At 63.8% G+C, this 56089-nt stretch carries 56 protein-coding genes and 1 tRNA gene (2 of these 57 cut by a window edge); 37 read left to right on the top strand and 20 right to left on the bottom strand.

Features of this window, described 5'->3' with window-relative positions; genetic code table 11:
• The 5 genes from rfaE1 to PI87_RS04185 all read left to right on the top strand — a co-directional run.
• Positions 1–552, top strand: the 3' portion of a protein-coding gene (gene rfaE1 / locus PI87_RS04205) for a D-glycero-beta-D-manno-heptose-7-phosphate kinase (RefSeq protein WP_052321385.1). The gene continues 387 nt to the left of window position 1, outside the view; only the last 552 of its 939 coding nucleotides appear in the window; its start codon lies off the left edge, out of view; it ends in the stop codon at positions 550–552.
• Positions 553–554: 2 nt separating this feature from the next.
• Positions 555–1550, top strand: a complete 996-nt coding sequence (gene rfaD, locus PI87_RS04200) for an ADP-glyceromanno-heptose 6-epimerase (RefSeq protein WP_039596364.1) — start codon at positions 555–557, stop codon at positions 1548–1550.
• Between the two features lie 135 nt (positions 1551–1685).
• Positions 1686–2003: a ComEA family DNA-binding protein gene (locus PI87_RS04195; RefSeq protein WP_039596363.1), complete on the top strand. Its 318-nt coding sequence runs from the start codon at positions 1686–1688 to the stop codon at positions 2001–2003.
• Positions 2004–2116: 113 nt separating this feature from the next.
• The gene (cysM, locus tag PI87_RS04190) at positions 2117–3019 is read left to right on the top strand and encodes a cysteine synthase CysM (RefSeq protein WP_039596362.1); all 903 of its coding nucleotides are present in this window, start codon (positions 2117–2119) and stop codon (positions 3017–3019) included.
• Between the two features lie 28 nt (positions 3020–3047).
• Positions 3048–3779, top strand: coding sequence for a hypothetical protein (locus tag PI87_RS04185; RefSeq protein WP_157003069.1), 732 nt, complete (start codon positions 3048–3050; stop codon positions 3777–3779).
• Between the two features lie 72 nt (positions 3780–3851).
• Here PI87_RS04185 and mltB read toward each other — a convergent pair whose 3' ends face one another.
• A complete protein-coding gene (mltB, locus tag PI87_RS04180) occupies positions 3852–4976 on the bottom strand; it encodes a lytic murein transglycosylase B (RefSeq protein ID WP_039596360.1) in 1125 nt (374 codons plus the stop codon).
• Positions 4977–5106: 130 nt separating this feature from the next.
• Here mltB and PI87_RS04175 point away from each other — a divergent pair, with 130 nt between their 5' ends.
• The 7 genes from PI87_RS04175 to PI87_RS04145 all read left to right on the top strand — a co-directional run bounded on the left by PI87_RS04175 (position 5107) and on the right by PI87_RS04145 (position 12713).
• A complete protein-coding gene (locus PI87_RS04175) occupies positions 5107–6030 on the top strand; it encodes a histone deacetylase family protein (RefSeq protein ID WP_039596483.1) in 924 nt (307 codons plus the stop codon).
• A gap of 167 nt (positions 6031–6197) precedes the next feature.
• Positions 6198–7247 carry a methionine ABC transporter ATP-binding protein gene (locus tag PI87_RS04170; protein ID WP_039596359.1) on the top strand — a complete coding sequence of 350 codons (1050 nt, stop codon included), beginning with the start codon at positions 6198–6200 and terminating at the stop codon, positions 7245–7247.
• Positions 7237–7890: a methionine ABC transporter permease gene (locus PI87_RS04165; RefSeq protein WP_039596358.1), complete on the top strand. Its 654-nt coding sequence runs from the start codon at positions 7237–7239 to the stop codon at positions 7888–7890. Before PI87_RS04170 ends, PI87_RS04165 begins: the two co-directional genes overlap by 11 nt.
• A 150-nt stretch (positions 7891–8040) precedes the next feature.
• Positions 8041–8841 (top strand): MetQ/NlpA family ABC transporter substrate-binding protein, encoded by an 801-nt coding sequence (locus tag PI87_RS04160; protein WP_039596357.1) that lies wholly within the window; start codon positions 8041–8043, stop codon positions 8839–8841.
• A 180-nt stretch (positions 8842–9021) separates the two neighbouring features.
• Positions 9022–9771 carry an electron transfer flavoprotein subunit beta/FixA family protein gene (locus tag PI87_RS04155; protein ID WP_039596356.1) on the top strand — a complete coding sequence of 250 codons (750 nt, stop codon included), beginning with the start codon at positions 9022–9024 and terminating at the stop codon, positions 9769–9771.
• Between the two features lie 53 nt (positions 9772–9824).
• The gene (locus PI87_RS04150; RefSeq protein WP_039596355.1) at positions 9825–10760 is read left to right on the top strand and encodes an electron transfer flavoprotein subunit alpha/FixB family protein; all 936 of its coding nucleotides are present in this window, start codon (positions 9825–9827) and stop codon (positions 10758–10760) included.
• A gap of 168 nt (positions 10761–10928) precedes the next feature.
• Positions 10929–12713: an acyl-CoA dehydrogenase gene (locus PI87_RS04145; RefSeq protein WP_039596354.1), complete on the top strand. Its 1785-nt coding sequence runs from the start codon at positions 10929–10931 to the stop codon at positions 12711–12713.
• Positions 12714–12778: 65 nt separating this feature from the next.
• Here PI87_RS04145 and PI87_RS04140 read toward each other — a convergent pair whose 3' ends face one another.
• On the bottom strand, positions 12779–14197 hold the full coding sequence (locus PI87_RS04140) for a cytochrome P450 (RefSeq protein WP_039596353.1): 1419 nt from the start codon (positions 14195–14197) through the stop codon (positions 12779–12781).
• A gap of 114 nt (positions 14198–14311) precedes the next feature.
• Between PI87_RS04140 and PI87_RS04135 the strand changes: the two genes are divergently transcribed.
• The gene (locus PI87_RS04135) at positions 14312–15235 is read left to right on the top strand and encodes a helix-turn-helix transcriptional regulator (protein WP_039596352.1); all 924 of its coding nucleotides are present in this window, start codon (positions 14312–14314) and stop codon (positions 15233–15235) included.
• Positions 15236–15296: 61 nt separating this feature from the next.
• Here the strand turns inward: PI87_RS04135 and PI87_RS04130 are convergent, their stop codons facing one another.
• Entirely contained in the window at positions 15297–16586 is a 1290-nt protein-coding gene (locus tag PI87_RS04130) for a D-amino acid dehydrogenase (protein WP_039596351.1), read from the bottom strand.
• Positions 16587–16708: 122 nt separating this feature from the next.
• On the opposite strand from PI87_RS04130, the gene PI87_RS04125 reads away from it, so the two are divergent.
• The 3 genes from PI87_RS04125 to PI87_RS04115 all read left to right on the top strand — a co-directional run bounded on the left by PI87_RS04125 (position 16709) and on the right by PI87_RS04115 (position 20119).
• A complete protein-coding gene (locus tag PI87_RS04125) occupies positions 16709–17206 on the top strand; it encodes an Lrp/AsnC ligand binding domain-containing protein (protein ID WP_039596350.1) in 498 nt (165 codons plus the stop codon).
• Between the two features lie 77 nt (positions 17207–17283).
• Complete coding sequence (locus PI87_RS04120; protein ID WP_039596349.1) at positions 17284–18903, top strand: alkaline phosphatase D family protein; 1620 nt, start codon at positions 17284–17286, stop codon at positions 18901–18903.
• Between the two features lie 82 nt (positions 18904–18985).
• A complete protein-coding gene (locus PI87_RS04115) occupies positions 18986–20119 on the top strand; it encodes a PA0069 family radical SAM protein (RefSeq protein ID WP_039596348.1) in 1134 nt (377 codons plus the stop codon).
• Positions 20120–20131: 12 nt separating this feature from the next.
• Here PI87_RS04115 and PI87_RS04110 read toward each other — a convergent pair whose 3' ends face one another.
• The 4 genes from PI87_RS04110 to PI87_RS04095 form a co-directional block, all read right to left on the bottom strand.
• Complete coding sequence (locus tag PI87_RS04110; RefSeq protein ID WP_039596347.1) at positions 20132–20587, bottom strand: TM2 domain-containing protein; 456 nt, start codon at positions 20585–20587, stop codon at positions 20132–20134.
• Positions 20588–20788: 201 nt separating this feature from the next.
• Positions 20789–20971, bottom strand: coding sequence for a hypothetical protein (locus PI87_RS04105; RefSeq protein ID WP_039596346.1), 183 nt, complete (start codon positions 20969–20971; stop codon positions 20789–20791).
• 128 nt (positions 20972–21099) lie between these two features.
• Positions 21100–21519 (bottom strand): hypothetical protein, encoded by a 420-nt coding sequence (locus PI87_RS04100; RefSeq protein ID WP_039596345.1) that lies wholly within the window; start codon positions 21517–21519, stop codon positions 21100–21102.
• A 192-nt stretch (positions 21520–21711) separates the two neighbouring features.
• Positions 21712–22788 (bottom strand): PQQ-dependent sugar dehydrogenase, encoded by a 1077-nt coding sequence (locus PI87_RS04095; protein WP_039596344.1) that lies wholly within the window; start codon positions 22786–22788, stop codon positions 21712–21714.
• Between the two features lie 145 nt (positions 22789–22933).
• Between PI87_RS04095 and rpsP the strand changes: the two genes are divergently transcribed.
• From rpsP to PI87_RS04065, 6 genes are all read left to right on the top strand, one after another.
• The gene (gene rpsP / locus PI87_RS04090; RefSeq protein ID WP_021195488.1) at positions 22934–23188 is read left to right on the top strand and encodes a 30S ribosomal protein S16; all 255 of its coding nucleotides are present in this window, start codon (positions 22934–22936) and stop codon (positions 23186–23188) included.
• A gap of 46 nt (positions 23189–23234) precedes the next feature.
• Positions 23235–23876, top strand: coding sequence for a ribosome maturation factor RimM (rimM, locus tag PI87_RS04085; protein WP_442965453.1), 642 nt, complete (start codon positions 23235–23237; stop codon positions 23874–23876).
• A gap of 23 nt (positions 23877–23899) precedes the next feature.
• Positions 23900–24688 carry a tRNA (guanosine(37)-N1)-methyltransferase TrmD gene (gene trmD, locus PI87_RS04080; protein ID WP_039596482.1) on the top strand — a complete coding sequence of 263 codons (789 nt, stop codon included), beginning with the start codon at positions 23900–23902 and terminating at the stop codon, positions 24686–24688.
• Positions 24689–24761: 73 nt separating this feature from the next.
• On the top strand, positions 24762–25148 hold the full coding sequence (gene rplS / locus PI87_RS04075; protein ID WP_039596481.1) for a 50S ribosomal protein L19: 387 nt from the start codon (positions 24762–24764) through the stop codon (positions 25146–25148).
• Positions 25149–25254: 106 nt separating this feature from the next.
• A complete protein-coding gene (locus PI87_RS04070) occupies positions 25255–25938 on the top strand; it encodes a CoA pyrophosphatase (RefSeq protein WP_039596342.1) in 684 nt (227 codons plus the stop codon).
• Positions 25939–26034: 96 nt separating this feature from the next.
• Entirely contained in the window at positions 26035–26976 is a 942-nt protein-coding gene (locus PI87_RS04065; RefSeq protein WP_039596341.1) for a CobD/CbiB family protein, read from the top strand.
• Between the two features lie 26 nt (positions 26977–27002).
• Here PI87_RS04065 and PI87_RS04060 read toward each other — a convergent pair whose 3' ends face one another.
• The 3 genes from PI87_RS04060 to PI87_RS04050 are packed head-to-tail and all read right to left on the bottom strand — an operon-like array spanning position 27003 to position 29560.
• Positions 27003–27317: a hypothetical protein gene (locus PI87_RS04060; RefSeq protein ID WP_039596340.1), complete on the bottom strand. Its 315-nt coding sequence runs from the start codon at positions 27315–27317 to the stop codon at positions 27003–27005.
• A gap of 30 nt (positions 27318–27347) precedes the next feature.
• The gene (gene rsgA, locus PI87_RS04055) at positions 27348–28304 is read right to left on the bottom strand and encodes a ribosome small subunit-dependent GTPase A (protein WP_039596339.1); all 957 of its coding nucleotides are present in this window, start codon (positions 28302–28304) and stop codon (positions 27348–27350) included.
• Entirely contained in the window at positions 28304–29560 is a 1257-nt protein-coding gene (locus PI87_RS04050; RefSeq protein WP_039596338.1) for a M48 family metallopeptidase, read from the bottom strand. Before PI87_RS04050 ends, rsgA begins: the two co-directional genes overlap by 1 nt.
• 64 nt (positions 29561–29624) lie before the next feature.
• On the opposite strand from PI87_RS04050, the gene orn reads away from it, so the two are divergent.
• On the top strand, positions 29625–30272 hold the full coding sequence (gene orn, locus PI87_RS04045) for an oligoribonuclease (RefSeq protein ID WP_039596337.1): 648 nt from the start codon (positions 29625–29627) through the stop codon (positions 30270–30272).
• 8 nt (positions 30273–30280) lie between these two features.
• Here the strand turns inward: orn and mog are convergent, their stop codons facing one another.
• Positions 30281–30928 (bottom strand): molybdopterin adenylyltransferase, encoded by a 648-nt coding sequence (gene mog / locus PI87_RS04040; protein WP_052321384.1) that lies wholly within the window; start codon positions 30926–30928, stop codon positions 30281–30283.
• Entirely contained in the window at positions 30925–31542 is a 618-nt protein-coding gene (gene yjgA / locus PI87_RS04035; protein ID WP_332308681.1) for a ribosome biogenesis factor YjgA, read from the bottom strand. Before yjgA ends, mog begins: the two co-directional genes overlap by 4 nt.
• An 84-nt stretch (positions 31543–31626) precedes the next feature.
• On the opposite strand from yjgA, the gene pmbA reads away from it, so the two are divergent.
• Complete coding sequence (pmbA, locus tag PI87_RS04030) at positions 31627–33000, top strand: metalloprotease PmbA (RefSeq protein WP_039596335.1); 1374 nt, start codon at positions 31627–31629, stop codon at positions 32998–33000.
• Between the two features lie 62 nt (positions 33001–33062).
• Here pmbA and PI87_RS04025 read toward each other — a convergent pair whose 3' ends face one another.
• Together PI87_RS04025 and PI87_RS04020 are read right to left on the bottom strand one after the other, a co-directional pair.
• On the bottom strand, positions 33063–33566 hold the full coding sequence (locus PI87_RS04025; RefSeq protein WP_039596334.1) for a dihydrofolate reductase: 504 nt from the start codon (positions 33564–33566) through the stop codon (positions 33063–33065).
• Positions 33563–34357 carry a thymidylate synthase gene (locus PI87_RS04020; RefSeq protein ID WP_039596333.1) on the bottom strand — a complete coding sequence of 265 codons (795 nt, stop codon included), beginning with the start codon at positions 34355–34357 and terminating at the stop codon, positions 33563–33565. Before PI87_RS04020 ends, PI87_RS04025 begins: the two co-directional genes overlap by 4 nt.
• A gap of 223 nt (positions 34358–34580) precedes the next feature.
• On the opposite strand from PI87_RS04020, the gene PI87_RS04015 reads away from it, so the two are divergent.
• Positions 34581–35582 carry a threonine dehydratase gene (locus PI87_RS04015; protein ID WP_039596332.1) on the top strand — a complete coding sequence of 334 codons (1002 nt, stop codon included), beginning with the start codon at positions 34581–34583 and terminating at the stop codon, positions 35580–35582.
• On the opposite strand, the gene PI87_RS04010 is transcribed toward PI87_RS04015, so the two are convergent.
• A complete protein-coding gene (locus PI87_RS04010; RefSeq protein ID WP_039596331.1) occupies positions 35579–36271 on the bottom strand; it encodes a TerC family protein in 693 nt (230 codons plus the stop codon). The two genes, PI87_RS04015 and PI87_RS04010, sit on opposite strands and share 4 nt — an antisense overlap.
• A gap of 495 nt (positions 36272–36766) precedes the next feature.
• On the opposite strand from PI87_RS04010, the gene egtD reads away from it, so the two are divergent.
• Complete coding sequence (gene egtD / locus PI87_RS04005) at positions 36767–37813, top strand: L-histidine N(alpha)-methyltransferase (protein WP_039596330.1); 1047 nt, start codon at positions 36767–36769, stop codon at positions 37811–37813.
• A gap of 74 nt (positions 37814–37887) precedes the next feature.
• On the top strand, positions 37888–39186 hold the full coding sequence (locus PI87_RS04000; protein WP_039596329.1) for an ergothioneine biosynthesis protein EgtB: 1299 nt from the start codon (positions 37888–37890) through the stop codon (positions 39184–39186).
• 67 nt (positions 39187–39253) lie between these two features.
• Here PI87_RS04000 and PI87_RS03995 read toward each other — a convergent pair whose 3' ends face one another.
• Positions 39254–41137 carry a DEAD/DEAH box helicase gene (locus tag PI87_RS03995; RefSeq protein ID WP_039596479.1) on the bottom strand — a complete coding sequence of 628 codons (1884 nt, stop codon included), beginning with the start codon at positions 41135–41137 and terminating at the stop codon, positions 39254–39256.
• A 481-nt stretch (positions 41138–41618) separates the two neighbouring features.
• On the opposite strand from PI87_RS03995, the gene PI87_RS03990 reads away from it, so the two are divergent.
• Positions 41619–41807: a hypothetical protein gene (locus PI87_RS03990; RefSeq protein WP_039596328.1), complete on the top strand. Its 189-nt coding sequence runs from the start codon at positions 41619–41621 to the stop codon at positions 41805–41807.
• Between the two features lie 115 nt (positions 41808–41922).
• Here PI87_RS03990 and PI87_RS03985 read toward each other — a convergent pair.
• Positions 41923–41997: transfer RNA gene (locus PI87_RS03985), tRNA-Arg, on the bottom strand.
• A 79-nt stretch (positions 41998–42076) separates the two neighbouring features.
• Positions 42077–43489, bottom strand: a complete 1413-nt coding sequence (locus tag PI87_RS03980; protein ID WP_039596327.1) for a chloride channel protein — start codon at positions 43487–43489, stop codon at positions 42077–42079.
• Between the two features lie 204 nt (positions 43490–43693).
• Here PI87_RS03980 and PI87_RS03975 point away from each other — a divergent pair, with 204 nt between their 5' ends.
• Together PI87_RS03975 and PI87_RS03970 are read left to right on the top strand one after the other, a co-directional pair.
• Positions 43694–43921, top strand: a complete 228-nt coding sequence (locus PI87_RS03975; RefSeq protein WP_198139504.1) for a hypothetical protein — start codon at positions 43694–43696, stop codon at positions 43919–43921.
• A gap of 144 nt (positions 43922–44065) precedes the next feature.
• Positions 44066–45028, top strand: coding sequence for a Kdo hydroxylase family protein (locus tag PI87_RS03970; RefSeq protein WP_039596325.1), 963 nt, complete (start codon positions 44066–44068; stop codon positions 45026–45028).
• Positions 45029–45084: 56 nt separating this feature from the next.
• Here the strand turns inward: PI87_RS03970 and PI87_RS03965 are convergent, their stop codons facing one another.
• The gene (locus PI87_RS03965) at positions 45085–45996 is read right to left on the bottom strand and encodes an amino acid ABC transporter substrate-binding protein (protein WP_039596324.1); all 912 of its coding nucleotides are present in this window, start codon (positions 45994–45996) and stop codon (positions 45085–45087) included.
• A gap of 538 nt (positions 45997–46534) precedes the next feature.
• Positions 46535–46741, bottom strand: coding sequence for a hypothetical protein (locus tag PI87_RS03960; protein ID WP_039596323.1), 207 nt, complete (start codon positions 46739–46741; stop codon positions 46535–46537).
• 175 nt (positions 46742–46916) lie between these two features.
• On the opposite strand from PI87_RS03960, the gene PI87_RS03955 reads away from it, so the two are divergent.
• The 7 genes from PI87_RS03955 to PI87_RS03925 form a co-directional block, all read left to right on the top strand.
• Positions 46917–48836, top strand: a complete 1920-nt coding sequence (locus PI87_RS03955) for an ATP-binding cassette domain-containing protein (RefSeq protein ID WP_039596322.1) — start codon at positions 46917–46919, stop codon at positions 48834–48836.
• Between the two features lie 165 nt (positions 48837–49001).
• Positions 49002–50987, top strand: coding sequence for a DNA topoisomerase IV subunit B (locus PI87_RS03950; RefSeq protein ID WP_039596321.1), 1986 nt, complete (start codon positions 49002–49004; stop codon positions 50985–50987).
• Between the two features lie 16 nt (positions 50988–51003).
• On the top strand, positions 51004–51897 hold the full coding sequence (locus PI87_RS03945) for a lytic transglycosylase domain-containing protein (protein ID WP_039596320.1): 894 nt from the start codon (positions 51004–51006) through the stop codon (positions 51895–51897).
• A 46-nt stretch (positions 51898–51943) separates the two neighbouring features.
• A complete protein-coding gene (gene parC, locus PI87_RS03940) occupies positions 51944–54286 on the top strand; it encodes a DNA topoisomerase IV subunit A (RefSeq protein WP_039596319.1) in 2343 nt (780 codons plus the stop codon).
• A gap of 16 nt (positions 54287–54302) precedes the next feature.
• Entirely contained in the window at positions 54303–54884 is a 582-nt protein-coding gene (locus tag PI87_RS03935) for a chromate transporter (protein WP_039596318.1), read from the top strand.
• Complete coding sequence (locus PI87_RS03930; RefSeq protein ID WP_039596317.1) at positions 54881–55411, top strand: chromate transporter; 531 nt, start codon at positions 54881–54883, stop codon at positions 55409–55411. The genes PI87_RS03935 and PI87_RS03930 overlap by 4 nt, the downstream gene beginning before the upstream one ends.
• Positions 55412–55724: 313 nt before the next feature.
• Positions 55725–56089, top strand: the 5' end (the start) of a protein-coding gene (locus PI87_RS03925) for an amino acid permease (protein WP_039596316.1). The gene runs 1018 nt beyond the window's last position; only the first 365 of its 1383 coding nucleotides appear in the window; the start codon lies at positions 55725–55727; its stop codon lies off the right edge, out of view.

Genomic DNA, 56089 nt, shown 5'->3' with positions numbered 1-56089 from the left:
CACGAAGTGCTGATGTCGGTGCTCGATCGCTTCAGCAGCCTCGTGCCGCAGCACGACGTGGTGGTCTTGTCCGACTACGGCAAGGGTGGCTTGACGCACGTGGGCAAGATGATCGAGGCATCGCGTCAGGCTGGTCGCCGCGTGCTCGTCGACCCGAAGGGTGATGACTACTCGCGCTACAAGGGCGCGACCATGATCACGCCCAACCGCGCCGAGATGCGCCAGGTAGTCGGCACGTGGAAGTCCGAGCAGGATCTCACCATCCGAGCACAGAACCTGCGTCGCGAACTGCAACTCGAAGCGTTGCTGCTCACGCGCTCGGAAGAGGGCATGACGCTCTACACCGAGCACGAAGTGCTGCACGTGTCCGCCCAGGCACGTGAGGTGTACGACGTATCGGGCGCGGGCGACACCGTGATCGCCACACTGGCCACGATGCTGGGCGCCGGCGCCAGCCTCAAGGAAGCCGTGCAATACGCCAACCGCGCCGGCAGCATCGTCGTCGGCAAGCTGGGCACGGCCGTTGTGACTTACGCAGAACTCTTCAACTGATCATGACCATCATCGTCACCGGCGCGGCCGGCTTCATCGGCGCCAACATCGTCAAGGGCCTGAACGCACGCGGCGAGACCGACATCATCGCCGTCGACAACCTCACGCGCGCCGACAAGTTCAAGAACATCGTCGACTGCCAGATCAGCGACTACCTCGACAAGACCGAATTCGTGGAGCGCTTTGCGCGCGGCGATTTCGGCAAGGTTCGCGCGATCTTCCACGAGGGTGCCTGCTCCGACACCATGGAGACCGACGGCCGCTACATGATGGACAACAACTACCGCTACACGCTGGCGGTGATGCGCGCGTGCCTGGACCAGGGCGTGCAGTTCCTCTATGCCTCGTCAGCGGCCACGTACGGCGCGTCGGAAACCTTCCGCGAAGAGCCTGAGTTCGAGCGTCCGCTCAACGTGTATGGCTACTCCAAGCTGCTGTTCGATCAGGTGGTGCGCCGTGTCATGCCGACGGCGCTGTCGCAGATCGTCGGCTTCCGCTACTTCAACGTCTACGGCCCGCGCGAGCAGCACAAAGGCCGCATGGCCTCGGTGGCGTTCCACAATTTCAACCAGTTCCGGGCGGAAGGCACCGTCAAGCTGTTCGGCGAATACAACGGCTACCCGCAGGGCGGGCAGATGCGCGATTTCGTGTCGGTGGAAGACGTGGTGAAGGTCAACCTGTTCTTCTTCGACCACCCGGACAAGTCGGGCATCTTCAACCTCGGCACCGGCCGCGCCCAACCGTTCAACGACATCGCCACGACGGTGGTGAACACGCTGCGCGGGGCAGAAGGCAAACCGGTGCTGACCACTGAAGAGTTGGCGCAGGAAGGCCTGATCGAATACGTGAAGTTTCCGGATGCGCTGCGCGGCAAGTACCAGTGCTTCACGCAGGCAGATCAGTCGCGCCTGCGTGCCGCGGGGTACACGGCGCCGTTCCTGACGGTGCAGGAAGGCGTGGAGCGCTACTGCCAGTGGCTGCTGAAGCAGCCGGCCTGACCACCAGCAATCAGACAGCACGTGACTTTTTGTCAGTGCGCCGCAGCATCCCAGTGATGCTCCTTAAGATGCGTTGAAACCGCCACCCGATGTGGCGGTTTTTTCATCTCTGAACCCAAGAATCAGGAGGAGCATATGTTGAAGAAATTGTTGGCTGCTGCGTTGATGTCGCTGTCCATGCTGTCGGCTGCCTGGGCGTCGGTAGACGTGAATACGGCCGATCACGCTGGGCTGGAAACGCTGTCCGGTATCGGCCCGAAGCGCTCCAAGGCCATCATTGAAGAGCGCACCAAGAACGGCCCGTACAAGGACGCTGCCGACTTCAAGTCTCGCGTATCCGGCATCGGCGATAAGACGCTCGTCAAGCTTGAGAACGAAGGGCTGACGTTCGGCGCACCGGCCCCCGCACCGGCCGCTGCCAAGAAGGATGGCAAGGACACCAAGAAGAAGTAAGCGCCCCGATTGCGCTACCGACAACGCCCCGCCCCGAGTGGGGCGTTTTGCCATGCGCGGGGCAGGGTTGTGGGTCTGCATTACAATCATCCGATTCCCGTTTCCCACGCATCATGGCTTATCTCACCATTGAAGACACCATCGGCAACACGCCCTTGGTTCAGCTCCAGCGTATTCCTGGCGAAGGCAATGCGCGACGCGGCAACGTCATCCTCGGCAAGCTCGAAGGCAACAATCCGGCGGGCTCGGTCAAGGATCGCCCCGCGCTGTCGATGATCAAGCACGCCGAGGCGCGCGGCCGTATCAAGCCTGGCGACACGCTCATCGAGTCCACCTCCGGCAACACCGGCATTGCGCTGGCGATGGCGGCGGCCATTCGGGGCTACAAGATGGTGCTGATCATGCCGGAAGACCTGTCGGTGGAGCGCCGCCAGAGCATGGCCGCCTACGGCGCAGAGATCATCCTCACCCCCGTCAAGGGCGGTATGGAATATGCGCGTGATCTGGCCGACGCGATGGAAAAGGAAGGCAAGGGCGTCATCCTTGACCAGTTCGCCAACCCGGACAACCCGCGCGCGCACTACGAGACCACCGGCCCTGAGCTGTGGCGTGACACGGAAGGCCGCATCACCCATTTTGTTTCGGCGATGGGCACGACGGGCACCATCACCGGTGTTTCGCGCTTCCTGAAAGAGCAGAATCCGGCCATCCAGATCATTGGTGCGCAACCGGAAGAAGGCTCGCGCATTCCGGGCATCCGCAAATGGCCGGAAGCCTACATGCCAAAGATCTACGACCCGAAGTACATCGACCGCACCGAGCCCGTGAGCCAATCCGACGCCGAGCACATGGCGCGTCGCATGGCGCGCGAAGAGGGCATCTTCTGCGGCATCTCGGCAGCCGGCGCGCTGTGCGTGGCGTTGCGGATTTCCGAAGAAGTCGAGAACGCGACGATTGTGTTCGTGGTGTGCGATCGGGGAGATCGCTACCTGTCGACCGGCGTGTTCCCGGCTTGATCGGGAGCGTGCCGCGATGACGATGCGAATGACACGTATGCAGGCTTGGGCTGCGCCCGTCGTGCTGGCGTTGGCCGGATGGCTCAGCTCCGCACTAGCTGCTGACGCTGAGCCGGACGCCGCGGTGCGGGCTGTGGCGGACCAGTACTACCTTGATGCGGGGCGCGACGTCGGCTCGATGCTGAAGCTTCACGACGACGGCGGGTTCGAATGGCGCTGGGTCTCCAATGCAGACAAGCACGCCGAGGGCAGTTGGAAGTTCGACGGCGAGACCATCGTGCTGCAGGCCTACACGCCCGGTAAGCCGACGTTCTCCCTGTTCCGCGACGAAGAGCTTGCCCGCACGAAGCCTGCAGAAGCGGGCACCTGGCTGGCGATCGTGGGGCTGCCCGGCAAAGGACCAATGGCGGACGTGGAGGTCCAGTTCGAGGCGCGTTCGGGTAAGACCGTCACCCAGGTCACCCTGCCCAACGGCGACGCTCAGGTCGATATGCCAGCCACGGAGGTGTGGGCACGCGCGGGCTTGCGCCGCAAGGGCACCAGCGACGCCTGGCAATGGTTCGATATTCCGCCGCAGCGCGCCGAGGCTCGGCTGGCAGGGTTTTCGGTCGACAATGTCGAGCAACTGGGGCGCGCGCCGTTTGGGGAGATGCGACTGGTGCGCCAGGGGCGGAACCTGGCTGTGATACGTATCGACGACAAGGTTCTCGACCCAGCGTCGAGCGACACGCGCATGGTGTACCTCCCTCGCTGGAAATAATCGGTACGGGTGGCTCAGCCAATAAAAAAGCGCAGCTAAGGCTGCGCTTTTTCTTTGTGCGAACGCTGGCAATCAGCCACGCATTGCCTGCCGCACGGCCTGACCAAGCTCGTACACAGCCGCCGCATAGAAGAAGCTGCGGTTGTAGCGTGTGAGCACGTAGAAGTTGCGCAGGCCAACGCGGTACTCGGTCGACTGGCCGGGTGTGGGCAGGTCGACCACCAGTACCTCGGTCTCCTGCTCGCGCGCGCTATCCACGCCGGGCGCCAGCGCCAGGCCGGCGCGCGTGAGCTTGGACAGCGTCATGCGCGGATACGGCTGACCGTCTGCGGCGGCGGCGGCAATGCCCTGGCTGTCGGTGTCGCCGGCGATGTTCCACATCACCGGGCGGTTGGCTTCCCAGCCGTGCATCTGCAGGAAGTGCGCGACGCTGCCGATGGCGTCCACCGCGCTGTTGCGCAGGTCGATGTGGCCATCATGGTCATAGTCGACGGCGTATTCACGGATGCTGGTCGGCATGAACTGCGGAATGCCCACCGCACCGGCATACGAACCCAGCACCGAGAACGCATCCGTGCCGGTGTCGCGGCACCAGATCAGGTAATCCTTGAGCTGGTTGCGGAACATCGTGCTGCGGTCTGCACGGTTGGGCGTGTCGGGGTAATCAAAGGCCAGTGTGGACAGCGCATCCATCACGCGGAAGTTGCCCATGTCGCGACCGTAGATGGTTTCTACGCCCAGGATGCCGACGATCACGTCAGCTGGCACGCCGAACTCGCTTTCGGCGCGGCGCAGCGTGTCGCCGTATTGCTGCCAGAACTGCACGCCGGCGTTGATGCGGATGGGCTCGATGAAGCGGCCGCGATAGGCCGTCCAGCTTCGGCGCGCGGGCGTGGCGGGCGGCATGATAAGCCGTGCCACCGTGGCAGAGTAGGCCGTGCCGGCAAACAGCGCGTCGAGCGAGGCGCGGTCGAAGTTGTACTGGCCGACCAGCTCGTTGACGAAGGCCTGCGTTTGCGGGTTGTTGCGGTAGCGGTCCGGGTCGATCTCTTCTTCATGCACCTGCACGCGGCGCTTGGGCGACTTGGTTGCCTTCTTGGCAGCCAGCGAGAGTGCGGGGAGGGACAGCGCGGAGAGCGCGGCACCCGCTACCAGGGCGCGCAATACGGGACGACGGGAAGAAGGCGATTGGCTCATGAGCAGGCTTCAAACAGGATCGGGGCATTGTAGCGGATGGACTTGCCGGATCGGATTGCCGTGCGACTGCGCGTCGCCGTGCTAACGTAGCGGCTGGAGACACATGCATCAACCGGCACACAAAACGAACATGGCGACCGGCCTCTACACGCATCCTGAATTCCTCAAGCACGAGATGGGGTATCACCATCCCGAGTGCCCGGACCGTCTGCGCGCGATCGAAGATCAACTGATCGCCAGCCGCATCGAAGATCTGCTCGTCCCCTGCGAGGCACCGCCCGCCACCGAGGCGCAGCTGTGCCGCGTGCACCGCCCCGAGTATCTGCGCGAGCTGGTGGCTAGCGTGCCGATTGCCGGCTACGCGCCGATCGACCCCGACACCTCGATGAACCCGCACACCTATATGGCCGCTGTGCTGGCTGCGGGTGCGGCGGTGGACGCGACCGACAAGGTGATCGCCGGCGAGCTTGAGAACGCCTTCTGCAGCGTGCGACCGCCTGGTCACCACGCCGAGCCCGGCCGCGCGATGGGCTTCTGTTTCTTCAACAACGTGGCCGTGGCCGCGCGTCATGCGCTGGAGCACCACGGCCTGCAGCGCGTCGCCATCGTCGATTTTGACGTGCACCACGGTAATGGCACAGAAGCAGCCTTCCGTGACGAGCCGCGCGTGCTGATGTGCAGCATCTTCCAGCACCCGTTCTATCCATATTCCGGCACCGAGATGGTGGCGGCCAACATGGTCAACATCCCGTTGCCGGCGTACACCAACGGTCTGACCGTGCGCGAGGTGGTGGAGACCATCTGGCTGCCGCGCCTGGACGCGTTTCAACCCGAGATGCTGTTCATCTCCGCCGGTTTCGATGCGCACCGCGAAGACGATCTTGGCCAGATGGGCCTGGTCGAAGCTGACTACGCCTGGATCACGCAGCAACTCATGCAGGTGGCGCGCAAGCATGCTAAGGGCCGCATCGTCAGTTGCCTGGAGGGCGGCTACAACCTCAGCGCGCTCGGCCGCAGTGTGGTGGCGCACGTCAAGGCGCTTGCCGAGCTTTAGGCGGGGGGTGGTGACGAATCGTCGATGACATTCGAAAAAGTAATAAATACATCGTTAAAGAATCGTTCCTCGCATGTAGCGGCTGCCTTACACTAGCGCCTCATTCAAAACAAAAAAGAGACGGCAACGGCCTGGAACCAGGGCGGTTGCCGTTTTTGTATGTACGCATGATCGAACTCAAGGGGATATCGCAGCACTTTCGGGGGGCGGGCGGCAACGACGTCCACGCGCTGCGCGACGTCGACCTCGCCATCGACCGCGGCGAAGTCTTCGGCATCATCGGCCGCAGCGGCGCGGGCAAGAGCACGCTGGTGCGTGTCATCAATCTGCTGAACCGGCCGACCTCCGGCACCGTCACCGTGGCGGGCCAGAATCTCACCGCATTGAATGCCGATGGACTGCGCCAGGCGCGCCGCAAGATCGGCATGATCTTCCAGCATTTCAACCTGCTGTCGTCGCGCACGGTGTATGACAACGTGGCGCTGCCGTTGGAACTGGCGGGCACGTCGCGCGCACGTATTCGTGAGATCGTCTTGCCGCTGCTGGAGCTGGTCGGCTTGGCCTCGTTCAAGGACCGCTATCCGGCGCAGCTCTCAGGTGGCCAGAAGCAACGCGTCGGTATTGCTCGTGCGCTGGCCAGTCAGCCCGAGGTGCTGTTGTGCGATGAAGCCACCTCCGCGCTGGACCCCGAGACCACGCGTTCGATCCTCGACCTGCTGCGCAAGATCAACCGCGAGCTGGGTCTGACCATCGTGCTGATCACGCACCAGATGGAGGTGATCAAGCAGGTGTGCGACCGCGTGGCGGTGCTCGACGCCGGCCGCGTGGTGGAAATCGGCCGCGTGATCGACGTATTCCTGAAACCGCAGAATGACGTGACGCGCGCGCTCATCGGCGAGGTCATTTCGCAAGAGCTGCCGCCTTCCGTGCTGGCACGCGTGGAAAGCCGCCTGGTTGCCCGCGAGCACGGCGGACGTGACCACCTGTTCCGACTCGCCTTTACCGGTGAGGGCGTGGACCAACCTGTGCTGGCGCAAGCCGTCCGTACTTACGGGTTCGACTTCAACATCCTGCACGGCCATATCGACGAGATCCAGGGCCAAGCCTTTGGCTCGCTGGCAATTTTGGCTACGGGCGAAACCGCCGATATCAACAACGCAATGCACTTCCTGCGCGAGCAAGGCGTGGTGGTCGAGGAGATCAACCATGTGGTCTGACATGACCGATCTGTTCCTGCCGGCGTTCTGGGAAACGCTCGCCATGGTGGGCGTGTCCGGCGGCATTGGCGCGCTGTTCGGCGTGCCGCTGGGCGTGCTGCTGTATTTGACGACGACGGGCGGTGTGCTGTCTGCACCGGTGTTCAACCGCGTTGCGGGCCTCGTCGTCAACGCCGTGCGCTCGGTGCCGTTCATCATCCTGTTGGTGGCGGTGATTCCGTTCACGCGCCTGCTGGCCGGTTCGTCCATCGGTACCGCTGCGGCCATCGTGCCGCTCACGATTGCAGCGATTCCGTTTGTCGCACGCCTGGTGGAAACCGCACTGCGCGAAGTGGACCGCGGCCTGATCGAAGCCGCCCAATCGATGGGCGCGACCACTGGCCAGCTCGTCTACAAGGTACTGCTGCCCGAAGCCATGCCCGGCATCCTCGCCGGCCTGACGATCACCTTCGTCAGCCTGGTCGGTTACTCGGCCATGGCCGGTACCATCGGCGGCGGCGGCCTGGGCGATCTGGGCATCCGCTACGGGTATCAGCGCTATGAATCGGACATCATGCTGGCGGTCGTCGTCATCCTGATCGTCTTTGTGCAGGCGGTGCAATCGACGGGCGACTGGCTAGTGCGCCGTCTCAGCCATCGTTAAGGAGACGCCGCAGAACTACTGCGCGTCCCGATCTTGGCACTGCGATGCTCACCGTATTTGCGTACGGTTGCGCTTCTCGCGCCAACCTCGGGCCGCTCGCTACGTTCTACGACGCCTCCTTCATCTATTTACACATCACGAGGAAACGCAATGAATCGTCGTCAACTGCTGCAATGGTCCGCGAGCCTGGGTGCCGCGCTGGCACTGGTCGCGGGTAGCGCAATGGCGCAGAGCAAGCCGATCAAGATCGGCGTGACCGCCGGCCCGCACGCCGAGATCATGGAGGAAGTGAAGAAGGTCGCCGAGAAGGACGGCCTGAAGCTTCAGATCGTCGAGTTCAACGATTACATCCAGCCGAACGCCGCCCTGGCCGCCGGTGATCTGGATGCCAACAGCTACCAGCACCAGCCGTACCTGGACGACCAGGTTGCCACGCGTGGCTACAAGTTCGTGAGCGTCGGCCAGACCATCACCTTCCCGATGGGCATCTACTCGAAGAAGATCAAGTCGCTGAAGGAGTTGAAGGACGGCGCGCGCTTCGGTCTGCCGAACGATCCGACCAACGGTGGCCGTGCGCTCCTGCTGCTGCAGGCGCAAGGTGTGATCAAGCTCAAGCCGAACGCTGGTTTCAAGGCGTCGCCGCGCGACGTGGCTGAGAACCCGAAGAAGCTGAAGTTCATCGAGCTGGACGCCGCCCAACTGCCGCGCTCGCTGGATGATCTGGACGCCGCTGCCGTCAACGGCAACTACGCTGAGAAGGCTGGCCTGGACCCGACCAAAGACGGCATCGCCATTGAAGCCGCCAAGGGCCCGTATGCCAACGTGATCGCCATTCGTGCCGTCGACAAGGATCAACCCTGGGTCGCCAAGCTCGTGAAGGCGTATCATTCGGACGCAGTGAAATCCTTCGTCAAGACGAAGTACAAAGACGCTGTGATCGTGGCGTGGTAAGCACGTTTACACACAGTTAGAGGGTTTTCCCCAACGAATTGCCGGACGTTTGACTGGTGTCCGGCAATTTTTCACGGTTAAAATAGCACGACCGTTCGGAAATTTAACGCGAGCGACCGACCACCCTTATAATGGCCGGCGTCTTGTAACAAATGTCTTATTAATGAGTGGAGTGAGCGCATGAAAGTCCTGGTCGCAGTCAAGCGCGTGATCGATTACAACGTGAAGGTTCGCGTGAAGACGGACGGTAGCGGTGTCGATCTTGCCAACGTCAAGATGAGCATGAACCCGTTCGACGAAATCGCCGTGGAAGAGGCGGTCCGTCTGAAAGAAGCGGGCGTTGCTACCGAAGTGATCGCCGTATCGTGCGGCGTGACGCAGTGCCAGGAAACCCTGCGCACCGCCATGGCCATTGGTGCCGACCGCGGCATCCTGGTCGAAACCAACGAAGAGCTGCAGCCGCTGGCTGTGGCCAAGCTGCTCAAGGCGCTGGTCGACAAGGAACAGCCGCAACTGATCATCCTGGGCAAGCAGGCAATCGACGACGACGCTAACCAGACTGGCCAGATGCTGGCTGCGCTCGCCGGCCTGCCGCAAGCCACGTTCGCCTCGAAGGTGCAGGTTGCCGACGGCAAGGCTTCGGTTACCCGTGAAGTGGACGGCGGTCTGGAAACCCTGTCGGTCAAGCTGCCGGCCGTGGTCACCACCGACCTGCGCCTGAACGAGCCGCGCTACGTGACGCTGCCGAACATCATGAAGGCGAAGAAGAAGCAGCTCGACACGGTCAAGCCGGAAGACCTGGGTGTGGACGTTGCACCGCGCCTGAAGACGCTGAAGGTGGTTGAGCCCGCCAAGCGCAGCGCCGGCGTGATGGTGCCCGATGTGGCCACGCTGGTCGCCAAGCTCAAGACCGAAGCCAAGGTGCTGTAAGCGGTCATCCGTTACTGCACGCAACTTCAAGCACACCGAATAGGCAGATCAAGATGACCGCACTCGTAATTGCTGAACACGACAACCAATCCATCAAGGCCGCGACGCTGAACGCCGTGACGGCAGCCGCCCAATGCGGCGGCGACGTCCACGTGCTGGTGGCCGGCGCTGGCTGCGGCGCCGCTGCACAAGCCGCTGCGCAGATCGCCGGCGTTGCCAAGGTGCTGGTGGCCGACGCGCCCCAGTTTGCCGATGGCCTGGCCGAGAACGTCGCCGAGCAGGCCCTGGCCATTGCCGGTAACTACAGCCACATCCTGGCGCCCGCCACCGCCTACGGCAAGAACATCCTGCCGCGCGTGGCCGCCAAGCTGGACGTGGCCCAACTGTCCGACATCACCAAGGTCGACGGCCCGGACACCTTCGAGCGCCCGATCTACGCCGGCAACGCGATCGCCACCGTGCAATCGGCCGACAAGGTCAAGGTGATCACTGTGCGTGGTACGGCGTTCGACGCCGCTGCCACCACCGGCGGCTCGGCTGCTACCGAAAACCTGACCGCCGTGGCTGACGCCGGCATCTCGCAGTTCGTCTCGCGCGAAGTGACGAAGAGCGACCGCCCGGAACTGACCGCCGCCAAGATCATCGTGTCGGGTGGCCGTGGCGTGGGCTCGGGCGAGAACTACACCAAGGTGTTGACGCCGCTGGCCGACAAGCTGGGCGCTGCACTGGGTGCCTCGCGTGCGGCCGTGGACGCCGGCTTCGTGCCGAACGACTACCAGGTTGGCCAGACCGGCAAGATCGTCGCGCCGCAGTTGTACATCGCCGTCGGTATCTCGGGCGCGATCCAGCATCTGGCTGGCATGAAGGATTCCAAGGTGATCGTTGCGATCAACAAGGATCCGGAGGCGCCGATCTTCCAGGTGGCCGACTACGGCCTTGTGGGCGACCTGAACACGGTGGTGCCGGAGTTGGTGAGCGCACTGGGCTGATCGAACCGCGCATGCGTTTCATTCGAGACGCATGCAACGCCCCACGCAAAGCCGTTTCCGACCTGTTTGGAAACGGCTTTTTTATACGCGAGCGCCATCAGGAGAGCGTGTCATGCACCCCGGTGACGAACTGTCCTGATCGCACTTAACGAAGCATTGGAGAGAGACATGACCTATCAAGCCCCAGTCAAGGACATGCTGTTCGTGATGAACGAACTTGCCGGCCTGGACAACGTCGCCAAGCTGCCCGGCTTTGAAGATGCCACCGCCGACACCGCACAGGCCGTGCTGGAAGAAAGCGCGCGCTTTACCGGTGAAGTTGTGGCTCCCCTCAATGTGGAAGGCGACCGCAACCCGAGCAGCTGGAAGGACGGCGTCGTCACGGCCACTGCCGGCTTCAAGGAGGCCTTTGCGCAGTTCGGCCAGGGCGGCTGGCAAGGCGTGCAGCACCCGCTCGAATACGGCGGCCAGGGTTTGCCCAAGCTGATCGCCACGGCGTGTATCGAGATGCTGAACGCGGCCAACCTGTCGTTCGCGCTGTGCCCGCTGCTGACTGACGGCGCTATCGAGGCCCTGCTCACGGCCGGCACCGAAGAGCAGAAGCAGCTGTTCGTGCCCAAGCTCATCTCGGGCGAGTGGACCGGCACGATGAACCTGACCGAGCCGCAGGCCGGCTCCGACCTGGCACTCGTGCGCACGCGCGCCGAGCCGGTGGGCGACGGCACGTTCAAGATCTTCGGCACGAAGATCTTCATCACCTGGGGCGAGCACGACATGGCCGAGAACATCGTCCACCTCGTGCTGGCGCGTACGCCGGGGGCACCGGAAGGCGTGAAGGGGATCTCGCTGTTCGTGGTGCCGAAGTTCATGGTCAATGCAGACGGCTCGCTGGGCGCGCGCAACGATGCGCATTGCGTGTCGATCGAGCACAAGCTCGGCATCAAGGCGAGCCCGACAGCGGTGCTGCAGTTCGGCGATAACGGCGGTGCCATCGGCACGCTGGTCGGCGAAGAAAACCGCGGCCTGGAATACATGTTCATCATGATGAACGCCGCGCGCTATGCGGTGGGCATGCAGGGCATTGGCGTGTCGGAGCGCGCGTATCAGAAGGCTGTCGCCTACGCGCGCGAGCGCGTGCAGAGCCGCCCGGTAGATGGTTCCGCAGGCAAGGCCGTTGCGATCATTCATCACCCGGACGTCAAGCGCATGCTGCTGACGATGCGCGCCATGACTGAAGGCGCTCGCGCGCTGGCTTATGTGGCCGCCGCTGCGTGCGATGCTGGTCACCACGCCGCCGATGACGCTGCGCGCAAGCAGAACGAAGCGCTGTACGAGTTCCTGGTGCCGGTCGTGAAGGGCTGGAGCACCGAAATGTCGATCGACGTGACGAGCCTGGGCGTGCAGGTGCACGGCGGCATGGGCTTCATCGAAGAGACGGGCGCCGCGCAGTACTACCGCGACGCGCGCATCCTGCCGATCTACGAAGGCACCACGGCCATCCAGGCCAACGACCTGATCGGCCGCAAGACGGTGCGTGATGGCGGCGCCGTGGCACTGGGCATCTGCGCGGAGATCGCCAAGGTGGAAGCCGCGCTGGCCGCCAAGGGCGGTGCGCACTGTGAGGCGATGCGTGTGCGCCTGGCAGCGGGCCGCGAGGCGATGGAATCGGTGGTGCGCTTCGTGGTTGCACAAACCAAGGCGCAGCCGAACGCTGTGTTTGCGGGCAGCGTGCCGTATCTGCGCCTGTGCGGCATCGTGCTGTCGGGTTGGCAGATGGCGCGTGCGCTGCTGGTGGCCATTGATCGCGAGAGCGAAGACCCGAACTTCTACGGCGCGAAGATCGCCACGGCACGCGTGTTTGCCGACGTGCTGCTCACGCAGGCGCCGGGCATTGCGCAGAGCGTGCTGACGGGTGGTGAAACGATCGGCGCGGTGCCGGAAGTGCAGTTCTAAGCCGTATCGACGGACATGAAAAGGGGGAGGCTTCGGCCTCCCTTTTTGTTGGTGCGTTGCTGACGTCAGATGGGCGTGATTGCCAGGTGCAGCGGTTGGTCCGGCCGCAACGTGACGTTCATCACCGGGCGCGGGGCATGCATGTTATCCGGCACCGACAACGTGAAACGCTGCAGCAGCATTGCGGCAATCACCGTCATCTCGGACATGGCCAGATGTTGCCCAAGGCAGACGCGCGGGCCGGTGCCAAAGGGTAGGTAGGCACCGCGTGCGCGTGGCAGCTCTAGGGCATCGAGCGCAAAGCGTTCCGGGCGGAACGCCAGCGGCTCGGGGAACCAGCGCGGGTCGTGGTGCATCACTTGCACCGGAATCAGGAACATGGTGCGCGCAGGCAATTGCCACACACCCAAGGTGATGGGCCGGGTGCTTCGCCGGCTGACGAGTACTGGTGCAGCCGGGTAGAGGCGCAGCGTCTCCTTGATCGTCTGCGTGAGGTAGGGCAGCGAAGCCAGTGTGTCGGGGCTTGGTGCGCGGCCCTGCAGCGTTTGTCGGACTTCTTCGCGTGCAATGGCCTGTGCAGCCGGGTTGGATGCCATGCACCAGGCCCACCAGATCAGCGTGGCGGCTGTGGTTTCGTGCCCCGCCAGGAACGCGGTCATGCATTCGTCGCGCACGGCGTGCTGCGGCCATGCGGCGAGGTCATCCCGGTGCAGTTGCAGCAAGCGGGTCAGTAAATCGTCGGGCCAGGCGTTTTCTGGCTGGGCCAACCGTGCTTGCAGGTGGTGATCGATCAGGCCATGCAGTTCCGCCAGGGCACGCCGTTTCTTGCGCTTCCAGGGTGCCCAGTCCGGCCAGCTTGCGGGCCAGTAGAACTCCGCGTTGGCAGCGGCACCGACAACGCGGATGGCCTGTTCCGCGGTGCGCGCCTCCTCGCCGATTTCGCTCGAGAACATCATCCGCGTGATGACGTCCATGGTCAGCGAGGTGATCGCGCTTTCCATCGGCCAGCGCGCATCGTGTTCTGGCCACTGTGCGAGCGCTTTCTCCGTGGCAGCGGCGATGGTGGGCACGAAAGCCTGGACGGCCTTGGGGGAGAAACTCGGTTGCAAGGTGTGTCGTTTGCCGCGCCAGGCTTCGCCTTCGGCAATGAGCACGCTGTGGCCGTGTAACTGGGCGAACACGTGCATGCCGCGTTCCCAGCGGACCAGCGCATCGTGATGCGTCACCAGCAGTTCGCGCGCGAGTGTTGGGTCGGTAACGACGATTTCGTGTTCGGGCCAGAAGCGCAGATGCACGACATCGCCGAACTCGCGTTGCCACGTCGCTAACGTACCCAGCAAGTCACGCGACATGCGGGCGAGCAGGCTCCAGCCAGTCAGCGCGGTGGAGGGGCCCGGCGGCCATACACCGGGCGGATGGCCGGCAGGTGCGGACGATGCGTCCTTCGTGTGGAAGGGGCATTGGCCGGAAGTGGTCGGATTCATTTGGGGTCTCTAGGTGCATCTGGGCATGCCTGGCATTGTTCGCTTGGCGGCGTGACCTGTCTTGAACGCAAACGACATCGACACGTTTGTGGCGCCTGCCTATACTGCGCCGCCATGTCCTCCCAATTTGAGTGCCCAGACCCCCTCGCACGCGCGCCGCGTGTCATGCACGATGGCCGCGTACCGGCTACGCGCCTGTATCTTGCGCCGCCGGCTTTGCAGGGCGCAATCGTGGCCATTCTTTGCCGCGACACGCGCGGCTTTGTGTTGACCGATGCGCAGCGCCTGTCCCATTTCCCAGCGTCGCCCATGGTGTCGCTGTCGTGGTTTCAGGGCATCAATGCGGGGCTTGTCGAGCGCACCGATGGCAGCCCGCAATGGCGGCCGTTTGATGCGGCGGTCGTGCTGTCGGGCAGCCAATCCCAGCCTACGGTGAGCTGGGCGCCGACCACCGGGCGGGGTGGCATGATCTGCTTGACGGCGGATGTCGCGCAGACCTTGTTCGGTGTCGACATGGCTGTGGCAGCCGACCGCTTTGTCGACGCCTATGCCGTGCTGGGTGCCGCCTGGCAGCCGTTGTTGGATGCGTTGCTCGACACCCATGACGATGCGGCCGTGCTGGCCGTACTGGAGCAGCATCTGGCTGCGCGCTGGCAAGCGCTTCAGGGGCCGGGTACGGTGATGTCGTCAATGCGCCGGGCCGGCCGTCATTGGGTGGAGCGTCTGGCATGGCAGGCGCATGAGTGGCGGCGCACACAGAGTCCGCGGCAAGTGGAGCGACGCATCAAGACCTTCAGCGGACGGTCTTTGCGCGAGTGGCAAGCGCTGGTGAAGACCGAAGGCGTCTACTTTGCCGCGATGGATCGGCACGCAGCCGGCTTGCCGTTCGATTGGGCCGCGCTGGCCCAGGATGAGGGGTTTGCCGACCAGGCACATTTCAGCCGCACGGCCAAGCGCATCACGGGTTTTTCACCGAGCGAGTTTGTTGAACGCTTTGTCGAAGACGAATCGTTCTGGGCGTACCGGCTCTGGGTTTGAGCAGGCAAAAAGAAAGGGAGGCTTCGGCCTCCCTTCTTCGTTGATGCGGAGCTGTTGGCGATCAGGCCAACGCAGGCTTGGTCGCCGGCGTCGGGGCGCCGCCCATGTAGCGATACACCGACAGGTCATCCGCACGGATGGCAGGCGAGCGGCCCGACACCAGATCCGACAGCAGCTTGCCCGAGCCGCACGCCATGGTCCAGCCCAGCGTGCCGTGGCCGGTGTTAAGCCACAGGCCACGCACCGGCGTCTGACCGACGATCGGCGTGCCGTCAGGCGTCATCGGGCGCAGGCCAGTCCAGAACGAGGCGCGCGACACATCACCGGCACCCGGGAACAGATCGTTGACGACGAACTCCAGCGTGTTGCGCTTGCCCGGGTCCAGGCGCTTGTCGTAGCCGACGATCTGCGCCATGCCGCCCACGCGGATGCGGTCGTCAAAGCGCGTCACAGCCACCTTGTAGGTCTCGTCCAGGATGGTGGAGACGGGGCTCTTGGCCGCGTCCGTCATCGGCACGGTGATCGAGAAGCCCTTGAGTGGATACACCGGCACGTTCACCAGGTTCTTCAGGAACGGCGTGCTGTAGCTGCCCAGCGCCACGACCACGAGGTCGGCGTCGATCGGCTGCCCATCGACCAGCGCGCCGCGCACGGCGTCATTCTTGAAGATCAGGCTGTTGATGGTGCTGTTGAAACGGAAGCGCACGCCCAGCTTCTCAGCCATCGCGGCGAGGCGCGTGGTGAAGAGCTGGCAATCGCCCGTTTCATCATTGGGTAGGCGCAGGCCACCGGCCAGCTTGTGGCGGGTCGAGGCCAGGCCTGGTTCACTGCGCACGAGGTCTTCGCGCGAAAGCAGTTCGTAGGGCACGCCGGCGCGCTCGAGCACGGCGATGTCGTTCGCGGCGCCGTCGAGCTGTTGCTGGGTGCGGAAGATTTGCAGCGTGCCTTGCTGGCGGCCTTCGTAGGCAATGCCGGTGTCGGCGCGCAGGTCGCGGATGCAGTCGCGGCTGTACTCAGCCAGGCGGACCATCCGTTCCTTGTTTTGCGCGTAGCTCGCGGCGTCGCAGTTGCGCAGCATCTGCCACATCCACTTGAGCTGGAAGAGCGTGCCGTCGGGGCGGATGCTGAGCGGCGCGTGCTGCTGGAACATCCACTTGATGGCCTTGAGCGGCACGCCTGGCGCAGCCCACGGCGATGCGTAGCCCGGCGAGATCTGACCTGCGTTGGCAAAACTCGTCTCCAACGCCGGACCGGCTTCGCGGTCGACGACGGTGACTTCATGGCCCGCGCGGGCCAGGTAGTAGGCGCTGGTAACGCCGATCACACCGCTGCCAAGAACGAGCACGCGCATGGTGATACTCCCCGGAGATGCATTTACGATAGATGTCGCTATCGTATTCGTACAACACCAGCAATTGTTTCTGTATATTTTCGAGAAACAGGAACAACTTCGATTTTGGGGTGTTTTTAACCATGCGAACCCAGCGCAAGCCCGTCCGGGCCCTCGACAAGCTCGATCGCCGCATCCTCGACCTGCTGCAAAAGGACGGGCGGCTGTCCATGAAGGAGCTGTCCGAAGCCGTCGGACTGACCATCACGCCGTGCATCGAGCGCGTCAAACGCCTGGAGCGCGAGGGCTTCATCCTCGGCTATTACGCGCGACTGAATCCGGCCATGCTGGGCGCCTCGCTGCTGGTGTTCGTGGAAATCAGCCTGGGCAGCAAGGCGGGCAATATGTTCGAGCAGTTTCGGCGCGAAGTGCTGCGCATTCCCGAGGTGCTGGAGTGCCACCTCGTCTCGGGCGATTTCGATTACCTCATCAAGGCGCGCATCCGCGAGATGGGCGAATACCGGCGCCTGCTGGGTGACATCCTGCTGCAGCTTCCGGGTGCGGTGCAGTCCAAGAGCTACATCGTGATGGAAGAGATCAAGGAAACGCTCGCCATCGACGTGACGGAAGAGGGCGGGTGACCCGGCAGGTGACCTAAGGCTGTCACGGAACCGCCTTACGCTGGCCGGCACCCTCACCACCGCCATGCAGAGACATCATGTCCGACCAGCCGATCTTCAAGCCGAACCGCCGCACGCTTATCAAGGGTCTTGTTTCTGTCAGCGGCACTGCGCTGCTCGGCTCGCGCATCGGCGATGTGCTGGCCCAGGGCGTTGCACCGGCTGTGGTGACGTCCGAACGCCTGCGCCCGCAACTGTCCGGCGGCGTGATGAGCGGCGACATCACCGCCGACAGCGCCATCGTCTGGAGCCGCACTGATCGCGCTGCGCGCATGATCGTTGAATATTCGACCGACGCCGCTTTCAAGAAAGTCGCGCGCCGCGTCGGCCCGACCGCCACTGAAGCCAGTGGCTTCACCGCGCGCGTTGATCTGACCGGCTTGCCTGCCGGTGCCGATCTGTTCTACCGCGTCCGCTTCCAAGATCTTGTGCACGGAAGGGCCTTCAGCGAACCTGTCACCGGGCGTTTCCGCACGGCGCCCGTGCAAGCCAATCGCCCGATCTGTTTCGTGTTCTCCGGCGACGAAGCCGGCCAGGGCTGGGGCATCAACGAGCGCTTCGGCGGCTACCGCCTGTATGAAGCCATGCGCCGCGAATCGCCCGACTTCTTCATCCACTCCGGCGACCAGATCTATGCAGATGGCCCGATCGAAGCCGAGGTGAAGCTGCCTGACGGCTCCCTCTGGACCAACCTCACGACCGAAGCCAAGTCGCACGTCGCGCAAACGCTCGACGACTACCGCGGCGCGTTCGCCTACAACCAGCTCGACAAGAACAAGCGCGCGTTCGCCGCCGAAGTGCCGTTCCTCGTGCAGTGGGACGACCACGAGGTGCGCAACAACTGGTACCCCGGCCAGCAGATCGGCCCGGAAGAAAAGCGCTATCAGGAGCGTAGTGCGTCGGTACTGGCCGCCCGCGCGAAGCAGGCGATGTTCGAATACAACCCGTTCCGCTTCAACCCGATCGACCCGGAGCAGATCTACCGCGCATTCCAGTACGGCCCGCTGCTCGACGTGTTCATGCTGGACGAGCGCAGCTACCGCGGCCGCAACTCGCCAAACCGGCAGACCACGCTCGATGCGGATTCGGCTTTCCTCGGTGCGGCGCAAACGGCGTGGCTCAAGCAATCGCTCAAGCAGTCGAAGGCAACGTGGAAGGTGATCGCCAGCGACATGCCGATCTCGCTGGTGGTGCCCGACCTGAACCCCGACGTGCCCAAGGGCACCTACGAAGCCTGGGCGAATGCCGATGACGGCGCGCCGTCCGGCCGCGAGCTGGAGTTGGCCGAGATCCTGCGCTTCATCAAGCAAGAGAACATCCAGAACGTGGTGTGGGTGACGGCCGATGTGCACTACGCACAGGCGACGTACTACCACCCGTCGCGCGCCAAGTTCACAGAGTTCAAGCCGTTCTGGGAATTCGTCGGCGGGCCGATCAACGCGGGCACGTTTGGGCCGAACGAAGTCGACCAGACCTTCGGGCCGGACCTGCGCTACATCAGCATCCCGAAGGACAATCCGCAGAACCAGTCGCCCGCCGCGCTGCAGCAGTACTACGGCCGCGCCAAGATCGATCCGGCCACGCGCACGATGCATGTGTCCCTGCATGACCTCGATGGCAAGTCGCTCTGGGACGTGAAGCTCGATCCCGAGGCGTAGCCCACGTCACCCACAGCGCAGAGGAGGCGGATGCGATACGATCAGCGAGCCCCCGCATCCGATCCATTCCGCTGTGCCCGACATGTCCGATCGCCACGCCCCACGCAAGGGGCGCGGCGCTACCTCCAATCTGCAAGGCCGCTTCGAGCGCGATGAACGCACGCGCGTTGATGACGGCTGGCAGCCGCTTGTCGGGCAGCTCGATCCGGAAGACACGCCGCCGCGCATCGAGACCAGTGTCTCCATCGAACGCGCGCGCTCGATCCTGAGCCACAACCAGTCGCCGGACATTCCGTTTGGCGTGTCGCTGAATCCATATCGCGGGTGTGAACATGGGTGCGTGTATTGCTTCGCGCGGCCGACGCACGCGTATCTGGAACTGTCTCCGGGGCTCGACTTCGAAACCAAGCTGTTCGCCAAGACCAATGCTGCCGAGGTGCTGCGCGAAACGCTCGCCAAGCCCGGCTACCGCTGCGAGGCAATTGCACTGGGCGTAAACACCGATGCGTATCAACCGATCGAGCGCGAGCTGCGCATCACGCGCGACGTGCTGCGGGTGCTGCACGATTGCGATCACCCGGTCGGGCTCATCACCAAGTCGACGTTGATCGAGCGCGATATCGATCTGCTTGCGCCGATGGCCGCGAAGCACCTCGTTGCTGCTGCTGTGACCATCACGACGTTGGACTCGGAGCTTGCGCGCAAGCTCGAGCCGCGTGCGGCCACGCCATCGCGCCGCCTGCGCACGATCCGCACGCTGGCTGAGGCAGGTATTCCGGTGGGGGTGAGCGTCGCACCGATGATCCCCTTCATCACCGACGACCACATGGAGCAGATCCTGGAAGCCTCGCGCGAGGCCGGCGCCACGTATGCGAGCTACATCGTGCTGCGCTTGCCCAACGAGCTAAACGCTGTCTTCCAGGATTGGCTGATGGCGCATTTTCCCGACCGCGCACAACGCGTGATGAACCGCATCCGCGACCTGCACGGCGGCCAGGATTACAAAGCGGATTTCGCCACGCGCATGCGCGGCACCGGCATCTGGGCGGATCTGCTGCGGCAGCGCTTCTACAAGGCCGCCGACAAACTCGGCTTCAGCTACCACCGCTACAACGAACTGGTGCTCGACACATCGCAGTTCAAGCCGCCAGAACGTGCAATCGGCGCCATCAAACCAAGAAAGCCGGTCGACGAGCGTCAGGGCAGTCTGTTCTGATCGAAGCGCGAATTATTGCGACAGTTCCTTCGACGCCTGCACCTGCGTTTCGAAGTACGTCTGGAAGGTGATGGCAAGGCCGGCCATGAGCAGGCCGGTGCCAATCATCAACGTGAGGATGGTCAGCATCACGACCGGCCAGCCCGATTGTGTGGGTGTGCCGTCGGCATTGAATTGCGCGTCCCATTTGTCGTCGGGGCGTAGGCCATAGACCAGCGCCGACAGATAACCCGCCAGCACCGACGCGCCACCGACGATCGCGCAGACCCAACCCGGCACGCTCGCGCGTTGCGTCGACAACAGCAATGCCACGCCAATGGCGCCAAGCATCATGGCAAACACCTGCGTCCACGCCCAGAAGTCGCGTCCACCCTTGAGATAGAAACGATGCGCACCCACGCTCCCGAACAGGAAGGCGAGCAGCACGGTCAACAGCTTGGATTTTTTCTGAAGAGCGATCGTAGACATGGCGGGGCGGAGAACACGAGGCAAGACAGCAATGGCGCCGCGCATTCTACGCCCAACACGAACCGCGGCGCAGCCTAGGGGCAGCACCGGGGGCGCGTCTCAAGGACGCATCAGCAATCTGGGAAATCTGAGGAGGAGGCCTTCAACTCGGCCGGACGCGCACAGCGTAGCGATGGGGCTGTGGCGGGGAGGGCAGGGGCGCTAAATCGGCACCAGATGCAGCGACGGCACACTCAGCGAGGCCGTCAGGTCTTGCAGCAGTTGGGGCGCTTGTTGGCGCAGGCTGATCTCACCGTAAAGCAAGTGAGCGAGCATCAGCATGAAGGCCGAGGTCCATGTCAGACCCAGGAGAAGCCGCACATGGCGGTGGAGTTGGGACAGCATTGAAGCACCTGTTGTCGTTGTGATTGGTGTGATGGAAAGGGCATGCCAAACGTGTGCCATTCACCATTCAATACGACTGGGGTGCTTGGGCCAAGTTCCGTAATGTGAAATCGCGGAGGGCGCTGTGTTCAGCCCCGGCGCGAGCCGCGCCAGTTGCCGCCTTGGTCGCCGTTGCCGCGTTCTTGGCGCATGCGCTCGCGTTCCTGTTGTTGCTGCCAGTCACCGCGGCCGCCGTTTTCACGGGGTTGCACGCGGCCGTTGAGGCGATCGTCCGCGCGGGCGCGGGCTTCCATGCGCTCCATTTGCGCACGGATGCGAGCCGCCTGATCGCCACGGGCATCGACGAAGAACATCTGTTGTGCGACCAGCGGGCGCGCTTGTGGTACAGGATCGGTTGACTGCGCGGCCGCCTGCGTCCATGCGGGCATGACGGATCCTGCAAAGGCAACGGCGGCCTGACGCGCCGATGCGTTGGCTGCCAGGGCGCCCGCAGAGGCGACGATCAGAACACCTGTCGCCAAGGGGCGAAGCAATGCGCGGATCGGCATGGCTATCTCCTGTCTGACGAGGGTTCGAAAGCGCCACGCACCGCACGTGTTCCGGCTTGAGCGAGAAAACAGCAGCGCGTGTTCATGCCTGTCAATGTAAGGCTTCACTCAGGTCGCATCCACTGTCCAAAGGTTTCCTGTGTAACGAGATGTTTCCCGCACGCGTTGCCCAGGCGGTAGGCGACGCTTGCGTCATTTTCCGATGTAACGGATGCGATACACGGCGCCTGCGTAATCGTCCGCCACGAGTAGGCTGCCATCGGGTGCGACGAGTACATCGGTAGGGCGGCCCCAGACGCGTTCACCTGGCTGCAGCCAGCCTTGCGCGAAGGGTTCTTGCCTGATGACTTTGCCGGCCTCATCCACCACCACGCGCATCACGCGATAGCCGACTTTGGACGAGCGGTTCCATGAGCCGTGCTCGGCAATGAAGATGTTGTTGCGATATTCGGTCGGGAAGCTGCTGCCGGTATAGAACCGCATGCCGAGCGCTGCCACGTGGGCGCCGAGCTTGGCAACCGGCGGCACGTAGTTGCTGCACGGGTGGCCCGTACCGAACTCTGGGTCGGGAACGTCGCCGGCGTGGCAGAACGGATAGCCGAAGTGCTGATTTGATGCGGTGATGCGATTGAGTTCGTCGTCGGGTATGTCGTCGCCCATCAGGTCGCGGCCGTTGTCGGTGAACCACAATTGGTGCGTGACGGGGTGCCAGTCGAAACCAACCGTGTTGCGGATGCCGCGTGCGACCAGTTCCAGGCCGCTGCCGTCGGCATTCATGCGCATCAGGTTGGCGTAGCGGTTTTCATCGGGGCGGCAAATGTTGCAGGGTGCGCCCACCGGCACATACAACTTGCCATCGGGGCCGAACGCGATGAATTTCCAGCCGTGGTGTGTCTCCGTGGGCAGCTTGTCGTTGACGACCACCGGTTCGGGCGGGTGATCAAGGCGTTTGTCGATGCCGTCGAGCCGCACGATGCGCGATACCGCTGATACATACAGGTTGCCGCCGCGCCAGGCCACTCCCACAGGCAATTGCAGGCCCGAGGCCACCACATGCACTGGCGCATCAGGCATCTGCAACGATATCGCGTAGACTTTGCCCGCGCGGCTGCCCACATACAGAATGCCCGCAGGGGAGATCGCCATTTCGCGTGCTGAGGGCATCGCATCGGTCAGTACCTCGACTTGGAAACCGGGCGGCACATGCAGCATCTCGATCGGCAGTTTTGCCAGCGCGGGTAACGCCGCGCCAAGCCAAGCCGCAAGCACAATGGCGGCCCGTACGTACCGCCTACGCCACGCAGCCCATCCTCTGCGCAGTCGCGTCCAGCCTAAGTGTTTGTTTGGTCTGGAAAACTGCGCTATACTTGCGTGTTTCTCTGTACGCATACCCAGTTTTTCAAGGAATAGATCCATGGTCGTGATCCGTTTGGCCCGCGGTGGCTCCAAGAAGCGCCCGTTCTTCAACATCGTTGCGACCGACTCGCGTAACCGCCGTGATGGCCGTTTCATCGAGCGCGTCGGTTTCTACAACCCGCTCGCCAAGGATGGCGAAGAAGGTCTGCGCCTCGTGCAAGACCGTCTGGCCTACTGGCAAGGCGTTGGCGCACAACTGTCGCCGACGGTTGCCCGCTTGGTGAAGCAAGGCGCCGCCAAGGCTGCTGCCTAAGTTTTAGCATGCGTCGATCGACGGTGCCGTCCGAGCACATTCTGCTGTGACGCGCGCTGCATCGACTCGCCCCGGCCCCGTGGCCGTTGCTACGCAGGCGACCTCGCAAAAGGTCGCTGAGCGCTTGCAAGCCATGTGTCCGGGTGCTGGCGCCAACCCAGCGCTGCCCGACGATCTCGTCGAGGTTGGTTATGTGGGTGGTGCCTATGGAATTCGCGGTTGGATCAAGGTTCAGCCGCACGGTGAAGCCGACGCGTTGCTCAATGCCCGCGCGTGGTGGCTCAAGCCGACAACAGGTGCGAGGGCAGCGTCGGCGGACTGGCGGGTATTCCCCGTCGGGTCGTCGCGCGAGCATAGCGGCACGGTGGTGGCAGGTTCGCCTGCCGTGCCGGATCGCAATGTCGCCGAGGCGCTGCGCGGCTGTGCCGTGTGGGTTAGCCGTGCCGACTTTCCTGCGCCGGATGATGACGAGTTCTACTGGGTCGATCTGATCGGCGCTACCGTCGTCAACGAACAGCAGGAAACGCTCGGTACGGTGACAGGGCTGATCGACAACGGTGCGCACCAGATTTTGCGCATCGTGGGCGAAGGCGATGTTGAGCGGCTCGTGCCGTTTGTCGAGGTTTACGTGAAGTCGGTGGATGTGGCTGGTCAGCGCATCGTCGTCGACTGGGGTCTGGATTACTGAACATGCGGCCGGAGAATTCGGCGATGCAGTTCGACGTCATCTCGCTGTTTCCGGACATGTTCCGGGCGCTGACGGACTGGGGTATCACCAGCCGCGCAGCCAAACAGCAGGTGTACACGTTGCGCACCTGGAACCCACGCGACTTCACGACGGACAACTACCGTACCGTGGACGATCGGCCATACGGCGGTGGCCCCGGCATGGTGATGCTGGCCAAACCGCTGGAAGCCGCGTTGGATGCAATCCGCGAGGCACAAGCGCCGGCGGCCTCGCATGTGGTGCTGCTCTCGCCGCAAGGCAAGCCGCTCACACACAAGCGGGTGATGGAGTTGGCCCAGTTGCCGGCACTCACGCTGCTGTGCGGTCGCTACGAGGCGATTGACCAACGTCTGGTCGACCGTCGCGTGGATGAGGAAATCAGCCTCGGCGATTTCGTCCTCTCCGGTGGTGAGCTCGCAGCAATGGCCATCATCGATGCGGTTGTGCGGCAGTTGCCCGGCGTGCTGGGCGACGCGCAGTCTGCGGTACAGGACAGCTTCGTCAATGGTTTGCTGGACTGCGCGCATTACACGCGGCCGGAAGAGTACGAAGGTGTGCGTGTGCCCGATGTGCTGCTGGGTGGCCACCACGCCGAGATTGAGAAATGGCGCCGCCAGCAGGCGCTGTTGAATACGATGCGCAAGCGCCCCGATCTGATCGAGGCGGCGCGCAAGCAGGGTTTGTTGTCCCGCAGCGATGAGGCTTTCCTCGCTGCCGCGGCGACGACGGCAAAGGGGTCGGATGCTTCCACACCGGGAGCCTCGGCCAAGTGAAGTTCCCATCCTCTACCGGGGCCACGGTCTGTTGACCAGGCAAAACGCCGGCATGATGGTCAAGGAGAAAAAGATGAATCTCATCGAGCAAATCGAGCAGGAAGAAATCAAGCGCCTGACGGCCAACAAGACGATCCCCGCGTTCGCCCCTGGCGACACCGTGATCGTTAACGTGAACGTTGTGGAAGGTGCTCGCAAGCGTGTGCAGGCGTATGAAGGCGTCGTGATTGCCAAGCGCAATCGTGGCCTGAACTCGTCGTTCATCGTTCGCAAGATCTCTTCGGGCGAAGGCGTGGAGCGTACGTTCCAGCTGTACTCGCCGCTGCTGGCCAGCATCGAAGTGAAGCGTCGCGGTGATGTGCGCCGTGCGAAGCTGTACTACCTGCGCCAACGCTCGGGCAAGTCGGCACGCATCAAGGAGAAGCTGACCTTCAAGCGCAAGGAAACCGCTGCAGCATAATCTGCGCGCGTTGCGAAAAGGCACCTTCGGGTGCCTTTTTTCTCTTTTGGGGCGGAAGATTGCCCCCACGTGAATCTTCTCTCTGCCTACCAACACACGCCCCACCATGCGCCGCCCCGTGTTCGATCCTGAGCAGTTGCCGGTGATGCCCCCTGCGGCATCGCTGCCGGCGCTCGGGGCTGCGCAGCTGTCTGCTGATTTCGTGCGCCAACGGTTGCGCGCGCAGCCGGTGTGGGAACCCGAGCAGACCGACGAGTCGCGACTGATCGACGCCTCCCTCAAGCTGCGTGAGGCGGCCGTGCTGGTGCCGCTGGTGCAGCGCGATGGCGGTTTGACGGTGCTGCTCACGCAGCGCAATGCATCGCTGAGCCAGCACGCCGGGCAGATCAGCTTCCCAGGCGGTGGTCGCGAGGCCATCGACCGTGACCCCGTCGAGACTGCACTGCGCGAGACGATGGAAGAGGTGGGGATCGGCGCCGACCACATTGATGTGATCGGTCACCTGCCGGACTACATCACCGGCACGGGCTTCCATGTGAGCCCGATCGTTGGGCTGCTGACAACAGATTTCACCCTGCACCCAGATCCGAGCGAAGTGGCCGAAGTGTTCGAGGTGCCGCTTGCGTTCCTGATGAATCCGGCCAATCACGAAGTGCGTGAATTGCGCTGGGAGGATCGCGTGCGTCGCTTTTACGCCATGCCGTACCGCAAGGCCGACGGCGGCTATCACTTCATCTGGGGAGCGACGGCGGGTATGCTGCGCAACTTGTATCACCTGCTGGCAGCGTAGCGCGCACGTCACTGTGCGCTGTTGCGCGCACGCCGTGTGCTATCGTCTTGCACATCGCATTCACGGCGTGATGCACGCCTTCGCAACGCCTCTCCAATGACTTTTTTCTCCGTACTCTGCGCGCTGATCCTCGAGCAGTTCCGTGCGCTCAGCCGGGACAACCCGATCTACGACGTCGTACGCGCCCTGGCTGCGCGGGCGGAAGAATGGTTCGACACAGGGCAGCGCCGTGACGCGGTGCTGGCTTGGTGTGTGGTCACGCTGCCCGCCGTCGTGGTCGTGGCACTGGTGCACTACCTGCTGTCATCGATCAGCATCGGGCTGGCCTTCCTGTGGAACGTGGTGATGGTCTACCTGACCCTCGGCTTCCGCCAGTTCAGCCACTACTTCACCGACATTCATGAGGCGCTGCGCAGAGACGATGTTGTCACCGCGCGGCTGATCCTCAACGAATGGTCGGGGCAGGACACAACCGACATGCCGGTCAACGAGATCGTCCGCCATACGCTCGAATGCGCGATCGTGGCCGTGCATCGTCATGTGTTTGGCGTGTTCTTCTGGTTCCTCGTGCCGATCGGGCCGGCGGGCGTGGTGCTCTATCGCGGCGCAGAATACCTGGCCCGCCACTGGAGCGAGTCGTCGATGGAGCGCAGCCCCGCACTGGGCCTGTTTGCACGCCAGGCGTTCTTCATCATCGACTACATTCCCGCACGCCTGACGGCCATCGGCTTCGCTATCGTCGGGGACTTTGAAGACGCTGTGTACGCATGGCGCAATCGCGCGGCCAAGTGGAGCGACGAGGTCAACGGCATCCTGCTGGCGGCCGGCGGTGGCGCGTTGGGCGTACGCCTGGGCAAGCCGATCGCGCAACGTGACTCGGCTGAGAGCATCGCCGATGAGGACGGTGCTTATCCGATGGAAGTGGGGCAGGAGCCCACCGTGCGTACGCTGCAATCGGCCGTGGGGCTGGTGTGGCGCGCGGTGGTGCTGTGGATGCTGTTGCTGGCGATGCTGTCGATCGCTGTTTGGTTGGGCTGACTCTTCCAGGCGCCGCCTTGCTATGGCTAGGCGGCGTCCTCACGATCCTTGCCGCAGCGCCAGCATTGGGCAAACTGCGGCTCGTGCATCTCCCCGCAATGTACACAGCGCCAAGCTGGGCCCGTCGGTGGATGACGGGCCTGATCGAGTAAGGCTTGCGCCTGCGCTTCCTGTTCCGGGTTCACCAGCCAGACTTGCGCCGCGCAATCCTGCGGTGGCACGTCGCCTGCGACGCTGCTCAGGTAGATGTTGCGCAGCTCGGTGCGGATGCCGGCAGCGGACAGCACGTTCTGCCAGTGCGCCGCCATGCCAAGCGATGGACTGCTGATCAACAACTTCATCTCAGCCTCCCCGAACGTACTGTGAAGCCGCTACCAGGGCTTCTGTTGCTCTGATTCGTGCAGCAACTGCGCGTAGAGCTGGTGCCGGCGTGGATCGATCTTGCCTTCGGCCATCGCCCCCAGGATGCCACAGCCGGGTTCCTGCAGGTGCCGGCAGTTATAAAAGCGGCATTCTGTCAGGCGCGGACGGAATTCGGGGAAGGCGCGTTCCAGCATGCCTTCGCTGAGGTGGTGCAGGCCGAATTCCTGGAAGCCAGGTGAGTCGATCAGCACGCCGCCCTGGCCCCAATCAGCGGGCAGGTGATAGAGCCGCGTGAACGTGGTCGTGTGTTTGCCGGAATCGAGCTTCTCGGAGATCTCGCGCGTCTGCGCATCCACACCCGGAATCAGCAGATTCAGCAGCGATGATTTACCCATGCCCGATTGCCCGATCAGGATCGATGCGCGCCCGGCCACATGCGGTTCCAGCGCGGCGTGCGCGGCTTCCGGCGCGCCATGCACCGTCAGTTCCACGATCGTGTAGCCGAGTTCCCGATACAGGGCCAGACGCGAGCGAGCCGTCTCCAGGCGAGCCATCAGGTCGATCTTGTTGAGCAGAATCAGCGGCGTGATGCCGAGCGACTCTGCTGCCACCAGCGCGCGGCCAAGCAGGTCTTCGGAAAAGCTCGGTTCGGTGCCGAGCATAATGATGACCTGGTCCAGGTTGGCCGCCAGCACCTTCGATTTGAACTGGTCGGAGCGGTGGAGCAGGTTGCGGCGCTCGTCCACGCGCACGACCACACCTTGGTCGACCGCGGTGGCTTCATAGACGACGTGATCGCCGACCGCACATTCGCTGCGCTTGCCGCGGGGGAAGCACTGCAGGTAGCCGCCGCCTTCGCGCTCAACGAGGTAGTGACGACCATGCGCGGCGATGACGAGCCCGCGTTCTCCAGCGGCAGCCTGCTTATGGGCGCGGCCCGGTTTGCCCCGCAAGTTGTTGCCCATTACGCGCCGGCCTGCACGAGGCGTTCCACGCGCTGCGACGCGGTCGGGTGCGAGTAGTAGAACGACGAGTAGACCGGGTCTGGCGTGAGCGTCGAGGCGTTGTCCTGGAACAGCTTGACCAGCGCCGAGACGAGCTCCTTGGCATCCGCGTGTTCAGCGGCGAAGGCATCGGCTTCGTACTCGTCCTTGCGCGACGACAGGCTCGCCACCGGCGATACGAAGAACGTGAATACCGGCAGCGCCAGGAAGAACAGCATCAGCGCCAGCGCGTGGTTGTCGGAGAACAGGTTGGGCGCCACGCCCAGGCCCAGGTAGAACCACGTGCGCGTCATCAGCCAGCCGAGCAGCGCCAGCGCGCCCAGGCTCAGCACGAACGTCACGGCGATGCGCTTGGTGATGTGATGGCGCTTGAAGTGGCCCAGCTCATGCGCGAGCACGGCTTCCATCTCGGACGGGTTCAGGCGCGCGAGCAGCGTATCGAAGAAAACAATGCGCTTGGTTGCGCCAAAGCCGCTGAAGTAGGCGTTGCCATGCGCGCTGCGGCGGCTGCCGTCCATCACGAACAGGCCCTTGCTGGCGAAGCCGCAGCGCTTGAGCAAGCCTTCGATGCGCGTACGCATCTCTTCGTCTTGCAGCGGCGTGAACTTGTTGTAGAGCGGCGCGATGACGTTCGGGTAGATGGCTTGCACGAACAGCATGAAGGCCATCCACACGATCCACGTGTAGAGCCACCAGTACGCGCCCATCTTGTCCATCAGCCACAGCACGGCCAGCAGCAGTGGCAGGCCGAGCACGGTGCCGATGCCGATGCCCTTGACCAGATCAATTGCCCACAGCTTCCACGTCATGCGGTTGAAGCCGAAACGCTCCTCAACGACAAACTGCGCGTACAGCGAGAACGGCAGTTCGATCACGCTGCTGATGACGATGACCGACACGATGAGCGCCACGCCATACGCATAGCCCGGCCCGAACACGCCCAGCCACGCTTGGTTGATCCAGTTCAGCCCGCCGAGCAGCGTCAGCGCGATCAGCAGGGCGGCCTGTACCGGTACTTCCAGCATTGCCAGGCGCGTGCGTGCAATCGTGTAGTCAGCGGCCTTGTGGTGCATGTCCAGCGTGATCGAGTCAGCGAACTGTGCGGGCACGGCATTGCGGTGGCGTGCCACGTGACGGATCTGTCGCGCAGCCAGCCACAGGCGCGTGGCAGACATCAGAACAAGGGCGATCAGGAAGACTGCAGTAAAGGCGGGCATGTGGGGAAACACCTATCAGATATGCGAAAATTATAGCCTTCAGTCATTTTCTCAAGGCCCTCGCGTGAGTACCCCAGTTTCCCAGCCGGCAGCATCGTCCTCGACCCCCAACCGTGTTGCCGCCAAGAGCGACAACAACCTGGTCTGGCTCGACATGGAGATGACCGGCCTGAGCCCCGAAAACGACCGCATCATTGAAGTGGCGGTGGTGGTGACCGATTCGGAGCTGAACGTGCTGGCCGAAGGCCCGGTGCTGGTGATTCACCAGTCCGACGAGCTGCTCGACGGCATGGACGCCTGGAACAAGGGCACGCACGGCCGCTCGGGCTTGATCGACAAGGTCAAGGCGTCGACCACCACAGAAGCCGAAGCGGAAGCCGAACTGCTGGCCTTCCTGAAGAAGTGGGTGCCGAAGAGCAAATCGCCGATGTGCGGCAACTCGATCTGCCAGGATCGCCGCTTCATGGCCCGCTACATGCCCAAGCTGGAGGAGTATTTCCACTACCGCAACCTGGACGTCTCCACGCTCAAGGAACTGTGCAAGCGCTGGCAGCCGGCCATTGCCAAGGGCTTTACCAAGCACCAGCGGCACACCGCGTTCGCAGACATCATCGAATCGATCGAAGAACTGCGCTATTACCGCGAGCACTTCATCCGCGACGTGCCGCAGACGCCGGACGCTGAAGCGCTGGCGTCTTCGGTTGCTCCATAAATCGTCCCTTAGGCCTGCAGCGGTTTTGCACGGACAGCGTGCTTGGGTCGCCAGGCCTTGACCACGCTGTCGTGCGTCTCCACGTACGGACCACCGATCAGGTCGATGCAGTAGGGCACGGCAGCAAAGATGCCGGGCACCGTGGCGCGGCCTTCCACATCCTTCAGGCCTTCCAGCGTTTCCTTGATGGCGCGCGGCTGACCTGGCAGGTTGATGATCAGCGTGGCGCGTGCCGGCGTTTCGCGGATCACCGCCACCTGCCGCGACAAAATCGCCGTCGGCACGAAATGCAGGCTGATCTGGCGCATCTGCTCGCCGAAGCCCGGCATTTCTTTGGTGGCGACGGCCAGCGTGGCCTCGGGCGTCACATCGCGGCGCGTCGGGCCGGTGCCGCCGGTGGTGAGTACCAGATCGCAGCCGACATGGTCGACCAGGTCGATCAGCGTTTCGGCAATCGCGGCCTGATCATCCGGAATCAGCCGCTCCACGTCTTGCCACGGCGACGATAGCGCGGCGCCAAACCAGTCGCGCAGCGCCGGAATCCCTTCATCCTGATACGTGCCGGCCGAGGCGCGGTCCGAAATCGACACAAAGCCGACGATCAGCTCGTCGGGGTGATTGCGGGTGAGCGGGGAGGAAGTGGCGGGGGCGGTCATGCTTCGTCGTCTTCGGCTTCGGGTTGATCGGCTTCGTCGTCTTCGCGGCGATTGCCATCCAGCGCGTGCTTGACCATCTGGAAGATCTCGCGCGACGACTTGGGCGGCTTGGCCAATTGTGCTTCCTTGCGCGCATTGCGCACCAGCGTGCGCAGGGCCTGCACGTCGGTGTCCGGGTGCGCTGCAATGAACTCGGTGACGGCGTCGTCGCTGGCGATCAGGCGGTCGCGCCAGCGCTCGATGGCGTGCAGACGCGCGGTTTCCGCCTTGGAGGCGCCAACGAAGGAGGCCATCACACGGCGGATGGCTTCAACTTCTTCGTCGGTCAGGGCGCGCATCAGCTTGCCGATGTACTGCATCTGGCGGCGCTTGCCTTCATGGGCGGTGGTGCGTTTGGCTTCGCGCAGGGCGTCAACCAGCTTCTCGGGCAGCGGCACCTTGGCGAGTTTGTCCTTGGGCAGCGCCTCCAGGGCGGTGCCCAGGTCTTGCAGGGCGTTCACCTCGCGCTTGCGCTGCGATTTGCTCTTGGGCGTATCCGGATCGTCCTCGTCACCAATGTCTAGGCGCTCGACGGGTTGCAGATACGTGGGGTTGTGTCGGGATGCTCGGCTCATGGCGCGCATTGTATCTTGCTATGATGGGCACTTCCGCCCGCTTTTGCCAAAATCGCGGCACCCGTTTTCCCCCTTTGATTGCCTATGTCTCAAACGCTCGATTCCAAGACTGCCCCTGTGTTTGCCTACCGCCGCGAACAGCTCGAAGAGATGGCCACCGATGTGCTGCGCATTGCACGCGAGCTTGGCGCCACTGATGCGGCGACGGAAATCTCCGAAGGTCAGGGCCTGTCGGTTTCGGTGCGCAAGGGCGAGATCGAGACCATTGAGCAGAACCGCGACAAGATCGTCGGCGTGACGGTCATGCTGGGCAAGAAGCGCGGCAACGCCAGCACGTCGGATTTCTCGCCGGCCGCGCTGCGCTCCACGGTGGAGGCTGCTTACAACATCGCGCGCTTTACAGCAGATGACGATTGCGCCGGCCTGGCCGAAGAAGAGCTGCTGGAGAAGCATCCGCAAGACCTGCAGCTCTACCACCCGTGGATGATCGATGCGGAAGCTGCAGTCGAAATCGCGCGCGCTGCTGAGGCCGCTGCCTTTGCCGTGAGCCCGAAGATCCGCAACAGCGATGGCGCGAGCATCTCCGCGCAGCACTCGCACTTCGTGCTGGCCACGTCGCGCGGTTTCATGGCGGGTTATCCGTATTCGCGTCACTTCATTTCGGCCGCGCCGATTGCCGGGACGGGTGCGCATATGCAGCGCGACGACTGGTACTCGTCCAAGCGCTCGCCTGCCGATCTGGCCGCGCCGGAAGCCATCGGCAAGTATGCTGCGGAACGTGCGCTGGCGCGTCTGTCTGCGCGCCGTCTGACCACGCGCAAGTGCCCGGTGCTGTTCGAGGCGCCGCTGGCAGCGGGCCTGCTGGGTGCGTTCGTGCAGGCCGTGTCGGGCGGGGCGCTGTATCGCAAATCGACCTTCCTGCTCGATACGCTGGGCAAGGAAGTCTTCGCGCCGCACGTGCAGATCAAGGAAGACCCGCACGTGGCGGGTGGCATGGGCAGCGCGCCGTTCGATGAGGAGGGGGTACGCACGCAGCGCCGCGATGTGGTGAAGAACGGCGTGGTGGAAGGCTACTTCCTGTCGACGTATTCCGCGCGCAAGCTCGGCATGCAGACCACCGGCAACGCGGGTGGCTCGCACAACCTGACGCTGTTCTCCGACAAGACCAAGCCCGAGGACGACTTTGCCGGGATGCTGCGCCGCATGGGCACGGGCCTGCTGGTGACCGAGCTGATGGGCCAGGGCGTGAACTACGTGACCGGCGACTACTCGCGCGGCGCATCGGGCTACTGGGTCGAGAACGGCGTGATTCAGTATCCGGTGGAAGAGATCACCATTGCCGGCAACCTGGGCGACATGTTCCGCCAGATTGTCGCCATCGGTGCGGATGCGCTGGTGCGCGGCACAAAGGAAACCGGCTCGATCCTGATCGAACAGATGACGATCGCTGGCGAATAAATTGCCGCAGCCGAAATGAAAAACGCGCTCGAAACTGAGCGCGTTTTTTGTTGCCAGCTGCCTTACTGCTCGTCCGATGGTGGGCGTTCGTACGTGACGAACGCGTAGTCGAAATCGTTGGGCGCGGCTGCGTGGTGCGTCTCGCGCGCGACTTCGTGCCAGACCTTCGGGTCCAGCTTCGGGAAGTGCGCATCGCCCTCGAAGTCCGCATCGATTTCGGTGACGATCAGGCGATCTGCGCTCGGCAGGGCATCCGCGTAGAGCTGCGCGCCGCCAATCAGGAAGATCTGCTCGACGCCCACGCACAGGCGCTGTGCATCTTCCATCGAATACGCGATCTCGCAGCCCGGCAGTTCCAACTTAGCGTTGCGCGTGACCACGATATTGCGACGACCCGGCAGCGGGCGCCCGATCGAGTCGTACGTCTTGCGGCCCATCACGATGGGCGCGCCCATGGTGGTGCGCTTGAAGTGTGCGAGGTCTTCGGGCAGGCGCCAGGGCAGCGTGTTGTCGCGGCCGATCACGCCGTTGCGCGCGCGGGCGACGATGAGGGTGAGGATGGTCATACGGCGACAGGAGCCTTGATCGCAGCATGGCTCTGGTAGCCGACGATCTCGAAGTCTTCGTACTGGTAGTCGAAGATGCTCTCGGGCTTACGCTTGATGTGCAGGCGCGGCAAGGCGAGCGGCTCACGCGCGAGTTGCGTCTCCACCTGTTCGAAGTGGTTGTTGTAGAGGTGGCAGTCGCCGCCGGTCCAGACGAAGTCGCCCACGTCCAGGCCAGTCTGCTGCGCCACCATGTGCACGAGCAGCGCGTAGCTGGCAATGTTGAACGGCACGCCGAGGAAGATGTCGGCGCTGCGCTGGTAGAGCTGGCACGAGAGCTTGCCGTCGGCCACGTAGAACTGGAAGAACGCGTGGCAGGGCGGCAGTTTCATGCGCGGGATGTCGGCCACGTTCCAGGCCGACACGATCAACCGGCGCGAATCAGGGTTGCGCTTGATCTGCGCGATCAGCTCGGCGATCTGGTCGATGTGCTCGCCGTTGGGCGTCGGCCAGGAGCGCCATTGGGAGCCGTAGACGGGGCCCAGTTCGCCATCGGCATCGGCCCATTCGTCCCAGATCGTCACGCCGTTGTCCTGCAGCCAGCGCACGTTGGTCGAGCCCTGGAGGAACCACAGCAGTTCATAGACGATGGACTTGATGTGGACCTTCTTGGTGGTCACCAGCGGAAAGCCGTCCTGCAGGTTGAAGCGCATCTGGTGGCCGAACACGGAGCGCGTGCCCGTGCCGGTGCGGTCGGCTTTGTCGGTGCCATGTTCGTAGACATGGCGCATCAGGTCGAGATAAGGCTGCATACGAGCGCGAACGAGGGGCAGGCGTCGGAAATCGATTGAGCCGCATTGTAACGTGAGCCGCTGAGGGGGACTCAGCTTGAAACTGTACTGGCTGTGTCAGAAAACTGGCCCGGTCGGACTGGCGGCACAGTTGGACTGATAAATTGCGGAATTGTCGATGTTGCCGGACAGGGCGGGCGCGCAAGATAGGGCCATCGCTTCAAACTGTCTGCCGGAGAACACGATGTCACACAGCGCCACCGCCGCCTCGCTCAACCTTGCCGCCGAACTGCGCCGCCTGCGCGAGGCTGCCAGCGTCGTCAACGCGGTGATTCCGCCGACGCCGCAGTACTGCTGGCCGCTGCTCTCGCAAGCTGTGGGCGCGGCGGTGTGGGTGAAGCACGAGAACCATACGGAAGTGGGCGCATTCAAGGTGCGTGGTGGGCTGACCTACCTGCACGCATTGCGTGGACGTGAGCCTGGGTTGTGCGGCGTGATCTCTGCGACGCGCGGCAACCATGGTCAGTCGATTGCCTTGGCGGCACGCCGGAGCGGCATGACGGCGACTGTTGTCGTGCCGCATGGCAATAGCGTGGAAAAAAATGCTGCCATGCGCGCGCTTGGTGCGGAGCTGATCGAAGCCGGTGACGATTTCCAGGCCAGCCGTGAGGTGGCGGCACAACTCGCAGCCGAGCGTGGCTTGCACTATGTGCCTTCGTATCACGAGGATTTGGTCGTGGGGGTGGCGAGCTACTGGTTGGAGTTCTTTGAGGCTACGCCGCTGGATGTCGTGTATGTGCCGATCGGCATGGGCTCGGGCATCTGTGCGGCCGTGCGTGTACGCGATGCGCTCGGACTGTCGACGCGCATTGTTGGTGTGGTGTCGGCGCATGCCCGATCCTACGAACACTCGTTCGCGAGCGGTGCAGTGGTGTCGGCGCCAGTGTCGACGCTGCTGGCCGATGGGCTGGCGGTCCGCACGCCGGACGCGAAGGCGCTGGAGGTGATCCGCGCGGGCGTCGATGAGATTGTTGCGGTGACGGACGATGAAGTGGCCGAGGCCATTCGCCTGTATTTCTCGACCACGCACAACGTGGCGGAAGGCGCTGCTGCCGCGGGCCTGGCGGGCGCATGGCAGCAGCGCGACCAGATTGCCGGCCTGCGCGTTGGTTTGCCGCTGACCGGCGGCAACATTGACCGCGCCATGCTGGCGCGTGTCCTCGCCGGTCAGTCCGTTGCGGCTTAAGCCAGTTGCTGGCGGCGACGCTGCACCAGCCAGCCGCCGCCCAGCACGATCAGGAACACCACCGCGTACACAGTCCACACCAGCGGTTGTTGCGCGGCAAAGAACGGCTTGAGGACGGGCTCGGCCACGATCATGTGTGCCGCCGTATAGGCCAGCACCGCAGCACCGCCATAGATGATGAGCGGGAAGCGTTCAATCAGGCGCAGCACCACGCCGCTGCCCCACACCACCACGGGCACGCTGATCAGCAGGCCCAGCACCACCAGCAGGAAGCTGCCATGCGAAGCACCGGCAATGGCGAGCACGTTGTCGATGCCCATCACCGCATCGGCGATGATGATGGTCTTCATGGCGCCCATCAGCGTGGTGCTGCCGGTGCCGTGTTCGCCGCCGTCCTGGCCGTCGTCCGCCAGGAGCTTCCACGCAATCCACACCAGCGCCAGACCGCCCACCAGCATCAGGCCAGGAATCTTCAGCAGCCACACCACCGCCAGCGTCATCAACGCGCGCACGACGATGGCACCCGCTGCGCCCCACATGATGGCTTTTTTCTGCAGCTCGGGCGGCAGGTTGCGCGCGGCCAGCGCGATGAGGATGGCGTTATCGCCCGCGAGCACCAAGTCGATCACGATGATCGACGCCAGCGCGGCAGCAAACTGCATGGTGAAAATGTCAGACAACCATTCCATGGTGGCTCCAAGTCAAACAACAATAAAAACCGGTTGACCGAACGACATGGAAAGCTGGGGCGAGACGCTTTGCAGACCATGAATCCGGTTGCAAAGGTCTTGCTCGACATGAACAGGTTGGGAACCTGTTGCTGCCGACACGACCGGAGGCGATTTTCTGCCTCGTCTTGACGATCGTGCCTGGGGCTGAAGAACCCCCGAGCTACTCCCCTTTGAGGAAGCCCGCATTATAGCGCAGGCAGCGATTGCTGCGCTGCGCAAATACAACACCCGCATCACGGGGGAGTACGCGCGATTTTTTCAGCGGCGCGGGCGATTTTTACGCGATGTGCCACACAGCATTGCCGCGCTCTCGTGTGAAAGAACGGTGGCGTTGTCACGAAGCGGCGTCTACGCTGCAAATTCACCAGTGCGGAGCTAGTGGCACATTTTTCGCTGTCACTGGCCTTCATGACCATGCTGTTCCGTGCCGTTCCACCCCCAACGGGAGACACCATGCAGGCCACCAAGCCTTCCGCCGACGCCTATGCCCGCCGCGCGCTGGCCCGTCTGATCCAGCCGCAGCCGACCGTCGACGCCATCGGCGCGGGCCTGACGTTCTATCAGCTCTTTACCGAGGACGACGCGGCCCTGCGTGTTGAGGCAGAGGCCGGTCTGCTGGCATCGGCCGCCAGCGTCAGCCCCAAATTTTTCTACGACGCGCTTGGCTCCCGCTTGTTCGAGGCGATCACCGATCTACCCGAGTACTACCCGACTCGCACCGAAGCCGCCATCTTCAGTCTGCACGCTGCCGAGATCGCTTTGCGCGTTGGGCGTGCCGCCACGCTGATCGACCTGGGTGCCGGCAACTGCGAGAAGGCCGCACGTCTGTTCCGCACGCTGGCGCCATCGCGCTACGTGGCCATCGACATCTCGGCGGATTTTCTGCGCGACACGCTGCGCGGCTTGGCGCAGCAGCATCCGAAGCTCCCCATGGTGGGCATCGGTGCCGACCTTTGTGCGCCGCTCGTGTTGCCCGATGCCGTGGGCGATGGGCGCCGCGTGTGGTTCTATCCCGGCTCCAGCCTGGGCAATTTCACGCCGGACGATGCGCGGGCCTTCCTCACGCGCCTGCGCGAAGCCTCAGCCCCCGGCGACAGCGTGCTCATTGGCATCGATCTCATCAAGGATGCGCGCCGCCTGGAGGCGGCCTACGACGATCCGCTCGGTGTGACGGCGGCATTCAACCTGAACGTGCTGCGCAATCTGAACCGCTTGCTGGGCGCGAATTTCGACGTGCGGGATTGGCGCCACCTCGCGCTGTATCGCACTGACGCGCACCGCATCGAAATGCATCTCGAAGCCCGCTGCGACGTGACGGTCCGCTGGGGTAATCAAGAGCGTGCGTTCGCTGCCGGCGAGCGCCTGCATACCGAAAATTCCGTCAAATACGATCTACCACGTCTGCGGGGCCTCTTTGCCGATGCGGGTTTTGAGGATCTGTATGCGTGGACCGACGCGGGCGAGGACTTTGCCGTCTGCCACGCCAGCGTCAGCCGCTAGGCGCGGGCAGAAGGGCAGGGCGGGCGGTGCGATAATGGCTCTCGATCTTGAGATGCCGCCCGAGGTGTGCCGCGATGGCTGAGTTCTTCATGCTTCCTGATCCGACGTTCATCGGATCGCTTTCCGACTGGACCGACGGCCGCCGCCTGCCACGCCAGGGCATCGCACACAGCCTGGTGGATGCGCGTAACCGCACGCTGGCGTTGCTCGCCGCGTTTGGCGACACGCAGCGCGGCTGGCAGATCGAACGCGTGCCGTACCACGCGCCACCGCTGTGGACGCTGGGTCAACTCGCGTGGTTTGCCGAGTTCTGGTGTCTGCGTGAGCCGCGTCGCAATGGCAGCGACACCATTGAAGATGGCGCCGGCACCGAATGGGATCTCTCGCGCTGGCAGGCCACGTTGCCCGCTGCACTCGAAGGCGCTGACAGCTTCTTCGACATGGATCGCCTGCCGCCCGATGCGTGCTGGGAGCTGACGCTGCCCGGCATCACGGCCGTCAAGCAATACGCGCACGATGTGCTCGACCGCGTGCTGCGCAAGCTGGCCACGCTTGGCACCGATGACGATGCGGCGCTCGAACCGTTCCGCTGGGCCGTTTTTCACGAAGACCTGCGTGCCGAACATCTGCACGGCCTGCTGCAGGTGCTGGGCCTGCAGCCCGCCGGGCAACCGCCGCTGGCTGCCGTGGCCGTGCCGGCGGCGCAGACGCTGTCTTTGCCCGGTGGCCGTTTCCAGATGGGGTGGCCGGATGCAGACGGTTTCTTCTTCGACAACGAATGCCCGCCGCACCGCACGTACGTACCTGCGTTCGAGATCGACGCGCAGCCGGTCACCAACGCTCAGTACCTGGAGTTCATCGAAGATCGTGGCTACGACCATCCGCAGTGGTGGTCGCCCGCGGGCATGGAGTGGCTGATGATGCAGGAGCGCTCTGCGCCGCTGGGTTGGCAGCGTGACCTTGCCACGCGCACATGGCAGGCGCTGCGCTATGGTCAGGCGCGCACGATCAACCGCGACGAGCCTGTGCGCCATGTGAGCCTGTACGAAGCGCAGGCATGGTGCCGTTGGGCGGGCCGCCGCCTGCCGACCGAAGATGAATGGGAAATGGCCGCTGTGCAGGGTCGTGCCGGCTTCCATTGGGGGCAGGTGTGGGAGTGGACTGCGTCCCCGTTCGAGCCGTATCCGGATTTTGTGCCGGGTGTGCCGCGCGGCCGTGTCGCGGGTCTGTCAGCGCCGCATTTCATGACGATGCAAACGGTGCGAGGCGCTGCTGCCCATACGCCGCAGCGGGCGCATCATCCTCGCTTCCGGGGGTTCTTGCTGCCGGAGCGCGATGACATCTTTGTCGGCTTCCGGACTTGCGCGCTTTGACGTTGGCGCAGGCAAAAGAAAAGGCCCCTTGCGGGGCCTTTTTCATTGGGGCGATGCGCTTAGCCGATCAACGATCGAAATCGCGCGAGCGGCCCTTGCTGCCGTAGCTGTCGCGGTTGCCATCACGATTGCCGTAGCTACGACGCGGTGCGCCGGTGCCATTGCTATCGCCAAAGCGGCTGCCGTTGTTGTCGCCGAAACGACGCGGTGCGGCGCCTTCGCGGTTCCCGTAGCCTTCGCGATTGCCATCACGAGCACCATCGCGGTTACCGTAGCCGCCGCCGTTGCTGTTGCCAAAGCCGCGGTTGCCGTCTTGCGTACGGGCCGGGCGCTGTTGCCAGTCGCCACGGTTTTGCTGGCCTTGGCCGTACGATTGGCGCGGGGCGCGGTCGTCACGGTTCCACTCGCGCTGGCCGCCTTGGTAGCCACCGCCGTTGCTGTTGCCGTTGCGATCGTCGCGACGCGGAGCGAAGCCATCACGGTCGCCGCCGAAGCTGCGCTGGAAGCGGCCTTCGCTGTTGCCGCCATTGCCACCGAAGCCACCTTGGCGTGCGCCGTAGCCTTCACGCTGGCCGCGATAGCCGCCACCACCGTTATTGCCGCGGTAACCACCACGGTCGCCACCGGCACGCGGGCCGCCGCTGCGCGGCTTCGGCGTGCGCTTCGGCTCCAGGCCTTCGATGACGCTCGCGTCGATGCGGCGGTCAACGAAGCGCTCGATGCGGCGCCATTGGAACGTGTCGTTGTGGTTCACCAGGTTGATGGCGATACCGCTACGACCGGCACGACCGGTACGGCCGATACGGTGCACGTAGTCTTCGGCTTGCTTCGGCAGGTCGAAGTTGACCACGTGGGTGATGTCCGGCACGTCGATGCCGCGAGCCGCCACGTCGGTAGCCACCAGAATGCGCAGGTGGCCGCGGCGCAGTGCCGTCAGCGTGCGGTTACGCGCGCCTTGGTGCATGTCGCCGTGCAGGGCGCCGGCGGCAAAGCCGGTTTCGGTCAGGCGCTCGGCCAGCGAATCGGCATCGCGCTTGGTAGCCGTGAACACGATCGCTTGCTTGAGCGACGCATCGCGCAGCAGGTGGTCGAGCAGTTGCTGCTTGTGCGAGACGTCGTCGGTGAAGTGCAGGCGCTCTTCGATGTTGCTTTGGTCAACCTTGGCAGCGGCGATTTCAATGCGCTGCGGGTCGCGCATCATGCGCTCGGCCAGTTGTTCGATGCGGCGGTCCATGGTGGCCGAGAACATCAGCATCTGACGCGTGGCCGGCGTGGCACCGACGATCGCTTCGATGTCGTCAGCAAAGCCCATGTCGAGCATGCGGTCCGCTTCATCGAACACCAGCATGTTCAGCGCGGACAGATCAATGCGGCCTGAATCGATGTGGTCGAGCAGGCGGCCCGGCGTGGCGATGATGATGTCCGGCATGCGTGCCAGCATGTCGAGCTGCTTCGGGTAGGGCATGCCGCCCAGGATGCTCGCGCAGACGATGCGGCGCATATGGCGGCCGTACTGCGAGGCGGCGGTCGTCACCTGCAGGGCGAGTTCACGCGTGGGCGTGAGCACCAGCAGCGACGGCTTGGCCGGGGCCGGGCGGGGGCGGCGACCCTTCATGCGTTGCGGCGGGCCGTCCATGCGCGGACGCTGCGGCTCAGGCTGCTCGCTGATGCGTTGGATGGCCGGCAGCATGAAGGCTGCGGTCTTGCCCGAACCGGTCTGGCTCGTGACCAACAGGTCGCTACCGGCCAAGGCGGCCGGAATGGCTTGCGCCTGCACCGGCGTCGGGGTGGTGTAGTTCACTTCGCCCAGCGCGCGGACGATGCGTTCGTCCAGGCCCAGCTCAGCAAAGGCGCTGGCGCGGGTTGCGGCGTCGGCCAGCAGCGCGTCGGAATTCTGAATGGTGGTTTCAGCGTGCGCAATAGCGCCGCTGCCGTCTTGAGGCTGCGTCATGTCGAAAAGGTAGTAAGGCTGCCGCGCCGCCTGCATCACACGATGCAAACGACGGAAATGGGATACGGCGACCGGTTAAGTACGGGCGTCGGCGCCAATCGGATAAGGCCGGTTCGACAGACGAGGCTGCAAAACGGACAAGGCGGGGGAGTGGGCCGGCCACAAGCTGACTGAATCAGCGAGGTAGGGCGGCGGTCCCTGCGGCGTGATGTGAATCCACGCGGGAGATCGGAGACGATGCCAAGCTCTATGGCAATCGGCTGCGCATGCTTTGGGGCGGAATTTTGAGCGATGGGCGCTGGTGTCGAAACCAGCACATCGGCCAACCGCAAAAGGGCAGTAAGCAGCCAAGCCTCGAACTATAGCACGATTTTTTGCAGTGCGCAAAAACAACCAGCGCGAACTGCATGACAGCAGGTTGCCGGAATGGGAGCGCGTCCTATACTCAAAACACCGGTCACTCAGGGCCGGCAAGGGGCGGATGATGGAATTCCCGATGGCCTTCTCCAACCTATACCTGTTGCTCGCCGTCTGCGTGGCGGGTGTGATCGGACTGGTGTCAGCGCCACTGGCGATCCGAGGTGCGCGGGTAGGGATCCGTGTGCTGTTGACGATCATTGGGGTGTTGATCGGGCTGCTCGTGCTCGAAGCGCTGCCGGTGCTGACCTAGATGACCCGGGGCCATCCGCTACCATAGGCCCGCCCGATTGTGGCGGGCCTCGTCGTTTCTGGGGCCGGAAAAACAGAAAAGCCAGGTGATGTTTGCCTGGCTTTTGTCTATGCGCTGGTCCCGCCGACAGGAATCGAACCTGTATCTCACGCTTAGGAGGCGCGTGCACTATCCATTGTGCTACGGCGAGTGACCTGCTCTGGGTGACGCAAAAGGCCGCCCGAGCGAGCGGCGATTCTACGCAATTTGCTCCGTCAAGGCCAGATTGCCTAGGCCTTCGCGGCCTTTTCTGAGGCGGCTTCGACGGCTAGTGCCTCACGCCGGAAGTTGCGCGAAGCTGCGTGATAGAACGGCCGCGGGCAGAACTGCCGGGCTACGAATGACGCCAGCAAGGTCGCCGCGAGCAAATGAAACATCATGTTCTGGCTGCGCGTCATCTCCATGACGATCACGCTGGCCGTGATGGGCGCCTGTGTGGCTGCCGCCAGGAAGGCGGCCATCGACACCAGCACCAGCACGCGCTCGTCGGCCAAGCCGGCGGTGAGTTGCCACAGGTGCTGCCCCAGCCCCGCACCGATCGCCAGTGACGGCGTGAAGATGCCGCCCGGAATGCCCGCAAAATACGACGCCACTGTCGCGGCTAGCTTGGACACGCCAAACCAGTGCGTTTCGATCGGATGGCCGTTGAGCAGGGCGGCCACCTGCTCGTAGCCGGTGCCATAGGTATCGCCGTGCGTGCTGGCGCCAATGCAGGCGAGGACCACGCCACAGCCAAACGCAGTCCATACCGGATGCTGCTGAACGCGCTGCCCGATGGCCGCGGGCAGGATTCCCGCGACACCGCCTAGCAACAGCTTGGCGAACAACCCGCCGAATACGCCGCACACCAGCGCGGCCAGCACGATCCACGGCCACGCTTCGCGCAGGAACAGGATGGGCTCGTGCACCTGGAAATACGGGTTGTTGCCCACGATGGCCAGCGACAGGAAGCCGGAGGCCAGCACGCCCGCCAATACGAGGCGATCCCACCGCAGTGAGGCACCCTTGCCCAGCTCTTCAATGGCAAAGACCACACCGGCCAGTGGTGTGTTGAACGCCGCCGCCAGGCCACCGGCCGCCCCGGCTGTCAGCAGGGCCTGTGCATGGAAACCCACGCGCACGCCAGCGCGATGCTGCCACCAAGCGCCCCAGGCCAGCATGGCCGCCGCACCCACCTGCACGGACGGCCCCTCGCGCCCGACGGATGCGCCCAGAAACAACGCCACCGCCGTCAGCCCGATCTTCCACAGCGCCTGCGGAAAGGACACCAGCGTCGTCTGCGCCACCCCAAACGGCGGCAGATGCTGCGTGGCGATGACTTGTGGGATACCGCTGCCGCGCGCCTGTGGTGCCACACGCAACGTCAGCCAGCGCAGTGCCGCCAACCCTGGCGGCAGCAGCACGAACGCCGCCCACGTGTAGTGCGCATGCAGGGCGTGTTGCCACGCCAGCGCGGTATCCGCCACCCACGAGAACACCAGCGAGAACACCGCCACGCCCATTGCACCGGCCAGAAAAATGGAAAACCGCAGCCCGTTGCGCGACATGCGCGAGGTTTGCCGCAGCTTGCGATCGAAGGCGCGCAACAAGCGTTCACGCAAGGCCGCAAGCGGAGATGAGGGTGGGGAGGGGGTGTCGCTCATGGGAAGGCCGCGGGGCTATCGGAACTGCGTGAAACTTTGATGATGGTGGGGGTTTTGTAGGCCACGCCCCACAATTTGGATGCGATTGTGGTGTCGCAAACGCTAAATCGAACGAACGATCGGTCACCGAATCAGATTTAAGTATTACGAACTTTGCATGATTGTTCACGGAAGTTATGCTTCATCCCTCATCGGAAAAACCTCTTGGCAACCAACATGCTGACATCCGAAGAACGGGACGATCCGTGGACGGTGGAGTCGTCGTTGGATGGCCTGCTACCGAAGCAACGGCCTGGGACGATCGATCGCCCGATCTACTTTCGTCATACCGATACCCCTGACGGCCACGTCATCAAACAGTTCCCGGACGGTTCGCGCCAACTTGTGCGCTTTATCGGCCTGGAAGAACAGGTCGTCAAGCACTTCCTGTAAAGCCTACTTTCCTCTCCCAATCGCTGGGAGCGTCACACTTGTGACGCGCCGTACGACATGCAGCGTTGTGTTCCCTGGCGATGCGCTGAGTTGGTGAACGTCCTATCATTCGCGAATAATTTCGAATAAGCGATTGATAAGTTCATGGGAAGTATGCAGGGGTTTGCGCCGGCTCAACAGCCGGTCCGCGGAGAATGCGTCGGGGAGTTGACCACAGTTGCACCGTCCGCCATCGATATGGTGGTGCCTTGGCCGGTCCGCGAATGGGCACCCGCCGTTACCGTAACCGAAGCGATTGCCATGCGTGCCGCTCTCGAACGCGGCAATGTGTTGCATTTCCCTGCGCTCGATTTTCCGTTGAGCACGCGCGAGCAGCGCTTTCTCGATGCGCGCTGGTCTGACGGCAAGACGAAAAACATCAACCTGCGCGCCAACGAAACCACTGTGCGAGGCGCGGTGGGTGCCCCCGTCGACTTGCGCGATCTTTCCGCGCTGATCCGCCGCTATGCCGATGCCGCCGAGCGCCTGGTGCTCGCGCTGTTTCCCGACTACGGCCCACATCTCAAGCGAGCAGGTGCGTCGCTGCGCCCCGCCGAGATTGCCGGGCGGCCAGTAAGCTGGCGCAAGGACGACACGCGCCTGCATGTCGATGCCTTTCCGTCGAACCCACTGCACGGCCAGCGCCTTCTGCGTGTGTTCCACAACATCGATCCGGATGCGCCGCGCATCTGGCGCATGGGTGAACCGTTTGCAGACTTCGCCAAGCGCTTCGTGCCGAAAACACGTGCCATGCTGCCCGGTCAGTCATGGTTGATGCGCGCGCTGCGTATCACCAAGTGCCCGCGCTCGGAGTACGACCACCGCATGCTGCAGCTGCATGACTTGGCGAAAGCCGATCTGCAATACCAGCGCACCGCACCACAGCAGACTTTCGAGTTTGCGCCGGGTGCGACGTGGGTGGTCTTCAGCGATCAGGCGCTGCATGCAGCCATGCGTGGTCGCGCGATGATGGAGCAGACCTTCTATCTGGATCCGGCTGCGATTGCCGATCGCACGCATTCGCCAGAAGCCGTGCTCTCGCGCATGCTCGGCAAGCCGCAGCGCTAGTTGTACAAAGAAAAACGCCGCCAAGTTTGGCGGCGTTGAACGTTCAACTGCGGTGTTCAGTCGGCGACCTTGTCGCTCGGATACTTGAACGAATCGCGCAGCAGGAAGCTCATCGGAATGTCGAGCTTCGCGCCGTTAGGCGGGATCGGCTGCTGGAACCACTTCTTGTAGAGCTTATCGGCCTCGTAGTCGAGGATGATGTTGGTCATCGCGCGATCAACCAGGCGCTTGAACTCGGCGTCGTCCTTGCTGAGCATGATCGCGTACGGCTCGATCGTCAGCATGTCGCCGACCACGGCGTAGTCGTTCGGCTTTTTGGCGTTGGCACGAAAGCCGTAGAGCAACACGTCATCCATGGCAAAGGCATCGGCCTTGCCGGCTTCGACCATGGCGAAGGCCTCCGCATGGTCCTTTGCTTCGATGATGTTCATGCCCAGCACGCGGGCGTCGTTCACCTTGCGCAGCTCGGTAATGTTTGTGGTGCCCTTGGTCGAGACCACCGTCTTGCTGCGCAGGTCGTCCCACTTGCGGATGCCCGACGATGTCTTGACGATCATCCGGCTGCCCGCGATGTAGTGCGGGATGGTGAAGGCCACCTTTTCACGGCGCTCACGCGTGTTGGTGGTCGAACCACATTCGACATCCGCCTTGCCTTCGGCAATGGTCGGAATGCGCGAGGACGACGTCACCATCACGTACTGCACCTTCAGGTCGGGCCGCTTGAGTTCGGTGCGGAGCTTGTCGACCACGCGCAGGCAGAGATCCATCGCATAGCCGATGGGTTTCTTGTCCGCGTCGTAGAACGAGAAAGGCACGGAGCTTTCGCGATGCGCGACTCGCACGGTGCCGGTATCGCGGATGCGATCGAGAACGGGTGTGGCAGAGGCCAGGGCAGAGCCCGGCGCAAAGACGGACAGAGACGCGGAAAGCAGCGCTGCGATCGGCAGCGTGCGCTTGAAGCACAGCATGGTTGTATCCCCCGGGAAAGAATGGTGGCCCGCTTTATCGTTATGTCCAGCTTGTGACCGGAGAGCCTGCTGCATGATACGGCGCGAAGAGGCAACCTGCAGGCCCCCACTTTTGCTGTGTTGTAAGCAGGCCGCAAGGCTGGATTCCACGCTCTAGAAATCTGCTTGCAGGTGCGAGGCGAAGGGGGCTTTGCGGTGGTGCGCCGCGCACATCAAGCGTGCGCAGACCGCACCGCATCAACGATCCGGCTGGTGCGTCGCACCCGTATGGCGTGCGACGTGCGCATGCTTGACGCGGCATGCGTTGTTGCGGTGCGAAGCCGCACGGAGCTTGGCGTTATGGGCAATCTCGGCGTTTTTCCCTACCGGGTTTGTCCTGACTGCCCGAGACGGACAAGGGGCGCTATGCTCCGCCCATGTCTTGTTCGCAAGGCATCGAGGAGAGACTCTTCCGGCCCGCCGAAAGCGGGCCGTTTTCTTTGGTGCGCATCTTTTGGTGCGAACCTTTGACGCACCCCCTCGTTCACCGCTGCCCGGTTCAGCTTTGATTCGGCAGCACGTCGCCCGGCTGCGACGACTGCCGCGGCCAGTTCGAGAACGCGAAGATCCATAGCGCCACCAGGTTCACCAGCGGCACCAGCACCAGTAGCGCCCACCATTGAGAGAAGCCGGTCCGCAGCAGAATTTGCCGCACCGGAATGCCCGCCACGATCAAGATGATCAACAGCCCGAACAGTCCGCGCATGGGTGTTCCCCTTCATTAGCGTTGTGAATGGAAGCGGCCGGAAAAGCGAGCCCGGCGGCACAAGCGTTATAGCACCGACACGCACAAGCGCAATGACACCGAATGGCTGCCGCGCGGGCCGACTACAATACGCGCCTTCCGGCCGCACGCGGCCCGCATTCTTCTTCACTCCAGCATGGCCCTGTTTTCCATTACCGATGCGCAACTGGCGTTCGGCCACGTGGCGCTGCTCGACCACACCGATTTCTCGCTGGAAGCCGGCGAGCGCGTCGGCCTGATCGGCCGCAACGGCACCGGCAAGTCGTCACTGCTCAAGATCGTGGCGGGCACGACCGCCCCTGACGACGGCCTGATCGCCCGTCAAAACGGTGTCACCTCGGCCTATGTGCCGCAAGAGCCCGTATTCGATCCGGATCAGACCGTGGCCGAAGCCGTGGCGATGGGCGTGCCGCATGCGGCTGGCTTGCTTGCTGAATACGAAGCGCTGGTTGCGTCGATGGGGGATTCGCCCGACTCCCATCATGACGAGGCGCTGCACAAGCTACACACCCTGCAGGCGCAGCTCGACGCCGCTGATGCATGGCAACTGCACACGCGCGTGGAAACGACCATCGCCCAGCTTGGTCTGCAGCCAGCCGCGCGCATCGGTTCGCTCTCGGGCGGCCTGACCAAGCGCGTGGCGCTGGCGCAGGCGCTGGTGGGCGCGCCCGACATCCTGTTGCTGGACGAGCCGACCAACCACCTCGACTACGACTCCATCCGCTGGTTGGAAGACCTGCTGCTGGCCTTCCGCGGTAGCGTACTGTTCATCACGCACGATCGCGCGTTCCTCGATCGTGTCGCCACGCGCATCATCGAACTGGATCGCGGCAAGTTGCGCTCGTACCCGGGCAACTTCACGGCCTACCAGACGCGCAAGGCGCAGGAGCTGGAAGCTGAGGCGCTGGAGAATGCGCGCTTCGACAAGCTGCTCGCGCAGGAAGAAGTGTGGATTCGAAAGGGCGTGGAAGCCCGCCGCACGCGCAGCGTTGGCCGCGTCGCGCGCCTGGAACAGATGCGTGTGGAGCGCCAGGCACGCCGCGAGGTGCAGGGCAACGTCAAGCTCGAAGTCTCGCAGGGCGACCGCTCCGGCAAGATCGTCGCCGAGCTGACCGACGTGACCAAGCAATACGGTGACAAGATTGTCGTAGACAACTTTACCGCCACCATCATGCGCGGCGACAAGGTCGGCATTCTCGGCGCCAACGGCGTCGGCAAGACCACGCTGCTCAAGCTGATCCTCGGTGAACTGGCGCCCGACTCGGGCACGGTGCGCAACGGCACCAACCTGCAGGTCGCGTATTTCGACCAGATGCGCGCGCAGTTGGACCTCAACCGCTCGCTGGCCGACACCATCAGCCCCGGCAGCGACTGGATCGAAGTCAACGGCCAGCGTAAGCACGTGATGAGCTACCTGGGCGACTTCCTCTTCCCGCCGGAGCGTGCGCGCTCGCCGGTGGCGTCGCTCTCAGGCGGCGAGCGCAACCGGCTGCTGCTGGCGCGCCTGTTCGCGCGCCCGGCCAACGTGCTGGTGCTCGACGAGCCGACCAACGATCTGGACATCGACACGCTGGAACTGCTGGAAGAGCTGCTGCAGGAATACAGCGGCACCGTGTTCCTGGTCTCGCACGATCGCGCGTTCGTCGACAACGTGGTCACTTCCGTGATTGCCGCTGAAGGCGAGGGCCGCTGGCGCGAATACGTGGGCGGGTTCTCGGATTGGCAGGTGCAGTCCGCACGTTCCGCGCAGATCGCACAGGCTGCCAAGCCCGTCGCCGAAGAGAAGAAGCCGGACGCGGCCAAGCCGCGCGAGCGCGCCGCGGTCAAGCTCAGCTACAAGGAACAGCGCGAGCTGGAAGCGCTGCCCGCCGCCATCGAGGCGCTGGAGACCGAGCAGAAGCAGGTCGGCGCTGAACTGGAAGACGGCACGATCTACGGACGTGACCCGGAGCGCGCCCAGAAGCTGGCCGAACGCCATGAGGCGATCGAGCTGGAGCTGCTGGAAGCGCTTGAGCGCTGGGAAGCACTCGAAGGCAAGCGCGCCGGTACGGTGTGACGCCGATTCCGCAGTAGTCCGTCAACATGTCAGCGGGATGTCGGTTGTGCGTCGCATCCCCATGCTGACAATCCCTCCGCATTGCTGAAGGCAGCTTCCTTTACAATGCGCGCTGCATTCCGGCGCTCAGGGCAGACCCTGAGCCCGCCAGTTTTTCCGCCTTCCATGAGCAAAACCTCCCAATACAGCGAATCGTCGATCAAGGTCCTCAAGGGCCTGGAACCGGTCAAGCAACGGCCGGGCATGTACACGCGCACCGACAATCCCCTGCACATCGTGCAGGAAGTGATCGACAACGCCGCCGACGAGGCGTTGGGCGGCTACGGCAAGCTGATTGCCGTGACGCTGCACAAGGACGGCAGCGTGAGCGTGGAAGACGAGGCGCGCGGCATTCCCGTCGGCATCCACCCGGAAGAGGGTGTGTCGGTGGTCGAGATCGTCTACACGCGCCTGCACGCGGGCGGCAAGTTCGACAAGGGCAGTGGCGGCGCGTATGCGTTCTCCGGCGGCCTGCACGGCGTGGGCGTGTCGGTCACGAACGCGCTGTCGACGCGGCTGGAAGTGACAGTCTGGCGCGACGGCAATGTGTCCACGCTCACGTTCTCCGGCGGCGACGTCATTGAGCCGCTGGCGACCCGCAAGGCCGAGCGCGGCGAGAAGAGGAGCGGCACGCGCGTGCGCGCTTGGCCGGACGCCAAGTATTTCGATTCCGAGAACATTCCGCAGGCCGAGCTGCAGCGCCTGCTGCGCAGCAAGGCCGTGCTGCTGCCGGGCGTGAAGGTTACGCTCACGCTGGAAAAAACCGGTGAGACGCTCGAGTGGCAATACGCCGAGGGCCTGCGCGGCTATCTGGTGGAAGCGCTCGCGCAGGGTAGCGGCGCCGATCCGGTGATCCCCCTGTTCGAGGGCGAACACTTTGCCGACCCCGACAAGTCGGGCGAAGAGGGCTTTGCCCTCGGCGAAGGCGCGTCGTGGGTGGTGGCCTGGACGGAAGAGGGCTCGCCGGTGCGCGAGTCGTACGTCAATCTGATCCCGACGCCTGCCGGCGGTACGCACGAGTCCGGTCTGCGCGAAGGCCTGTTCCAGGCCGTGAAGAGCTTTGTCGAGATGCACGCGCTGCAGCCCAAGGGCGTCAAACTGATGCCCGAAGACGTGTTTGCACGCGCTTCGTTCGTGCTGTCGGCCAAGGTGCTGGACCCGCAATTCCAGGGGCAGATCAAGGAACGCCTGAACAGCCGCGATGCGGTGCGGCTTGTTTCCACCTTCAGCCGCCCGGCGCTGGAGTTGTGGCTGAACCAGCACGTCGAGCACGGCAAGAAGCTGGCCGAACTCGTCATCAAGCAGGCCCAGGCCCGTACGCGTGCAGCGCAGAAGGTCGAGAAGAAGAAGGGCTCCGGCGTGGCCGTGCTGCCCGGCAAGCTGACCGATTGCGAATCCGACGACGTCACCCGCAACGAACTCTTCTTGGTGGAGGGCGACTCCGCCGGTGGCTCGGCCAAGATGGGCCGCGACAAGGAATTCCAGGCCATCCTGCCGCTGCGCGGCAAGGTGCTGAACACGTGGGAAACCGAGCGCGACCGCTTGTTCGCCAACAATGAAGTGCACGACATTGCGGTGGCCATCGGTGTGGACCCGCACGGGCCGACGGACACGGTTGATCTCTCCGGCCTGCGCTACGGCAAGATCTGCATCCTGTCCGATGCGGACGTGGACGGCGCGCACATCCAGGTACTGCTGCTCACGTTGTTCTTCAAGCACTTCCCGCAATTGATTGATCGCGGCAATGTATGCGTGGCCCGCCCGCCGCTGTATCGTGTCGATGCGCCCGCGCGCGGCAAGAAGCCCGCACAGAAACTCTACGCGCTGGACGACGGCGAGCTCGAAGCCATTGAAGACAAGCTGCGCAAGGACGGCGTCAAGGAAGGCGCCTGGCAGATCTCCCGCTTCAAGGGCCTGGGCGAGATGAGCGCCGAGCAGCTCTGGGAAACCACCATGAACCCCGACACGCGCCGCCTGCTGCCGGTGGCGCTGGGTGCGCTGGACCAGGAACAGACCGTCAACATGATGAACATGCTGATGGGCAAGGGCGAGGCCGGCGCGCGCCGCACGTGGCTGGAAGCGCGCGGCAACGAAGTCGAAGCCGACATCTGATCGCTAACGGACAACGATGAAGCTGTTCTCACGTTTCGCACTCGCACTGACGGCGCTGGCCCTGTTGGCCAGTCAGCCGGCGCGCGCGGACGTCTACGGCTACATCGACGAAAACGGCCTCGCGCACTTCGCCTCCGAGCGCCTGGACGACCGCTACGTGCTCTTCATGAAGGGCGCAGCGGTGGCCGGTGGGTCGGACGACAAGAGCGACAACGCCATCGCCCTGCCTGCCACCGAGTTGCCCGACGCTGATGCCTACCTCAATGCCAGCAAGCGCGATGCGCTGGACAACGCGGGTGGCATGCGTCAACGCCTCGTGCGCGCGGTGCTGCAGCACCCGAACGTGCCGATGGTCGAACCGCTGATTCGCGAAGCGGCCAACAAGCGCGGCATCGACCCGGCCTTCGTGAAGGCCGTGATTGCCGCGGAATCGGGCTTCAATCCGCAGGCTGTGTCGCCCAAGGGCGCGATCGGGTTGATGCAGGTGATTCCGGATACCGGCGCACGCTACGGCGTGACCGGAGACGCGCGCCGCACAGCCGCGCAGAAGCTGGCCGACCCCAAGATCAACATCACCACAGGCGTGCGTTATTTGAGCGATCTGCTGCGCATGTTCTCCGGCAATCTCGAACTCGTGCTCGCCGCTTACAACGCAGGCGAGGGCGCGGTGCAGAAGCACGGCAACGACATCCCGCCCTATGCCGAGACGCAGAACTACGTGAAGACGGTGCTGCAGTTCTACCGCTACTACAACCCGATGGCCGAGATGAACGGGGCGGGCGGTTTCATGACGGTGAGCGCCAACGGCGCCATGGTCACGCGCAAGCCCGGCCGCACGGGCCGGCCCGCACGCATCGAAGTGGTATTGGACCCGGCCACCGGCGTGGTCACGAACGCACTACAACATTGATCCTGGCGGCGCCGCACGTATGCGCGCCGCCTTCGCTTGAGCTTCCATGGAACAACAAGACATCCTCTTCGACCCCAGCGAGCCGGCCGAAGCGCTCACGCTTGGCGCCTACGCCGAGCGCGCCTACCTCGACTACGCCGTCAGCGTGGTCAAGGGCCGCGCACTGCCCGAGGTGGCCGACGGCCAGAAGCCCGTGCAGCGCCGCATCCTGTTCGCCATGCACGAGATGGGCCTGCGCTCCGATGCCAAGCCCGTCAAGTCGGCTCGCGTGGTGGGTGACGTGCTGGGTAAATTCCACCCGCACGGCGACCAATCCGCCTATGACGCGCTGGTACGTCTGGCGCAGGATTTCTCGTTGCGCTACCCGCTGATCGACGGCCAGGGCAACTTCGGCTCGCGCGATGGCGATGGCGCCGCCGCGATGCGGTATACCGAAGCGCGCCTCACGCCGATCTCGCGCCTGCTGCTCGAAGAACTCGATCAGGGCACGGCTGACTTCGTGCCGAACTACGACGGCTCGATGGACGAGCCGAAGCTGCTGCCTGCGCGTCTGCCGTTCGTGCTGCTCAACGGCGCATCGGGCATCGCAGTGGGCATGGCGACCGAGATTCCGTCGCACAACCTGCGCGAAGTGGCCACCGCCGCTGTTGCGCTCATTCGCGACGACAAGCTCACCAGCACCGACCTGATGCAGTACATGCCGGGTCCGGACTATCCGGGCGGCGGCCAGATCATCTCGTCTGCGGCAGACATTGCGCAGGTCTACGAGACCGGCCGCGGCAGCCTGAAGGTGCGCGCGCGTTGGAAGATCGAAGAGATGGCGCGCGGCCAGTGGCAATTGGTGGTGACGGAGCTGCCGCCAAACAGCTCGTCGCAGAAGGTGCTGGAAGAGATTGAAGAGCTGACCAACCCGAAGGTGCGCACCGGCAAGAAGTCGCTGTCGCCGGATCAGCTGCAGATGAAGCAGACCATGCTCGGCCTGCTCGACGCGGTGCGTGATGAATCCGGCAAGGATGCCCCGGTGCGCCTCGTGTTCGAGCCGAAGAGCAAGAACACTGACCAGCAGGAATTTGCCAACGCGCTGCTGGCGCACACGTCGCTGGAATCCGGTGGGGCCATCAACCTGGTGATGATTGGCACCGATGGCCGGCCTCGCCAGAAGGGCTTGGTCGAGATCCTGCGCGAGTGGGTCAAATACCGCTTCGAGACAGTCACGCGCCGTACGCGCCACCGCCTGGGCAAGGTGGAAGACCGCATCCACATCCTCGAAGGCCGGCAGATGGTGCTGCTGCGCATCGAAGATGTCATCCGCATCATCCGTGAGAGCGACGAGCCGAAGGCCGCCCTCATCCAGGCCTTCAACCTGAGCGACCGTCAGGCTGAGGACATCCTGGAAATCCGCCTGCGCCAACTCGCACGCCTGGAAGCCATCAAGATCGAGCAGGAACTGAAGAACCTGCGCGAAGAGCAGTCCGAGCTGGACGTGCTGCTGAAGTCCGAGACCATGATGCGCCGTCGCATCATTAAGGAGATCGAGACCGACGCGAAGCAATACGGCGACGACCGCCGCACCCTCATCCAGGAAGAGCGCCGTGCTGCTGCCGAGGTGAAGGTGATCGACGAACCCGTCACGGTGATCGTTTCGCAGAAGGGCTGGGTGCGGACACGTCAGGGTCACGGCCACGACGCCACGCAGTTCGGCTTCAAGGCGGGCGATACGCTGTACGACACCTTCGAGTGCCGCACCACCGATGCGCTGCTGATCTTCGGCACGCGCGACGACAAGGGCACGGGCCGTGTGTATTCCGTGGCGGTGGCCAACCTGCCGGGCGGCCGTGGCGACGGTGTGCCGCTGACCACGCTGATCGAACTCGCGCCGGGCACGCACATCGCCCACACGTTCGCCGGCCATGCCGAGCAGAACCTGGTGATCTCCACACGCGGCGGCAACGGCTTCATGGCCAAGGTGAGCGACATGGTCGGCCGCCAGAAGGCCGGCAAGGCGTTCCTGACGCTGGACGAGGGCGACCAGCCCAACAAGCCGGCACCGGCACCGGCTGACGCTTATGGCGTGGCGTGTCTGTCGGAAGGCGGGCGCATGCTGCTGTTCCAGATCAGCGAACTGAAGACGCTGGCCAGCGGTGGCCGTGGCGTGATCCTGATGGAGTTGGAGAAGAACGAAACGCTGCTTCAGGCGCTGGCCTTTGGCGCGACGGGTTTCGTGCTCTCGGGCACCGGCCCGCGCGGCGGCAAGGCGGTCGAGCAGACCATGACGACCCGCGCGCAAGAGGCGTACGCCGGCAAGCGCGCACGCAAGGGCAAGACGCTGGAGCCCAAGCTGCGCGAGCCGAAGCTCTCGCTGCCCAAGCCTGCGCCCGAAGCCGCCTGATTTACCGCCCGACTCAATGACCGACCTGAGCGCCGAGCCTGACAACCACGCTGCCGGCTCCACGGCAAACGTTCCATCGTGCAACAAGCTCTTCACCGAGTTTGCGCGCATGGGGCTGTCAGGCTTCGGCGGCGTGCTGCCGTTTGCGCGTGCGGGCATTGTCGACCGCAATGGTTGGCTTTCCAACGCCGAGTTTGCCGAGCTGCTGAGCCTGGGGCAGGTGCTGCCTGGCCCGAACGTCGTCAACCTCTCGGTGATGCTGGGCTACCGCTACCACGGCGTGCGCGGGGCTGCCGCGGCGACGGCCGGCCTGGTAGCGGTGCCTGCGGTGCTGCTGTTGTTGATCGTGATGGTGTACGACCACTTCAGCGCGCTGGCTTTCACGCAGAACCTACTCAAAGGCATGGCGGCAGTGGCGGCGGGGCTGGTGCTTTCGACGGCGATCCGGCTGGCGCAGGGCCAGTCGCGCACGTGGCGCGCCGTCGGTATCGGCCTGGCGGTGTTCCTGGCGATCGGCGTGCTGCAGTGGCCGTTGCTGTCGGTCATGCTGGTGCTGATTCCGCTCGCGCTGGTGCTGGAGTGGAGAGCAACGCGATGAGCTACCTCACCACGCTGTTCGACCTGTTCTGGCACTTCCTGACGCTGTCGTTCCTCGCCATTGGCGGGGCCAGTTCAACGCTGCCCGACATGCATCGTTTCCTGGTCGACACACGGCACTACATGACCAGCGAGCAGTTGAGCGCCATGTATGCCATCTCGCAGGCCGCACCGGGGCCGAACGTGCTGTTCGTTGAGCTGTTCGGCTGGCAGTCCGCCGGGCTGGGCGGCGCGATTGTCGCGCTGGTGGGCATCTGCGGGCCGTCTTGCGTGATTGCGGGTGTGATTGCCCGCGTGATGGATCGCGCGCCCGACGCCCGCTGGGTCACGCTGATCCGCCGCGGCCTGGCACCGCTGACCATTGGCTTGATGTTCGCCACGGGCTGGGTGCTGACACGCGGGGCAGACCACAGCATCGGCACCATTGTGTTGACGGTGGCCACGGTGCTGGCATGCACGTTCACACGCGTGCATCCGCTATTGCTGGTCGGGCTTGGTGCGCTCGTGGGCGGGCTGGGCTGGGTGTAGCCGGTCGACTGCATCGGCAGCGCGGTTCTCAAAAGGCGAACGAGGTTCGCCTTTTTTCTTGGCGTGCGATTCACAAAAGTCGGGTCATCGCCGCTTCCCATCCGCAAACCTCGGGAACACCCTAGTGCACCTTATCTTGTATATACAAGAGTATACGAATTGTTGCGGTGTTGCTTAGATATGGTGGTTATGCTTCGGCGCGCTGTTGCGTGTCCGAACCGCGTTGCACTGGCGTAAAGCGGACGACGATCCGTATGCCGCAGCGATACGCCCCAAAGGCCACCTCGCTTACCCAGACAGGACAGGAGACAGATTGGAACACCTTCAACGCAACCTGCGCGCGCGGCATATCCGCTTTCTCGCGCTCGGTTCGGCCATCGGCACGGGCCTTTTCTATGGGTCCGCATCGGCCATCCAGCTCGCCGGGCCCGCGGTGATCCTGGCGTACATTCTCGGTGGCGCGGCCGTCTACATGGTCATGCGCGCGCTGGGTGAAATGGCGGTGCGCCAGCCCGTCTCGGGCTCGTTCGGGCGCTATGCGCGCGACAACCTCGGGCCGCTCGCCGGCTTTCTCACCGGGTGGACGTACATCCTCGAAATGGTGATCGTCTGTCTGGCAGACGTGACCGCCTTCGGCATCTACATGGGTTTCTGGTTTCCCGATGTGCCGCAGTGGAT

The organism is Ralstonia sp. A12 (assembly GCF_000801955.1).
Lineage (GTDB): Bacteria > Pseudomonadota > Gammaproteobacteria > Burkholderiales > Burkholderiaceae > Ralstonia.
This window is presented reverse-complemented; position numbering and strand designations above follow the sequence as displayed.

Bases quoted from the DNA above. Each gene is read 5' to 3' on its own strand.
- PI87_RS04105 (WP_039596346.1), bottom strand. From the start codon at position 20,971: ATGCTGTCCCAACTCCACCGCCATGTGCGGCTTCTCCTGGGTCTGACA.
- PI87_RS04135 (WP_039596352.1), top strand. From the start codon at position 14,312: ATGTCCTCCCAATTTGAGTGCCCAGACCCCCTCGCACGCGCGCCGCGT.
- PI87_RS04015 (WP_039596332.1), top strand. From the start codon at position 34,581: ATGTCACACAGCGCCACCGCCGCCTCGCTCAACCTTGCCGCCGAACTG.
- PI87_RS04060 (WP_039596340.1), bottom strand. From the start codon at position 27,317: ATGAAGTTGTTGATCAGCAGTCCATCGCTTGGCATGGCGGCGCACTGG.
- PI87_RS03965 (WP_039596324.1), bottom strand. From the start codon at position 45,996: ATGCTGTGCTTCAAGCGCACGCTGCCGATCGCAGCGCTGCTTTCCGCG.
- rplS (WP_039596481.1), top strand. From the start codon at position 24,762: ATGAATCTCATCGAGCAAATCGAGCAGGAAGAAATCAAGCGCCTGACG.
- PI87_RS04110 (WP_039596347.1), bottom strand. From the start codon at position 20,587: ATGTCTACGATCGCTCTTCAGAAAAAATCCAAGCTGTTGACCGTGCTG.
- PI87_RS03930 (WP_039596317.1), top strand. From the start codon at position 54,881: ATGAGCTACCTCACCACGCTGTTCGACCTGTTCTGGCACTTCCTGACG.
- PI87_RS04160 (WP_039596357.1), top strand. From the start codon at position 8,041: ATGAATCGTCGTCAACTGCTGCAATGGTCCGCGAGCCTGGGTGCCGCG.
- mltB (WP_039596360.1), bottom strand. From the start codon at position 4,976: ATGAGCCAATCGCCTTCTTCCCGTCGTCCCGTATTGCGCGCCCTGGTA.
- PI87_RS04170 (WP_039596359.1), top strand. From the start codon at position 6,198: ATGATCGAACTCAAGGGGATATCGCAGCACTTTCGGGGGGCGGGCGGC.
- PI87_RS04165 (WP_039596358.1), top strand. From the start codon at position 7,237: ATGTGGTCTGACATGACCGATCTGTTCCTGCCGGCGTTCTGGGAAACG.
- pmbA (WP_039596335.1), top strand. From the start codon at position 31,627: ATGTCTCAAACGCTCGATTCCAAGACTGCCCCTGTGTTTGCCTACCGC.
- mog (WP_052321384.1), bottom strand. From the start codon at position 30,928: ATGACCGCCCCCGCCACTTCCTCCCCGCTCACCCGCAATCACCCCGAC.
- PI87_RS04185 (WP_157003069.1), top strand. From the start codon at position 3,048: ATGACACGTATGCAGGCTTGGGCTGCGCCCGTCGTGCTGGCGTTGGCC.
- PI87_RS03980 (WP_039596327.1), bottom strand. From the start codon at position 43,489: ATGAGCGACACCCCCTCCCCACCCTCATCTCCGCTTGCGGCCTTGCGT.
- PI87_RS03990 (WP_039596328.1), top strand. From the start codon at position 41,619: ATGATGGAATTCCCGATGGCCTTCTCCAACCTATACCTGTTGCTCGCC.
- PI87_RS03935 (WP_039596318.1), top strand. From the start codon at position 54,303: ATGACCGACCTGAGCGCCGAGCCTGACAACCACGCTGCCGGCTCCACG.
- trmD (WP_039596482.1), top strand. From the start codon at position 23,900: ATGCAGTTCGACGTCATCTCGCTGTTTCCGGACATGTTCCGGGCGCTG.
- PI87_RS04150 (WP_039596355.1), top strand. From the start codon at position 9,825: ATGACCGCACTCGTAATTGCTGAACACGACAACCAATCCATCAAGGCC.
- PI87_RS04125 (WP_039596350.1), top strand. From the start codon at position 16,709: ATGCGAACCCAGCGCAAGCCCGTCCGGGCCCTCGACAAGCTCGATCGC.
- PI87_RS04195 (WP_039596363.1), top strand. From the start codon at position 1,686: ATGTTGAAGAAATTGTTGGCTGCTGCGTTGATGTCGCTGTCCATGCTG.
- PI87_RS04155 (WP_039596356.1), top strand. From the start codon at position 9,022: ATGAAAGTCCTGGTCGCAGTCAAGCGCGTGATCGATTACAACGTGAAG.
- PI87_RS04175 (WP_039596483.1), top strand. From the start codon at position 5,107: ATGGCGACCGGCCTCTACACGCATCCTGAATTCCTCAAGCACGAGATG.
- yjgA (WP_332308681.1), bottom strand. From the start codon at position 31,542: ATGAGCCGAGCATCCCGACACAACCCCACGTATCTGCAACCCGTCGAG.
- PI87_RS03950 (WP_039596321.1), top strand. From the start codon at position 49,002: ATGAGCAAAACCTCCCAATACAGCGAATCGTCGATCAAGGTCCTCAAG.
- PI87_RS04140 (WP_039596353.1), bottom strand. From the start codon at position 14,197: ATGAATCCGACCACTTCCGGCCAATGCCCCTTCCACACGAAGGACGCA.
- rfaD (WP_039596364.1), top strand. From the start codon at position 555: ATGACCATCATCGTCACCGGCGCGGCCGGCTTCATCGGCGCCAACATC.
- PI87_RS03995 (WP_039596479.1), bottom strand. From the start codon at position 41,137: ATGACGCAGCCTCAAGACGGCAGCGGCGCTATTGCGCACGCTGAAACC.
- PI87_RS03970 (WP_039596325.1), top strand. From the start codon at position 44,066: ATGGGAAGTATGCAGGGGTTTGCGCCGGCTCAACAGCCGGTCCGCGGA.
- rpsP (WP_021195488.1), top strand. From the start codon at position 22,934: ATGGTCGTGATCCGTTTGGCCCGCGGTGGCTCCAAGAAGCGCCCGTTC.
- parC (WP_039596319.1), top strand. From the start codon at position 51,944: ATGGAACAACAAGACATCCTCTTCGACCCCAGCGAGCCGGCCGAAGCG.
- PI87_RS04050 (WP_039596338.1), bottom strand. From the start codon at position 29,560: ATGCCCGCCTTTACTGCAGTCTTCCTGATCGCCCTTGTTCTGATGTCT.
- PI87_RS03960 (WP_039596323.1), bottom strand. From the start codon at position 46,741: ATGCGCGGACTGTTCGGGCTGTTGATCATCTTGATCGTGGCGGGCATT.
- PI87_RS04010 (WP_039596331.1), bottom strand. From the start codon at position 36,271: ATGGAATGGTTGTCTGACATTTTCACCATGCAGTTTGCTGCCGCGCTG.
- PI87_RS03955 (WP_039596322.1), top strand. From the start codon at position 46,917: ATGGCCCTGTTTTCCATTACCGATGCGCAACTGGCGTTCGGCCACGTG.
- egtD (WP_039596330.1), top strand. From the start codon at position 36,767: ATGCAGGCCACCAAGCCTTCCGCCGACGCCTATGCCCGCCGCGCGCTG.
- PI87_RS04065 (WP_039596341.1), top strand. From the start codon at position 26,035: ATGACTTTTTTCTCCGTACTCTGCGCGCTGATCCTCGAGCAGTTCCGT.
- PI87_RS04025 (WP_039596334.1), bottom strand. From the start codon at position 33,566: ATGACCATCCTCACCCTCATCGTCGCCCGCGCGCGCAACGGCGTGATC.
- PI87_RS04000 (WP_039596329.1), top strand. From the start codon at position 37,888: ATGGCTGAGTTCTTCATGCTTCCTGATCCGACGTTCATCGGATCGCTT.
- PI87_RS04100 (WP_039596345.1), bottom strand. From the start codon at position 21,519: ATGCCGATCCGCGCATTGCTTCGCCCCTTGGCGACAGGTGTTCTGATC.
- rsgA (WP_039596339.1), bottom strand. From the start codon at position 28,304: ATGGGCAACAACTTGCGGGGCAAACCGGGCCGCGCCCATAAGCAGGCT.
- PI87_RS04070 (WP_039596342.1), top strand. From the start codon at position 25,255: ATGCGCCGCCCCGTGTTCGATCCTGAGCAGTTGCCGGTGATGCCCCCT.
- PI87_RS04130 (WP_039596351.1), bottom strand. From the start codon at position 16,586: ATGCGCGTGCTCGTTCTTGGCAGCGGTGTGATCGGCGTTACCAGCGCC.
- PI87_RS03945 (WP_039596320.1), top strand. From the start codon at position 51,004: ATGAAGCTGTTCTCACGTTTCGCACTCGCACTGACGGCGCTGGCCCTG.
- PI87_RS04115 (WP_039596348.1), top strand. From the start codon at position 18,986: ATGTCCGATCGCCACGCCCCACGCAAGGGGCGCGGCGCTACCTCCAAT.
- PI87_RS04020 (WP_039596333.1), bottom strand. From the start codon at position 34,357: ATGCAGCCTTATCTCGACCTGATGCGCCATGTCTACGAACATGGCACC.
- PI87_RS04120 (WP_039596349.1), top strand. From the start codon at position 17,284: ATGTCCGACCAGCCGATCTTCAAGCCGAACCGCCGCACGCTTATCAAG.
- cysM (WP_039596362.1), top strand. From the start codon at position 2,117: ATGGCTTATCTCACCATTGAAGACACCATCGGCAACACGCCCTTGGTT.
- PI87_RS04145 (WP_039596354.1), top strand. From the start codon at position 10,929: ATGACCTATCAAGCCCCAGTCAAGGACATGCTGTTCGTGATGAACGAA.